Origin of the sequence: Ferruginibacter sp., from assembly GCF_031391665.1 — a bacterium.
Classification (GTDB): Bacteria; Bacteroidota; Bacteroidia; order Chitinophagales; family Chitinophagaceae; genus Ferruginibacter.
Genome location: NZ_JANMUN010000023.1, coordinates 57,672 through 100,341 on the forward strand (window position 1 = coordinate 57,672; position 42,670 = coordinate 100,341).

Genomic DNA, 42,670 nt, shown 5'->3' on the forward strand with positions numbered 1-42,670 from the left:
CAAAATATTTTCTGTATTTGTTGGGCCTTCTCCAGCCTGTGTAAATAAATTACCGTAATTGGAAAACAGTACATGCCCTTCGGCCATTACACTTGTTGCTGCCGCAACAGCAATGTTCAGGTGGCTTTGCCAATTAGCAACAGTGCCATGAAATTTTCCTCTTGTACCTTCATACAATCCAACCCTGGCCTTTAATGCCCATGCTGCACTTTTTGTTACTCTTCCAAATTGTGCCGCAGTTAATGCGGCTCTTGTGGGCAACCATAAAGCAGCAAAGTCAAGGTCATCGTAGATCTGCTGCACCACTTGCGCTCTTGGAGTACGGGCCATGGTTAATTCGGGAGAATTAACCAACAGCGTTTTTAATAATAAGGGTACATCACCATAAATTTTAAGCAGCTTAAAGTAAGAGTATGCTCTGAAGAATCTTGCTTCAGCAAAATACCGGTTTCTTACAACATCGCTAACCTTTGCATTTAAGCCTTTTTCTAAAATATTATTGGCAGTAAATATTTCGCTGTAACGATCGCTCCAATCTCCACTGGTATTAGGTGCCGATCTTGTGCCGGTACTTACCACATTGGGGGCTGTATTTACAGCATCTTCTGCCCTGTTATCAATCCAGTCGCCGGGTAATTGCTGGTAAAGACGGTTAGCCGCATTCATCAGGTCGGTTTCTGTATTCCAGAAATTAGGATCTGTAATTTCTGTTTCAGGTAAACGGTCAATTTTACAACCCGTTAGTAAAAGACCTCCGATAAATATATATATTGATAATTGTTTAAACTTTTTCATTTTTCAGAATTGATTAAAGTGAAATATTGATACCAAATGCAACACTGCGGTAGAAAGGATATGCAGTTGCACCTATATTATTACTAACCTCAGGGTCGAATACACTCAGTACTTTAGTGCTCTCCCAAAGATCCTGGCCAGAAACATAAACCTTTAACTCCCTGAAATATTTTTTATTCACAGGAATAGAATAACCGAGCTGGATATTCTTCAGGCGTATATAACTTCCGTTTTGTGTCCACCTGTCTGATGGTCTGTAATTATGTGCACTGGTTTGATACATCCTTGGAAAAAATGCATTAGGATTTTCAGGTGTCCAGCGATCCATGTGAATTGTCCATGGCATATCAGCTGTGCCCAGCATTGGAGAAAGTGTTTCCTCACTAATTAAGAAACTTCTTTTCAATGCACCCTGGAAAAATACTGAGAAATCAAAACCTTTCCACAATGCTCCAATGTTGAAACCGTAAGTGTAACGAGCGTTGGTTGTACCAAGATAAACCAGGTCACCGGGGTTATCAGGTGTACCGGCACCGGGATCAATTTTACCATCGCCATTCAGATCAAGGTATTTTACATCCCCGGCTTTGGGGTTGGCAAAAAATGGATAAGCCACTTTTGCTTTATAAGCAGTAGCTTCTGCATCGGTTTGAAAAAATCCATCTGTTTTATATCCCCACACACTATTCATTGCATACCCTTCCATCAATCCTACTACACCACCGGTACCAATAGAACGCCTTCTATCATAAGCCAGCAGTTTATTCTGATTGTCTGATATATTGAATCCAACATGATAATCCAGTTTACCCATCTTATCCTTCCATTTAAAATCCAATTCGGTACCCCAGCTTTTTAGTTTACCTAAATTGATAAACCCCGGTGTTACGCCAATGATATTGGGAAGGTTTGGCCTGGAGAGTAAATCTGTTGTGATCTTTTGATAATAATCGGCTGTAATATTAAGCCTGTTTCCAAGTACACCCAGGTCGATACCGATATTTGACTGACCTACTGTTTCCCAGGTAAGATCAGGCGAAGCCATGATAGACTGATAAATATATTGTGTACGTGAGCCGTTTAATACAAGATTATTGGTGCTGGTAAGGCCGCTTGCTAAAAGTGGCAGGTAATCATACAATCCCAATGCATCACTGTTACCCAATTTACCCCATGAACCTCTTACTTTTAAATTATCAATAAACCTGAAGTTATCCATAAATGGTTCTTCGCTTATCCTCCAGCCTGAAGAAAAAGAAGGAAACAGACGCCAGCGGTCTGTTGGTACCAGCCTCGAACTACCATCGTAGCGGTAAGATGCTTCTAATAAATACCTGCCTTTAAAATTATAATTAAAGCGTCCGAATGCCGATGCAATTGCCCAGGTTTGTACAAGATCCCTGCTTGTTTTTGTAAGCGGATCCGAAAAATTCAGGGTAAAGAAATCGTTATTGATCATGCTTTGACCAGTAGCAGCTACTTCATCTTTCCTGTATTCTTCATACGATCCACCTTGTAACATGGTGAACGAATGATTCTTTATTTTATAATTATAGGTAAGATAGCCCTGAAGATTATTCTGATAAGCTTTATTTTTTATCAGCGACATGGTATTGGGTGTATTAATGCTGAAACGAACAGTATTCACACTACGGCCATACCAGAAAAGTGTTCTGCTGTTGTTCTCCATATTGTAATTGTTCTGATTTCTCCAGCCAATTACATCCAGCGTAAGCCCTTTAATAACATTCTTTATCTGAAAATTAAGTTTGGTAGTAAAGGTTTCGTAGTCACGTGTTTCCATCCCGGCATTTTGTTCAATATCTACTGCGTTTACCTGCAGGTCGCCATTAAATTTTTGTCCGGTTACATCTTCTGCCGGTACATATAACGACTGGCGGGTGCGGCTGCGGTACAGTCTGTTGATGATCTGTTCGGTACCGTAAGAATTTTCCCGGGTAAATGAACCTATGTATCCTGTAGTAAATTTAAGGCTGATAAATTTATTCAACTCAGCATTTACATTAGCCTTGAAATTATACCTGGAATTATCATCCGGGCCATACCGTAATACACCATCTCTTTTATAATAACTACCGGAAATGAGATAGTTTAATTTTTGCTCGCCACCACTTATAGACAGAGAATGGTTTTGCTGGTGATTTATCTTATCCATCCCCTCTTTTAACCAGTTATTATTACCATAATATTCCCAACGGTCGGCCGTTGGATTTGGACGATAAGAAAAATTGGGATTTTTCAACCATTCGATCTGCTCAGCACTAAATTCCCGTGCACCAGTAGCATTAAAACGGGCCTCATCAATCAGTGTCTGTTCATCCCATGAATCAAGCCTTTCAGGTTGCCTGGCAGTAATATTTATTCCATAATAACTATTGATGCTAATTCTTGTTTTACCAGTTGAGCCCTCTTTGGTAGTAACCAATATAACACCGGCAGCCGCCCTTGCTCCATAGATGGCAGAGGCAGAAGCATCCTTCAATACAGATATGGATTCAACATCACTGGGATCAAGCAGGTTAATATCCTGTTCAATTCCATCAACAAGCACAAGGGCACTGGCATTGCTGGTAACGGTAGTACTAAATCCACGGATTCGTATACCATAGCCTTCTGCTCCCGGCTTTCCACTACCTCTTAGTACTGTAACGCCAGGTAAAACGCCCTGCAAAGCACCCGTTACATTTGGTACCGGACGATTTGTAAGCTCTTTTCCACTTACTTGTGCTACAGCACCGGTAAGATTTACTTTTCTTTGGGTACCATACCCCACCACTACTACTGCATCAATTGTTTGTGAAGTTGAAGTGAGCCAAATATTAATAACAGTGCCGGAACCAACTACTTCAGTCTTACTATTATATCCCGTAAAAGAAAAAGTAAGTACAGCACCTTGTTCGGCCATTATGGAATAATAGCCTTTATTGTTAGTGGTACCCCCGTTTTTAGAATTACTTACTATCACACTAACCCTTTCAAGTGGCTTGCCTGTTGAATCAGTTACAGTACCTTCTACTTTTTTTAATTGAGCAGACAGAAGTGAACTCGTGCATTGAAAAATAAGCAATAGAGAAAATGACAACAGCCATTTTCCGCAGTAAAATTTTCGGACATTAAAATTTGTTGAAACTCTCATACAGCATTTTTTAGCAGGTTAGAAATTTTTAATTTATTATTAGAACACAGTTTACGGGATGATGAGATCACAATCTCATATCATAAAAAAAATAAACTGGTTAAGGAGAAGCAGCAAACAGATCGTATTTAAAAACTGTTTTGCATAGCATGCAAACTTTAAAGCGGGGTATTAGTTTTTTGTTCATAATAGCAGCAAGTTTAAATTCGTTACACAAAATTGCGCCATTATTAAGGCTGTTTCCTAATAAAGAGCTACGCCAAAAACTCTACATAAAAAATTATAGTTATTGAATTTCAATCAGTTAAAATAAAATGAGCTTACGTCAGATTGATTTGAAAGGTACTTTGCAGTATTTAAAGATTGTTGCGTTACCTTATTTGGGTAAAGTATAAGGTTGTACTAATGTTATATATTGTATTGAGTACTTCAATTATAACAATGGCTTCATTACTTTATTACTGCTATTATTTAAACAGTGCAGTATTAATCTTAAAAGAATAACAGTATAAATGAGTAAGCAACTCATTGTGAAAGTGTAAAAAAACAGTATTTCACTACTTCAATTATACGCCAACACTACTACAATGCTGTAAAATTAACCACGCAGGCTAAACCTCTTTATGGCTTATTTAAAATTGTTCTAAATTGCTGTTTAATGTTTTTTGTAAGATTGCTGATATGAGAATTTTTCTTTCCATCTTATTCTTTTTACTTATCCATGTTGTTGGCTTTTCTCAAAACGCAATGGGAATACCCGACATTATTAATTATCCCAAACAGCTGTATAATGCTGGCACCCAAAGCTGGGATGTAAAGCAGGATAAAAATGGCATTCTGTATTTTGCCAATAATGATGGCCTGTTAACTTTTGATGGTTACTACTGGAAGACATTTAAAATGCCTACTAAAACAAGAATGCGCTGTGTGGAAATTGGAAAGGATAATAATATATACGTTGGTGCCCAGGATGATATTGGTTTTTTTGCACCAACCGAAAACGGTAAGCTGGTTTATCAGTCCTTAAAAAAATTATTGCCGGAAAGCGAACAATCGCTGAGTGAGATATGGGACGTAGTAAGTTATGGAGGTGATATTTTTTTTCGGTCGGATGTAAAAATACTCCAATACAGGAATAACAGTTTTATTATACACAAGCCATTATCGCAATGGCGCTTTTTAGGCGTGAGCAATAACCTGTTACTGGCACAAGACAGAAAGAATGGATTATTTGCTTTTAAAAATGGCAAATGGGAACCACTGATTGAAGCCGCTAAATTTCCGCCAGAGTTTTATGTAAGTGCATTCATCCCTATTGGAAAAGACAGCTCACTTATTATTACCGTAAAAAACGGTTTGTATATTCTTACTGGCAACAACCAGTTAAGTCAATTTTTATCAACCGATCTTTCTGCGATTACAGATAAGCTGGTATTTGGTGCCTGCATTATTGATAATGGCCGTATTGCAATTGCTACAAGATTAAACGGCTGCTTTATCATTGATAAAAAAGGAACGATCATTAATCATTTTTCAATAAGGGAAGGATTACAAAACAGTAATGTATATAATATTTTTGCCGACAGAAGCAATAACCTGTGGCTATGCCTGGATAATGGGATTGATTTTATTGCATACAATAGTGCCATTAAACATATTTATCCCGAAATACAAAATAATGGTTCGGGATATACCTCTATTATTTATAAAGATGCTTTATACCTGGGCAGCTCCAACGGGCTTTTTAAAAATCCATTACATAAAATCTCCGATCTTAGTTTTGAAAACAGTGCCTTTGAACCGGTATCCAATACCGGTGGCCAGGTGTGGAGCCTTACAGAATTGAATGGCCAATTATTAATGGGCCATCACGAAGGTGGTTTCTCCATAGAAAATAATACCGCAAAATTATTAAGCAACTGGACAGGCTTCTGGACATTCAAACCCATTTCCAACATCCCTCCCAGCCCAATTATTGTGGCAGGTAATTACAGGGGCATTAGTTTTTTTAAATACCAGGATAAAGTTTTAAAAAATATCGACTCTAACAGGTTGCTGGAATCCTCAAGATTTTTAGAAGTAGCTAATGATGATAAAACCGTTTGGGTGGGACATCCTTACAAGGGCTTGTATAAATTACAATGGAACAATAACAATGAAATAAAAATAAAACAATACACGCCCAATAATGCACCGCTCGGCATCAACCATAATTTTTTGTATAAGATCAGAAATAATATTATGCTCACCACCGAAAAAGGAGTTTATGAATACAATGCCAAAACAGATTCTTTTGAAGTGTCGAAATTTTTTAGTGGTATTTTAAAAAACATTCCCATCAGTTATTTAAAAGAAGCACCCGGTGGAAATATTTGGTTTGTAAGCCGTGCCAGTGTTGGCGTGATAGATATGTCGGCATCAACACCTAAAGTTTTTTTTATTCCGGAGCTATACAATCATTTGGTAAGTGGCTTTGAACACATTAACCCGATAGACACAAAAAATACAATTATTGGCGGAGAAAAAGGTTTTTACCATATTAATTTTGACAAATACAAAAGCAATGTAAACAAAACCATTGCAGTGCATATTTCCACCGTACTGGCTATTGGGAAACAGGACAGCTTGCTTTTTGGTGGTTATTTTGGCAACGTAAATAACATAAAACAGGAAGCATCCAAAATACCCGGCATCGCTTACAGCAGTAACTCTTTTCATTTTGAATATTCCTCTACATTATACGGGCAGCAGGCCAATATTGAGTTCAGCTATTTTTTAAAAGGCTTTGATCAAGAATGGTCGGACTGGTTAAAAAAAACAGAAAAAGATTATACCAACCTGCCTGCAGGCACTTACAGTTTTTTAATTAAATGCAGAAACGGAACGGCTAACGAATCTGCTGTAAGCACTTATACATTTCATGTGTTGCCGCCCTGGTATCAAGCCTGGTGGGCTTATGTTATTTATGTTTTGTTGTTTGCAGCCGGAGTGTATTTATGGTATAAGCAGCAGCAACGAAAATTTTTAGCGCAACAAAAAGAAAAACTAAAAATACAGCAACAAAAACACGTGGAAGAACAAAGAGACCTGCAATACCAGCACCAGCTTGAAATAGAACAGAATGAAAAAGAGATCATTAAATTAAAGAATGAAAACCTGCAAACACAAATAGAAAATAAAAATTCGGAACTGGCCACCAACGCCATGAGCCTGGTACAAAAAAGTGAACTGTTATCTAAGATAAAAGATGAACTTATTGTACTTAAAAATAATTCGGAGGCGGGTAAGGAATCAAAAGAATTTAAAAAAGTAATTTCCATTATTAACAAAGAACTGGAGATAAGTAACGACTGGGACCAGTTTGCAGTACATTTTGACGAAGTGCATACCAACTTTTTAACCACACTCAAAAAAAATTACCCTGCTCTCACATCTTCCGAATTAAAACTTTGTGCTTACCTGCGGCTTAATTTAACCAGTAAAGAAATTGCTCAACTCATGAATATTTCCATCCGTGGTGTAGAAACCAGCAGGTACAGAATTAGAAAAAAATTCGATTTGTCTGCCGAAAACACTTTGTTTGATCTGCTATTTTCGATAGGAAATAATCAGTAAATAATATCATTAGTATATGACTATTACAGAAAGGAAAAAGAAAAAAATACTACAAGCCATTATATTTTGTATCACTTTCTTTTACTGGATGCAGATTGTACATGCACAACAAAAAAAAGGCCCGGTTCCATTTAAAGTTATTGCATTTTACACAGCTCAAAACGACCAGGCGCATATTAGTTTTGTGCATGAAGCCAATAACTGGTTTCCTGCAATGGCAAAGCAATATCATTTCATTTATGACTCTACCTCCAATTGGAACAACCTTAACACTGCATTTCTTTCGCAATACCAGGTAGTTATTTTTTTAGATACCAGGCCGCAGGATTCCATACAAAGAATAGCTTTTGAAAAATACATGAAAGATGGTGGCGCATGGCTAGGATTTCATTTTTCGGCATTTGCATTAACGCCTTCTTCTTATCAGCAAAACTGGAACTGGTACCATAATGATTTTTTAGGCTCTGGAGAATATTCCAGCAATACCTGGCGGCCAACATCAGCAATTTTACGAGTGGAGGATAAAAAATTCCCTGCCACAAAATATCTGCCTGATACCTTTTCATCTGCACCTAACGAATGGTACAAATGGAAAAACGACCTGCGAAAAAATCCTGACATTAAAATATTGTTATCCATCGACACTTCCAGTTTTCCATTGGGTACCGGGCCAAAACCTTACGAAATTTGGCATAGCGGATATTACCCTGTTGTATGGACCAATAAAGATTACAAAATGCTTTATGTAAACATGGGACATAACGATATAGATTATGAACACCGCACCAATACCACATTATCTTTTACTTTTAGCAATACGCTTCAGAATAAATTAATTATTGATGGTTTATTATGGTTGGGAAGCAGAAACAAAAAAAGATAATTATTTTTCACCGAACGGCTTTGTTGGTTTTGCTGTTTGTGGTGTACAGTATCTATCTTATAATGAACACTAATGAAAATTAAAACAAAATTTAAGGTTGCTTTTAATAGTGATGCAGGTATAAAAAAACGGCATAATAAATTTGGTATTTCCCTGGGGAATTGACTTTTGACGGATTTGCAGTTCGAACTATTCGTATCAATGAATCTGTGCGGCTGATATATTGTATGAGCATAGGTTTTAGCGAAAATAAAAACAGGACAAACCAGAATAATTCCAATTTGTCCTGTCAAGTCGGGATGACAAGATTCGAACTTGCGACCCCACGCCCCCCAGACGTGTGCGCTACCGGGCTGCGCTACATCCCGAAACAGTAATGGTATTGCTGATTTTACCGGAGGGCAAAAGTAATTGAAAATTTCAACTTTAAAAAGTTCAACTTATCTTATCTTAGCGCAACTTTTTACTGCATGAAGGTTTTAATAAAGCAAGCTAAAATAATTTCTTCCTCCTCTCCTTTTAACGGGCAAACTAAAGATATTTTAATAACCAACGGTATAATTACTGCCATCGGCGATGCTATCAGCGAAAAAGCCGACCAGCAAATTGAACAGCCGGGTATATGCATTAGTATTGGATGGATGGATATTTTTTCCAACTTTGCCGACCCTGGTTTTGAATATAAAGAAACCTTAGAAACTGGTGCTAAAGCTGCGGCTGCAGGCGGTTTTACCGATGTGATGGTAATACCCAATACCAACCCGGTGGTGCACAGTAAATCGCAGGTGGAATATATTATTCAAAAATCAAAATCATTGGCTGTAAATATTCATCCGATTGGTGCAGTTACTAAAAATGCTGAGGGAAAAGATCTGGCTGAAATGTACGACATGCACCAATCCGGTGCTGCAGGATTTGGGGATGGCGTTAATTCAATACAATCTTCGGGCATAATGCTAAAAGCATTGCAATATGTAAAAAGTTTTGATGGTACGGTAATACAAATTCCGGATGATAAAAGTATTGGCACAAACGGATTGATGAATGAAGGAATAATTTCTACCCGTTTAGGTTTGCCGGGCAAACCAACTATTGCCGAAGAATTATTAGTGGCAAGAGATATTAAACTGGCAAGATATGCGGACAGTAAATTGCATTTTACCGGTGTATCTTCTGCAAAAAGTGTAGAGTATATTAAAAGAGCAAAAGATGGAGGGCTGCATGTTAGCTGCTCGGTAACGCCTTATCATTTATTTTTTACCGATACCGATATACAGCAATACGATACCAATTTAAAAGTTACTCCGCCATTAAGAACTGCAGCAGACAGGCAGGCTTTATTAAAGGCTGTTGCAGATGGAACGGTGGATTGCATAGCGTCGCATCATTTTCCGCAAAACTGGGATAGTAAAACTTGTGAGTTTGAATATGCTAAAGAAGGCATGATTGGATTAGAAAGTTTGTTTGGTGTGTTGGGGTCAATGGTGAATAGTGGATGGTCAATTGCTGCATTAGTTGAGATGCTGACTATCAATCCACGTAAAATATTTGGAATAGAAATACCTGAAATAAAAGAAGGCGCTGCTGCATGTCTTACAATATTTAATGCAGATGAAGAATATATTTTTGAGGAAAAGATGATAAAATCAAAATCGAAAAACACGCCTTTTATTGGCAAAAAATTAAAAGGAAAAGTAATTGGCATTATTAATAAAGGAAAAATTGAATTGAATTGAATATGAAAAATATTTCGGCAAGAAATAAGGGATTAATAACGGGTATTATAATGATCATTATTTCAGTGAGCATTTACCTGGCCAAGAAAAATTTTGAGAACAACTTACAATATATAACCTATGCCACTTATGTTGCCGGTATTTTATGGACTTTATTTTCGTTTAGAACCGCAACCGGTAATACCGCCACATTTAAACAATATTTTGCAGAAGGTTTTAAATGTTTTATTGTAATAGCGTTGCTCATGGTGGTGTTTACAGTAGTATTTCTTTTGCTTCATCCAGAATTAAAGGAACAGATGGTTACCCTGATGACGGAGGAACTAAAAAAACAAAAAGACATTACACCACTTGATATTGAAAATAAAATTGCGTTTGCAAAAAAAGCGTTTTTTCCAAGTTTAGTAATGGGAGCTGTATTTTCATACCTTGCAATTGGGGCCCTGGTAACTTTAATTGCTTCAGCTTTTATAACTTCACAAAAGAAAAGTTGATTTTTAAAAGATGATTTGCATTGAAGGCGTTGAATAAAGAACAGCAGTACAAGAGTGCGACGCCAATGAAGATGAGTTAAGAAATATTGCTGGGTTCAAAAAGAATTTTATAACATAATAAATGCCCTTTAGGGGATAGGGGATGGATTTATCAATTGTAATACCACTTTTTAACGAAGACGAATCTTTACCGGAGCTTTGTGCCTGGATTGAAAAAGTGATGCATGCCAATAATTACAGTTACGAAATTATTTTGGTTGATGATGGCAGCACGGATGAATCGTGGAATGTAGTGGAGCAACTCCGCAGCGTAAACGCAAATATAAAAGGGATAAAATTTCAGCGTAACTATGGAAAAAGTGCTGCACTTAACGAAGGCTTTAAAGCAGCGCAAGGCGATGTAATAATTACAATGGATGCCGATATGCAGGATAGCCCTGATGAAATTCCGGAGTTGCGTAAAATGATTATTGAAGATGGTTTTGATATTGTAAGCGGATGGAAGAAAAAACGTTACGATAATACGCTGACTAAAAATATTCCTTCAAAATTATTTAATGCAGCAGCAAGGCAAAGTTCGGGTATTAAATTACACGATTTTAATTGCGGATTAAAAGCTTATAAAAAGAAAGTGGTAAAAAGTATTGAAGTGTATGGCGAAATGCACCGTTATATTCCCGTACTGGCAAAATGGGCAGGCTTTAGAAAAATTGGAGAAAAAGTTGTAGAGCACCGTGCCAGAAAATATGGTGTAACCAAATTTGGATGGGAGCGTTTTGTAAATGGCTTTCTCGATTTATTTTCTATAACTTTTGTGGGCAAGTTTGGTAAAAGGCCCATGCATTTTTTTGGGCTGTGGGGCACCTTGGCATTCTTATTTGGCTTAACGGTTTTTGTTTACCTTACCATTTCAAAATTTTTTTTAGATAAAACCGGCATGACGCAAAGGCCGCTCTTTTTCTTTGCAATACTGGCTATGATCATTGGTGTACAATTATTTTTAGCAGGATTTATTGGTGAGCTCATCGCAAGAAACTCTTCTGAAAGAAACAGCTATTTAATTGAAGAAAAAGTTGGGTTATGAAGATCATCATTATTGGCCCGGCGCATCCGTTACGTGGCGGCGGTATGGCAACTTTTAATGAAAGGCTTGCCAGGCAGTTTATGCAGGAAGGACATGAATCTATCATTTATACTTTTTCTTTACAATATCCATCATTTATTTTCCCCGGCACATCGCAATACTCTACCGAACCTGCTCCAACCGATTTAAATATTAAAGTTTGCATTAACTCTGTCAATCCACTCAACTGGATTAAAGTGGGCAATCTAATTAAAAAAGAAAATGCCGATATCATTGTTGTACGATACTGGTTGCCTTTAATGGGACCATGCCTGGGAACAATTTTACGCATTGCCAAAAAAAATAACCACAGTAAAGTAATATGTATTGCAGATAATATTGCTCCGCACGAAAAACGTTTTGGAGATAAACCTTTTACCAAATACTTTGTAAAGCCTGTAGATGCTTTTATTACCATGAGCGAAAAGGTGATGGAGGATTTAAAAATATTTGATAATAAAAAACCTGCAGCATTAGTTACGCATCCATTGTATGATAATTTTGGTGAAAAAATATCTAAAGAAGAAGCAAGAAATAAATTAGGTATTGGCATGGATGAAAAGATAATGCTGTTCTTCGGCTTTATAAGAAAATATAAAGGGCTTGATATTTTATTGGATGCAATTAAAATATTGAAATCTTCGCACAACTCCCCTTTAGTGGATGGGGGCAAACTGTTAATTGCCGGTGAATTTTACGGCGACAGAAAACCCTACGATGACCAAATTGAAGCACTAGGCATTAAAGACAACCTGATTTTACACACGAGTTTTATTACCGACAGCGAAGTAAAATATTATTTATGTGCTGCCGATGTGGTGGTACAACCTTACCGCAATGCAACACAAAGCGGCGTTACTCCCCTCGCCTATCATTTTGAAATTCCTATGATCGTTACCAATGTTGGCGGCCTGCCTTCATTGGTACCCGATAATAAAGTGGGCTTAGTTGCCGAACCTAACGCAGCATCAATTGCAGAAAAAATAATTGAATATTTTAATAAAGGCGAAAATTATTTTTTGCCTCATCTTATTGAGGAAAAGAAAAAATTAAGCTGGACAAAATTAACAGGCACAATACTTGAGCTTGCTAAATTGTAAAGTAACTTACATAAAATAATTAGCCCGATGATATTCAGAAGCAAAGCTCCACTTCGTATTGGCCTGGCCGGTGGCGGTACCGATGTTAGCCCTTACAGCGATCTGTTTGGTGGCGCCATATTAAATGCCACCATATCATTATCGGCTTACGCAACAATAGAAATTTTAAAAGAAAATAAAATTATTTTACAGGCCATCGACCGCAACGAAGCACAAAGCCTCGACTTTGAAAAAGAATTGCAGCTTGATGGAAAATTAAATTTATTGAAAGGTGTTTATAACCGCATTCAAAAAGATTATGATTTACCAACAGGCGGTTTCAGGTTAACCACTTTTGTAGATGCGCCTGCTGGCTCGGGCCTTGGCACTTCATCAACTTTAGTGGTAGCCATATTAGGCGCTTTTAAAGAGATGCTTAAAATATTTTTAACCGAATACGAAACTGCACAATATGCTTATGCCATTGAAAGAGATGATCTGCAATTGGCAGGTGGCAAACAAGACCAGTATGCAGCAACATTTGGTGGCGTAAATTTTATGGAATTTTCTAAAGACGATAAAGTAATTGTAAATCCATTGCGTATTAAACCGCAGCATTTGCATGAGCTCGAAAATAATTTAGTGTTATACTATACCCAAACCACCAGAGACGGTGCCACCATTATTACAGAGCAGGTAAACAATGTAAATAAAAAAAATAAAAAAAGTATTGAAGCCATGCACCAGTTAAAAACGCAGGCCAATATGATGAAGGAGGCATTGCTGAAAGGTCGCCTGGATGAAATGGGAGAAATATTAGATTATGGTTTTAAACAAAAAACTTTAATGGCCAGTAACATCAGCAACGATGCGATGGAAACTATTTACGCCGCAGCAAAAAAAGCAGGTGCAACCGGCGGAAAAATAAGCGGTGCAGGCGGTGGCGGCTTCATGATTTTTTATTGCCCCGGCAACACCCGCCATAATGTTATTGAAGTATTAAAAACTTTTGGCGGCGAAGTAAAAAAATATTCTTTTGTTGATTATGGATTAACAACCTGGAGTGTGTAAGATTTTTTTGCAGGGAAACTATTATGGAGGAATTAAATACTCAATGATCAATATTTAATGTTCAAATTTCAATAAAATGCAGCAGCATTTAATTCATTACAATATCTCTAATGAAGCCAAAAGTTTTTATACTATGCATTTCCATTGAGTATTGATTATTGAGAGTTGATTATTGAATATTTTTTGTGCCAACTTTAGTAATTCTGCTCATCATCGTGGAGTTTATGCTGAGGAACGAAGCATCGCACTCTTTTACTACATACCTTTGCTGAACTTTACAGACCATTTACTAATCATTTTTTATAAAAAATATGACTGATAAAATAAAAAATATAATTGAAGCATCTATTAAAGTAAAACAGCAGCTTCTACTTAATGGTGAAATAATAAACACAGTAAACGATTGCGTTAATGTAATGGTTACGGCTTTTAAAAACGGTAACAAAGTATTGTTTTGCGGCAATGGTGGCAGCGCTTCCGATGCACAGCATTTAGCAGCCGAATTCAGCGGCAGGTTTTATAAAGACAGGGATGCATTACCGGCAGAAGCATTGCATTGTAATACCTCTTACCTAACAGCGGTGGCTAACGATTACAGTTACGATGTTATTTACAGCCGCCTGGTAAAAGGCATTGGCAACAAAGGCGATGTACTGGTTGGTCTCTCAACTTCTGGTAACAGCAAAAATATTGTTGCTGCATTTGAAACAGCAAAAGAAAAAGGTATAATCACAATTGGCTTCACCGGCGAGAGTGGTGGCGTGATGAAATCCATGTCAGATTATTTATTAAACGTGCCTTCCTTTGATACACCACGTATACAGGAAAGCCATATTTTGCTGGGTCACATTATTTGCGAAATGGTGGAAGAAAAATATTTTACCCCCTCCGCCCCCTAAAAGGGGAACTAACAAACACTCTGATGGTAACAGAAGCAATTATTTTAGCAGGCGGTTTGGGTACAAGGTTACAAAGCGTTGTTGCTGATGTACCCAAATGTATGGCGCCGGTAAATGGTATTCCCTTTATTAACTTTGTAATTTCTTATTTAAAAAAAGAAGGTGTAGAAAGATTCATTTTTTCACTGGGCTATAAAAGCGAAATTGTAATTGAATACATTAATAAAACTTTTACAAATATTGATGTTGAATATGTAGTAGAAGGTAAGCCATTGGGTACCGGTGGCGCTGTAAAACTGGCCTGCAGCAAAGTAAAAGGCACAGATGTACTCGTTGTAAATGGCGATACACTATTTACTATAAATATTAATGACTTTACGGGAGTACATAAAATGAAAGATGCAAACGTTACCATTGCATTAAAAGAAATGAAACATTTTAACCGCTATGGTGCAGTTGAAATAGATACCAACTTTACTTTACAGCAATTTAAAGAAAAACAATTTTGTGAAAAGGGTTTTATAAATGGAGGAATTTATGCTTTAAATGTAACTGCATTTTTAAGCGAAAATTTACCGGAAGTATTTTCTTTTGAAAACGATTTTTTAGAAAAGAATACCGGCCGCATAACTTTCTGCGGCCTGCCCTGCGACAATTATTTTATCGACATTGGAATACCTGAGGATTATAATAAGTTTATTGATGATTATAAATTAATACAATTTCATAAAAAAATTAAAGGATCCCCTGGCACAAACAATTTTATTGGCGAAGTATTTTTTGAAGGATTGTTTACACTGCTGGATTAAAATACAATTATCATTTATCCTTAATTCATTTTATAAAAATATACTTAGTGGCAATTAATTTAAACGAAATAGATAAAACCTGGACCTTATTTTTAGACCGTGATGGTGTTATCAACCACGAAAAATACCTCGACTACATACACACGTGGGATGAATTTAAATTTTACGATGGCGCTAAAGTAGCCATTCAAATCTTCACTCAAAAATTCAACAGGGTTATAATTGTTACTAATCAACGGGGTATTGGTAAAGGTGTAACCAAAATAGAAGATGTTGAAATTATCCATAAAAATATGATTGCTGATGTTGAAGCCGTGGGTGGTAAAATTGATGCAGTATATTTTTGTCCGGATTTGGAAAGCGATAACCGTAAGCCAAACCCCGGCATGGGCCTGCAGGCCGTAAAAGATTTTGCCGATATTGATTTAAGCAAAGCCATAATGGTGGGTAATACTTTAAGCGATATGCAGTTTGGCCGCAACCTGGATATTAAAACTGTTTTCCTTACAACCACAAGACCGAATGTGGATACCAGTGATGAACACATCGATGCTGTATATCCATCTTTAATTGCTTTTGCCTTAGATCTATAATTTTTTTCTGTGAAATCTGTCACATCGGTGGTAACCCTTCCTAAGTTTTAGTTAAAATTAATTTACATACAATAATTTTACACTTCAATTGTTAAATGATTAACTAATTTTACGCATGAAGCAACTGGTAACCTTACTGGCACTAATTACAATTTTTAATTTTTCGTTTGCACAGCAGCTTACAAAAGCTGATGCAAAAATTTTAAAGCAAAGAGAAGACTCCTTAAAAAAATATTCCGTTAAGTTAATACAGGGCATAAACGCTAAAGACCGTTTTGATGCCGACAGTATGTTTACCCGGGTTTTAGTAAGGGCATTAAAAATCCCCGGCTCCTTCTACTACCCTTTCGATTCGCTGGAAACCATTTCTAAATTATATGCGCCAGACAGTACGTTTAAAATATTCACCTGGCAAATGATGATCAACGATAATGTTATACGCCAGCATGGTGCTATACAAATGCGTACTTATGATGGTTCTTTAAAACTTTATCCCCTTATTGATAAAAGTGATGTCACCATAAATTTGGTGGATACTGTTGGCAATAACTTTGGCTGGATTGGTGCAGTGTATTATAATATCATTCAAAAGAAAAGTGCCAATCAAAATTATTATACACTTATAGGTTACGATGAAAATAATATCCGCAGCAACAAAAAAATAATTGAGGTCTTACATTTTAATAATGGCGGCCCAACGTTTGGCGGCCGTTATTTTAGTTTTGAAGAAGATTCTGTTTTTAAAACTTCCATTGGCCGTTACATAATGGAATATAAAAAAACTTACGGCCCTAAATTAAATTACGATGCAGAAATGGATATGATTGTGGTAGAGCATTTAGTTTCGGAAAGTAATGAGCCTAATAAAAAATGGACATTAGTGGGTGATGGCGATTACGAAGGCTTTAAATGGAAAAATGGTAAATGGATACATGTAGAAAAAATATTTAACCAGGTAACTCCACTGGGCCAGGCGCCTGTACCCACACCCATCCGTGACCCCAACGGAAATTTGGATGAAACCAAATTAAAAGATGCCGAAGGTGAAGAGGTAAAACCTGCGGAAGAAAAAATTAAACCAGCCCCAAAACCAAAAGCAGTTCCCAAAAAGAAAAAAGGAAAGGGATAAGCTTGCGCAGCTTTAAAATTCGCTTTTTTATTAAAATGTTTGGGCAAAGCTCAATAAAGGTATGCGGTACAAGTGAGTGACACAACGATGGTGAGCAGAAGTTCTAATGCCCGGCTCAAAAAAATATTCAATATTCAATGCTCAACAATCAATACTCAATGAAAATGCATAGGATTAAAACTTTCAGTCCCATAAATAAACGCAGTAACAAATTAAATGCGCTTGTATTTCATTGAAAATTGAACATTGAATATTGAGTGTTGAATATTTAACTTCTCCATAATCGGCTGGTCAAATTTATAAGCCTAATCATTCAGCTTCAGCACCGCCAAAAACGCTTCCTGCGGCACTTCCACATTACCGATCTGCTTCATTCTTTTTTTACCTTCTTTTTGTTTTTCTAACAGTTTGCGCTTACGGCTTATATCGCCACCATAACATTTTGCAGTTACATCTTTACGCATGGCGCTAATGTTTTCCCTTGCAACTACTTTGGCGCCAATGGCAGCCTGTATAGCAATTTGAAATTGCTGACGGGGTAATAACTCTTTCAATTTTTCGCAGAGCTTGCGGCCAAATTCGTGTGCCCGGCCACGGTGTATCAATGCACTTAAGGCATCTACTTTTTCGTTGTTCAGTAAAATATCCATCTTTACAATATCACTCGGCCTGTATTCTATGGGGTGATAATCGAAAGAAGCGTAGCCTCTTGTTATACTTTTTAGTTTATCGTAAAAATCAAAAACAATTTCGGTAAGTGGCATTTCAAAACTAAGCTCCACCCGTGATTGCGTTAAATAACTCTGGTGCGTTAATATGCCACGTTTGGTAATGCACAACGTCATAATGTTGCCAATGTATTCGGGCTTGGTAATTATTTGTGCTTTAATAAACGGCTCGTCAATATGATCGATACGTGTAGGGTCGGGCATTTCGGTAGGGTTATTAACCGTTATCACTTCGCCTTTATTGGTGGTAGCAATAAAACTTACGTTGGGTACAGTGGTAATTACAGTTTGGTTAAACTCCCTTTCCAAACGTTCCTGGATAATTTCCATGTGCAGCATGCCTAAAAATCCGCAGCGGAAACCAAAGCCTAATGCCTGCGAAGTTTCTAATTCAAAAGTTAAAGATGCATCGTTCAGTTGCAATTTATCCATGCAATCACGTAGCTCTTCAAAAGCATCCGTTTCTACTGGAAAAATTCCGGCAAAAACCATTGGCTTCACATCCTGAAAACCTTTTATAGATTCAGTAGCACCATTTACAGTGGTGGTAATAGTATCACCCACTTTTACTTCTTTAGCCACTTTTATACCTGTAATAATATAGCCAACATCTCCTGCTCTTACTTCGCTTTTTGGCTCCATGCCCAATTTTAAAATACCTACTTCATCGGCACCATATTCTAAACCGGTATTGCTAAATTTAATTTTATCGTTCTTCTTTAATGTGCCATTAAAAATTCTGTAGTAAACAATTATTCCTCTGAAAGAATTGTACACACTGTCGAAAATTAAGGCCTGCAGCGGTGCAGTAATATCGCCTTTGGGTGCAGGAATACGTTCAATAATAGCGGTTAAAATTTCTTCAATACCTATACCGCTTTTACCGCTGGCTAATAAAATTTCTTCGGGTTTGCATCCAATTAATTCAACAATCTGATCGGTAACTTCCGGTATCATCGCCCCGTCCATATCAATTTTATTGATCACGGGTATTATCTCTAAATTATTTTCAATTGCAAGGTACAAGTTGCTGATAGTCTGGGCCTGAATGCCCTGGCTGGCATCTACCAAAAGCAGTGCGCCTTCGCATGCGGCAAGGGCACGGCTTACTTCGTAACTAAAATCCACATGGCCCGGAGTATCAATTAAATTAAACACATACTCCACTCCCTTCCAGTTATAATTAATTTGAATGGCGTGGCTTTTAATAGTAATACCTTTTTCCCTTTCCAGGTCCATATCATCCAGCACCTGGGCCTGCATATCACGTTCGCCAATGGTGTGTGTAAATTCTAACAAACGGTCGGCAAGGGTACTTTTTCCGTGGTCAATATGGGCAATAATGCAAAAATTTCTGATGTTCTTCATGTATCTATAAGCTTTGAGCTGTTAGCGGCCAGCATATACCTCACCGCATTTTTTTAGGGGGCGAAGGTAGTTGATTTTGGTGGATTTTTTTGGGTTACGGGCATTAAGGCTTTGGTCATCATCGTTGTGTCACTCCCTTGTGCGGCATACCATTGGGGAACTTTAATTATGTTTTGTTGAAGAAAATACTTCAGTAAGAAAAATAAAAAAACTATAATTGAAAATTATCACCTGGAACTGCAATATGGCTTACAGAAAAAAAGCCGGTTTTATTTTAAAGCATCAGCCAGATATTTTGATTGTTCCGGAATGTGAGCATCCCGATAAATTAAAATTTAATAAAGATACCCCGGCTCCCAAAAGCATTTTATGGTACGGCACCAATCAAAACAAAGGCATTGGTATTTTCTCTTACAGTAATTATAAACTTAAATTATTAAAAGTTCATAACCCCGATATAAAATTTATTTTACCGGTAGCAGTAACAAACGGGGCATTTAGTTTTACGCTCTTTGCTATTTGGGCTTACAACCCTTTGGATAAAGATTATAATTACATAGGCCAGGTTTGGAAAGCCGTCAACCATTACCAACGTTTACTCAAATCAAAAAATGTAATTCTTGCAGGCGACTTTAACAGCAATGTTTTTTGGGATAAACTAAAACGTAAAACCAATCACTCCATGGTAGTAGAGCAATTATCGGCGTTGAATATTTTCAGCACTTATCATTCGCATCTTAATATTGCACAAGGCGCCGAAGCACACCCAACATTTTTTTTGTACCGGCATCTTAACAAACCATACCATCTTGATTATTGTTTTGCCTCCGCCAATCTTTTAAAAAAAATAGACGCTGTAGAAATTGGAACACATGAAGATTGGGCAAAACACAGTGACCATAGTCCGTTGATTGTGTCCTTTAAAGTTTAAGCTCAGGACGTCATCCTGCAGCCACAGCCGAGGCTCGTGTATTCACGAACCATCTTCGATTTTTATGAATTCACAATTTTTACCACTGTTGCTGAATTGCAAATGCGAAATTATTTGTAACAGAAAAATGGTTCGTTAAGACATGAACCCGGACAGAGGGAAATTTTCATTTGAGATGCTTCAAATCCTCCGCCATAAAATTGCAGCATTGCAAATCCACACATGCAGCAATAAAAAATTACCACTTTAGGGTATTTGAATTTATTTTTTGTTGTTGTACGTTTGATTGCTTCCCTTTATTTGAGCCATAAGATTTATTTTAAATCAACCGGTTATGGATCATCAATATTATAAAATTCTCATTTTTTCATTATGGATATTGCTGCCCATACTGCCTGCTTTTATTTTGTATAAAAATTTGCCCGGTAATTTAATTGCAGTAAGCGGCCCTTTTAAAGGTTTAAAAGTAGATATGGCCGGTGCTTTTGCAGGCTATTTCCTTTTATTTATTGGATGCTTTCTTTTAGTAAAACAAATGATTTTTGAAAAGCCCGACCGGTATGAAGTGTGGACTGTTAAAGCAATGGTGTACGATGAAAATGGGTTTCCTCTGAGTAAAAGAAAAAATAAACCCGATGTTTCTATAACGCCACCTGCAGATATTGATAACGGCATTTTTGAATTTCATATTCCGGTAGAAGTAAACAGCGAGTATTATAATTTTCCTTCCATAAGTTTTACGGCTTTCAGTTCAAGAGATGCTGCCGACCTCCGCACTTCTGATATTGATATTAAATACCTGCTTTCTCCAGATGTAAAAAAAGGGCAAAAGAACGGTTATTGGAATTACGATTATGCAGGAAAAATTTTAACGTACGATTCGGCAGTTAGACTTGTAAAAGTAATAGCACCCGATGAGGAAAACAGCAAAAATATTTTAGTAGTTGATTCATTTTCAACGCCAAATCAATGAATATGAAAAAGATTATTTTATCAATTGCAGTCTTATTCTTTTTTTTGGCAGCAGCAGCACAAAAAAGTGCAACCGGCATTATAAGGGGTAAATTGTATTACGATCTGGGGAGTAAAAAAAGTAAAACAGGCGCCGACCTTAGAATTTATCTTATACCAAAAACTGCCGCCAATACATCTGTGGTAAAAAATGCTAGTGCATATACTGCTTCATGCGATGAAAAGATGTTGTGCTCAGCTAAAAATTATAAGGTAACCATTTCTGATAAAGGAGGATATTATTATTTTACCAATGTAACACAGGGAATTTACCTGATAAAAATATGCACATATTATGGAGGTTATTATTCATTTACTATTAAAACAAATTTCAAGGGCACCATTAATTTGCCCGATTTTGAAGTTGACCCACCGGTAAGATAAAAGCGGGCAAAGTTTTACAACATCTCATTTTCAAGTAAATAAATTCCCCATTTGCAGTATTGCAAAACCGCCTTCAATTTATTAATATTACGGGATAATATTTTATATGCCGGGTAAACTGCTGCATACTTTTATTTTTTGTTTTACAATAACTGTAAACTATGCACAGGGAAAACTGCAAGTAAAAAACAACAGCAATGGCTTGCAGTATGGATTTTCGGTAAAGGCGCAACTTGAGGTTAGCACAGTAAAAAATACACAGGCACCACATGTAAGGCTGGCACTTGCCGGAGGTATTGGTTCATCATTTATTGATAATAATATTTACCCCACAATTAATGGAGAGCTGCAACTGTACAACAATGGTCTGGGCAGCAGTAAACCCGGCAAAATAAAACCAGGGCTAAAAGGTGTAAACTTAGATTTTGTTACCGCACTCACCCTTACTGCCGGCGTAAAAGATTTTTTGCAGCAAAACCGGTTGCATCTTTTTATAAACCGTAATGTACCGCTCTATTATTTTGCCGACTTTGGTTTGCCTGCATTAAAAAACCCTTTTGCCTATTCTTTTTCTATCGGTACTAATTTTATTTTTAATACCGATGGAGATAAAAAATTTCAGCGTACCGGTTTTGTAAATTTTCATTTTTCCCGTTTTCAAATTTCTTATTCAAATGATGGAGGGGTACCGTTCTCTAATATTTATCTCGGCGACAGAAGAGACAGGTATTACACCGGCAGTGTATTATTCAGTTATCATGGCAAACCTTATACCGCCGTTAATTTGGTAGAATTAAGTTATCATAAATTTACCGGCTACACACAAAACTCTTTTGAGGCCAGCAATCAGTTTGATTTTGCTTATGTAAATTATAAAAAAGAGGAGCAGCGTTTTTATAATAAAAGTATGTTCACACTAAATGTTGCCAACCCGGTAAAAGGGTATGGTGTAAATTATAAGCTGTACAACAAAACAAAATGGGATGTACAGCATTTAATACACTGGTCAATATTTAATTCGTACCATATTGTACCCTATAAAGAACATGGTGCTTTTAGCGGTACTTATTATCAATCGCAAACAATTATTGGTTTAAAATGAAAAAAATAATTGTCATATTATTTGCCTTACTGTTATTTTTTTCCTGTGCAAGAAAATACAGCATTACTTCTGTATTTCGCAAAGGTGTACCTGCGGATATGCAGCAATGGAAATTAGACAGCAGCTATCATTTGTACATAAGGGAAGTTTTTTTAGATACCACCAACCCCGGTGATAAATCGGTTAAAAATAATAATGAAATTTTTAGTACTTCAGATAAATTAATTGAAATAGAATATTTATTATTCTCACAACAAAGTGGCAGGGCAGTATATATTGCCACCATACCCGATAAATATTTGAGCTACTATGCAAAAAAAAGGAAATATCTGCCGAGGCAATATTTAAATGCTTACGATTTCAGCACTTTTCGCTTTGGAAAAAAAACAGGTAACGACAACGAAATTGTTTTTGCAAATACCAAACACAGTGATACCTGGAAATATACAATAGAAGACGATAGTGTTTTACACGTATATGAAGTGATAGAACGGATTAACGGCGATGCAAACGTATATTTAGTAGATGAAGCACTGAGCCGTAAAGCAAGTTTTATAAAATTAGTCAATTATAAAATTGCTTTTAGAAATATGGATAAGGAACGCAAACTTGAAAAGAAAAAACTGGGGAGAAAGCCCGATGAACGTTTTAGTAAAGACAGTATTATTTATTACCGAAATGATGGCGGTAAATACAGTATCTATTTCAGGTTTAATAAACGCCTGCCAAAAAAATATAAAGATTCCACCATTAGTTTTGGAAATAACCGAATGGTAAATGTCCCTTTTCAATAAGGTGAATGGAGAATTGTAAATGTTATCAATTCTAATTCCCATAACCAATATTTAAAACTTATCAGTAAAAATTGTTAAGTGAGTATTGTGTTTACAACATTGCATATTTCAGTTAATTCCTGAAGTTTAAACGCTTACAATTGATTAATTATCCTGCCGGATTATTGTTTTGAGTAAATTTTTCAACTACTGAATTGGTAACTGTCTCAATTCCAATTTTGGGCAACTGTTTCATGATGGATAATAAAAATTTTCTTGTTCAGGCATCCTAATTGTTTTGTTATACGTATATAGGTTTATTGCGGCTTTTTACCTACTTTTAAGAATACAAATTATTTATGTGCTGAATTTTAAAACCTTTTACAGTAAACTGTGGTATGGTTTTGCAAAGCAAATTTTCTTTGCCGGCATTTTAATATACTCCACTCTTTCTTCATTTGCACAAAGCTGTCCTTTTAACATAGATTTTGAAGCTGGTTCTTTTACCGGGTGGGTCTGTTACACCGGTGGTGTTGCAGCAGTTGGCGGCCAAAATGTAATTTCACTAAATCCTTCCGGAGCAATAAATGGAAGGCATACTATAATACCTTCTTTTCCCGGCGGGGGTGTAGACCCTTTTGGCGGGTTTCCTGTAAATTGCCCTAACGGTAGCGGCAACTCTATTCAATTAGGTAATACAAGCGGCGGTGCCGAGGCTGAAGGTATTTCTTATGAGTTTACCATTCCTGCAGGTGAAAATGAGTACAATTTAATATATCATTATGCGGTGGTTTTTCAGGATCCCAACCACCAGCAAAATGAGCAACCCAGGATGGAAATAGAAATTACTAACGTAACTGACAGCAAAGTAATTACCTGCTCTTCTTTTGCTTTTTTTCCCTTTGGAACACCTTTACCCGGGTTTCAATTATCAGATAATCCGGGAGGTAATACACCGGTGTATTATAAAAACTGGTCGGCAGTTTCTATTAATTTAGATGGTAATGCAGGCAAAACAATCCGCTTGTTTTTTAAAACCGCCGATTGCACTTTCCGCAGGCATTTTGGTTATGCTTATATTGATGTAAACTCCGAGTGCAGTGGCAGGTTTGAAGGCGCTTCTTTTTGTCCTGATGATTCATCAGTTAATGTAATTGCTCCTTATGGTTACCAAAGTTATACCTGGTACAACAGCAATTTTTCACAGGTATTGGGCAATCAACAATCACTTACATTTACACCACCTCCACCAACAAGCACAACCGTGGCAGTAGTATTGGTGCCTTATAACGGTTATGGCTGCCTTGATACATTATATACAGAAGTGATAGATAATTTAGTGGTAGTAGCCGATGCAGGCAGAGATACAGTTTCCTGTAACCATGCGCCTGTACAAATTGGGTCGCAGGCAAAATTAGGAGTACGTTATCAATGGTCACCAACGGCAGGTTTATCAAATCCCGATATCGCAAGCCCCATTGCTACACCCAATGTAACAACAAAATATGTTGTTACTGCAAGAAGCAATGGCGGTGGTTGTCTTAAAACAGATACGGTGCTTGTAAAAGCCGCATTGGTAAGTGACAAAATACAATTATTAGGCAAAGCAAATTATTGCATTGGCAGTGGCGATAGTGCGGTGCTGGTGGTATCGGTTGCGGATAGTGTGCAATGGTTTAGAAATAATAGTGCTATACCCGGTGCCCACGACACTGTTTACAGAGTTACACAAACGGGTTCTTATTATGCTGTTTTATTTGGTGGCTTTGGCTGCTCTTTAAAAACGGTTGCACAGCAAATAACTATTACATCGGTACCTGTTTCATCATTTGCAGTTAATAAACCCAACCAGTGCCTTTTTGGTAACCAGTTTGTTTTTGCAAATAGCAGCACCAACGCAGTGGGTGCAATGGAGTACAGATGGATATTTGGTGATGGTGCAGAAGCCACCACAAGAGATATTACGTACACTTATAAAAAAGCTGGTGTATTTACTGTAAAATTAATTGTAAGCAGCAATACCATTTGTGCCGACAGTACAATGTTTACTGTTAGTGTTTATCAAAATGCAGTTGCCGCATTTAGTGCCGAACCAACCTGTATAAACCTGCCTGCTAAAATTACCAATACCACATTTGATACATTGGGTTCTCCCATAACTTATTTATGGACTTTTAGTAACGGCCAAACCTCATCACTGCGTAACCCGCCGCCACAGGTTTATACATCCGCCGGAAATTATAATGTTAATTTATCCGTTAGTACTGTACAATGCCCATCGCCTGTACACAACACCAAACATGTTTTGGTTATTGAAAAGCCAAGGCCAGGTATTACTTATCCTTTAGATTATGCAGTAATTAATTTACCACTCGATTTACATGCCCGGCAAATTGGCGAAACTGTTTTATGGAGCCCTGCCATTAATTTAGATAATGCCACAAGTTTTAACCCTGTATTTAAAGGCAATACAGAACAAATGTATGCCATTGATATTACTACCAAAAGTGGTTGTGTTACTACCGACAGCCAGATGGTTAAATTAGTTAAGAGCATTGAAGTGTATGTGCCCAACGCTTTTTCGCCTAACGGCGATGGAAAAAATGATGTGCTGCGGCCGGTAATGTTCGGTATAAAACAAATGCGATACTTTAGAATTTTCAACCGCTGGGGGCAAATGTTTTATCAAACACAAACCACTAAAGAGGGCTGGGATGGCACTTTTAAAAATGCCAAGCAGGAAATGCAAACAATTGTATGGATGTTTGAAGGTGTTGGCGTTGATGGAAAAATTTATAACAAGAAGGGAACTAGTGTGCTGCTGCGGTAATTTATCCTTTTTAGTTATCATTATTAATTTACCACTAATCTTTATTATTTACTGCTGATATTTTTTTATACGTACAAATGCATATTTGTGTTTATTATTGAGGTGTAAATGGTAAACCATATGCTGTCTGCTTTTAACTCTCAAAAATTTCGCTTCTGGTCTTTTATATCAATGGCGTTATTGGTTTATGTGCATGGCTATAATTTAAACCAGGGTTACCTGCAACCATGGACGATGCCCGGCGAACGCTTAACCTTCACCAGCTTTACAGAGTATTTTTTATCAAACGGAATTTTTCGTTTCCGCATTCCCATGCTGTTTATTATTTCGGGGTATTTATTTGCCACGGGTGATGATAAACCATACAAGCAAAGAGCGGGCAAAAGGGTAAAAACATTATTGTACCCTTATTTAATATGGAGTGCTGTTGGTTTACTGCTAACGTATGTACTGGAATTTTTTCCGTACAGCCGTAATGTAGTAGCCGCAACACACATGATGCAGATTGACGACACCAGGTTGTTATTGCACCAGTATTATTGGTACGAGGTAATTGCACGGTGGATATTTTTTCCTGCAAGCTACCAGCTTTGGTTTATAAGAGTTTTGTTGATCTATAATTTAATGTATCCATTGTTGCGTTGGTGTGTTACACATCTGTTATTTAAAAAGATTTTCTTTTCTGCTGCAATTTTATTTTGGCTTGCCACCGGTGGATTAATTTTAATTGAAGGCGAAGGCTTATTGTTTTTTTCTTTGGGCATCTGGATGCAGAAAACAAATTTTAATATTGATGAACCGGGCAAATGGGTACAACCAAAATACTGCATGATTGTTTTTATTGGCTTATCTGCAATAAAAACTTTACTGGCTTTTACTGCAAATTTTAATGGCATAGAAATAGTGTTGCTTATAATGCACAAGCTGGTAGTGCTAAGCGGATTAATTTTTGCCTGGTACGGTTGTAATAGCTTAGTAAGCTATTGCATGAGTAAAAAATGGTTTGTATGGCTTTGTGCTTTTTCGTTTATGATTTATGTGTTGCATGCACCATTGGTTGTATATGCCACCAAAGCAATTTTTTTACAAATAGATAATTGGTATGCTTACCGGTTGCTTACTTATGTAGTGTTACCTTTTTGCCTTATTGTACTTGCTGTAGTTTTGGGAGCGCTTCTTAGAAAATTTTTGCCAAAGGTTTATAGCTTTATAACGGGAGGAAGAGGGTTGTAAGATTTTGATTTTCTTAAAACTACTTTACTAATTTTCTTTCGGTATTAAAAGCCTGAAAGGCTGATATTAATATAGCACACAAATAAATAAGTCTAGCTAAACCCCGAAGGGGTGACATAAGTGCAAAAAATTTTTAAGCAACTTCATAAAAGCTCAATAGAGGTATGCCGCACAAGTGAGGGACACAACGATGTTGACCAAAGAACAAAATGCTGGTAACAAAAAAAATCAAATTGTTAGCGAAGCAACATTTTCCTGTTTGCTCCTACCCTTCACTTCTTCAAAACGAGTATCATAATCGTTACGGATGGTGCCCATCCATCTGTCCCACCAAAGAAAATATAACCCGTAGTTGCCTTTAAAATACTGGTGGTGCTGGTTGTGGTTTACTGATGTGTTTATCCATTTGCCCACCACACTTTTACTAAAGCCTTTGGGGTACAGTTCGTAACCGAGGTGGCCGTAAACGTTATACACGATCATAAAGAAAAAGAAAATGAAAGTATGGGTGAGGTGCAATGGCAAAGTAAAAACAAACACTATTAAAATACCGGCTTCTACCACGGCTTCGAAAGGATGAAAGGCATACGCAGCCCATGGTGTGGGATTGGTGCTTTTGTGATGCACCAAATGTAAATACTTAAATAATTTAGGGTGATGCATGAGGCGGTGTGTCCAGTAAAAATAAGCGTCGTGCATTATGGCCATAACAGGGAAAGCGGCGATGTACCAGACCCATCCGTAAGTATTTATATCGCTGTAACGAAAAGTGTGTTTAGCCACGGGCTCGTAAAAATTGGTAACATAACCAATAAATGCAAAAATTAAAATAGTGATGATGGAGTACCCAATTTCCCTTGCATAATCTTTTGTTTGGGGAAAAGAAGGTTGTATTTTTTTAAACCGCCATTTATTTTTAAAGATGAAATAAAATAGTATTGTTGCAAACAGTGCCAGTAAAAAATACCGGATGCCAATGGCTTTGATGATCTTGAAATAAATGTCCCAGTTCATGAGGATAAAGTTACAGTATTTTCACTGGGTGACTCACCCTTTTTGGGTGACTCACCCAGTGAAAATTTTACTTTTTTAACCGTTGGTAAAATTCCACTCCAATTTCGCCAGCGGTTTCACTTATAGTTTGTTTAAACTCATCTATACCCGTCATTTCAATAGCAATATCAAAACTTTTTCCTCTTATAGAACCATAAGTAGATGCCACAACATTTTCGGTTATTTTATTGGCACTGCCCATTGTAAAAGTGCCGTAGCCCATACCGGTGTGTATTTTATTGACAGAATCTTTATATGTATGCCCAAAAATAAAATGGCCGCCATAATAGGTTTTATACTGTATTGTGTTATTTGTTATTGTATCTTTTCCTTTAATAGTATAAACTTTGGTTGCCTTCCATGCACCATCCAAAGCTGTTGCAGTTGTTGTACCTGCAGTTTCATATTCTTCGGTGAGTTTTATTTTTGTGTTATTACTTGTTGTCATTTCAGGTATTATTTGTTTATAGCCTTTATCAGTCTTTTCAATCATCAAAGTAAAACTACCGGGGTTGTCGCTGGCTGATGTATCTGATGCATTGTAAATAACGTTTTCTTTTATCATACCCGAATCGGAACTGTAAGTGCCAATACCAAAACCGGATACCGAATCGTCAGGGTTTACATTGGCATACATCATGTAATCGGGTGTGTAAATTTTTAATTGTTTAAGGTTAGCATAAACGGTATCTTTTTTACCATCGTTTACCGTTTGCGAAAGCATGGTATACACTCCTGTCATACTCATGGCTTCTTTTTTTTCTGTAGTGGCGGAATTGTTGCAGCTGATAATAACTGCAAGCAATGCTATTGCAAAAATTGATTTCATTTGTTGATTGGTTTAAGGTTTAATAAATATTTAGTATAACACAGGCGGGGTTAAAAACTGTTTTCAGAATTGGTGCTGATTAATATTCCTGTATATGCAGAGTGCAAGCTAAAACCTAAGGTATATAAAATAAATAAGCAATTCTCATTTATTTTATATTTCTGTATAATATACTGAGTGACTTTTATGAAAGGAGAAAACGATAAAAAGTTATAATTATAGAGAAATATGCAACCAGGTATTTTTTCGTCATTACAGGCAGTGAGTACTGCATTATAAATTAATTACAATAAGGGTATCGTTAGACTGTACATTTATTTCTTTAACAGTGGTGCCGCTGCTATGTTCTATCTGCAATACATACCTGCCGGGTATTACAATGCCCGACACAAAAAATTCTCCCTGCCCGTTAGATACAGAGGCCATATCATTAAATTCGTGGCTGCCTTCTTTAATCATTACTGCAGCATCGGCAACCGGCATACCCTGTTTATTTTTTAAAATACCTTTTACTGAGCCCGTAGTTTGCATCTTACTTTTTTTATTAGTCTGAAAAAATACAATAATAAAAATTGCTGAAATTAAGGAGAGTAAAATTAGTGCCGGTAATTTTACTCTCCCCGATTTGGTTGCTACAAGCCCTGATTTTTCCATAACTGAATATTATTAAATACAGGTGTCACAATCCGAGTAGCAGAATTACCGGAAAGGTGCCCGTTAGTATGTATGCCTACACAAGTGCGTACATCCCCCACTTTTACCCAAACGGGTGCACCGCTTTGCCCGCCCATGGTATCAATATCATACCTAATTACCCTGCTGCTTACCGATTTTGGTTTAAGTGCCATAAACCATTGCTGATCGCCATTTCTAAAAGTACGTTTATCGCCGGGATAGCCGGAAAGATTAAGTACAGAAGACATTAAATAAGCATCAGTTTTTACACCAAAACCAAAATAGCCTGTTCTGTCGCCGGGGCGGTAACTGGCTGGCAAAATAATTGCGCCATAATCAAAATCACGATTTTTACTGGTAGTCCACCCTGTTACACTTCTTAAATTAGCACTAACACCGGAGCCAAAAGGTTTAGTGGCATCATTTAAGCCGGGTATTACTTCAATACTTTTTGCCCAGCCTCCATGATCATGCATAAAAACACAATGCCCTGCAGTAATTACAGTACGTGGTGCTACCAGCCATCCGGTACCAATCCACTGCGAATTATCTTTAGCTGTAATTCTTAATGAGCAAATGGCACGCCATGGATAAACAGTGGTGTTAAAAATTCTCACCCTGTTGTCTGCACCAATAATTACTTCTTTTGCCTCTGTTTGCATTTTAGTAATCAACTCGGGGTAGCTGGCATAAAAAGCATCCATTAAATCAGTTTCTGCACCGGGCATATCAAAACCTGTTTCTTCAAAACTGGTTTCGTTTTCTGCAGATTCTGTTTCTAATTTACTGAACACTTCTTTGTCTCCTTCGCCAGGCCTTAGGATGCTTACACCTTCTACATCTTCCACCTCCGTTTCGGAAAGTTCAGGATAGGCTGACGTTTCCTTCATAAAATTTTGAGCAAAAGAAGGATTGGTTTGTCCGTAAGATGGATTTTCAGTTAACGTTTCAACATGGGAATGCCCATTGCCGTTTCTTTCAGAAATGCTTTTTGATTTCATAAAATAAAATTTAATGATAAAAAAATTGTTACAAACGAATGCTTGTAGTACTGAAACGGCAACAAAAAATAGTGTGCACCGGCCAAAAGATTGCCTGCACAAAAGTTAGATTTTACTTTGGAGTTTTATTACAAATTGTTTGCTGGTATAAATTCTTACTATAGCAATTAACCATGGTTAAAACCCGGTGCAATTTAATTAACTGCAATAAAAATAAAAGTGAGGTGTTTAAAAATAATGCAGCTAATAATGGCATTTACATCCCTGCTGTTAAACTGTTTCAGTTATTTGTGGAGGAAAACTGAATTATCATAATGCTATAATCTTTGTACTTTTTGAAACCATCTATTACAACAATCACTTAAGTTAAAAGTAAAATATAAAATATACAAATGCAAGTTTATTTGCAAATATTTTTTCGCACATTTTTTGCATCGCAAAATTTTCAGTTTTTCTGTCAAGAAAAAATAGAGTAATAATCAATGTATAAATTTATCAAGTTTTTCTGCAGCCTTATCTAAATGCCTGTTTATTAATAGCAAACATAAAAAAGCCCTTGACAAAAAAATAAATTAGCTGTACCTTTAGTTTGTTGTTATCTACCTCAAAAAAAATTGTTGTATGGGTTTGATGCATCAAATGAACAACTGGAGCAGCAGGCACCATCCTAAATGGCTGGTGGTTTTAAGAGTGGTGCTGGGCTTATGCCTTTTTATAAAAGGCATTGGGTTTATACAAAATAATGTTTTGCTTTCGGGTTTTATTGCACAAACTTCTTTTATCCAAAATGCTTCGTGGTTAAATTCTTTTATTCCCTAGTTGCATTTGCTTGGTGGCAGCATGATTTTGGCGGGGCTTTTTACACGTTTCTGGTCTCTGGTACAAATACCCATTCTTACCGGGGCTGTATTTTTTATTAATGCTAAAAAAGGATTTTTTGCAGGAGAATCTGATCTGCTATTTTCAATTATTATTTTAATACTGCTCATCTTCTTTTTTATAGAAGGCGGCGGCCCAATATCACTGGATAATTATTTCCGTAATTCTTCAACCAGTAAATAACCGGTGCAATTAATTTATGCTTTCACTTTTTTGGGTTTTATCAATTTAAAATAAGTTACTACAAAGCGGTCACCAACTATTTTTCCCTGCACTTCTGCTTTACCTACTGCATTACAAAATCCTTCCTTTGCATGTGCATCGCCATGATCATCTATTTTTGTACCATCTACAAAATAAGATTTGCCATTTATACGTACGGCCAAATCGCAGCTTTTGCCGGGCAATCCTAATTTACATTCGCCACAGGCTACATCTACTATTTGTATTTTTTTAGCAGGGTCCGGCACTGAAGTGCTGTCAGATTTACTTTGACTAAAAGCTACAAACATTGTAAAACTAAAAATCATGGAAAGGAATAAAGATTTCATAAAATGATTTTGTGTTTTGAGATTTAAAATTTCTGAAAATTAAAAATTCTTTAAAATACGTGTAAATAATTTTTCAGGTTAAAGATAACAACAATTCCAAAACTGTTTTGTGCTGTAAAAAATTAAGCCGTAGCTTTTTTAAAGGCATCCACTACAAAACCAACATCACGGTAAAGTAATGTTTCATTTACAGTAAGCATTACTTTATTATTACTGTCGGGCAGTGGCATTCGTATATTAAATGAATTTCGTAAAGTTGTTTGCATTTTTTTACCATCAATTTCTTTTGCCAGTTGCAGCTGATAAATATTGGTACCGGCATCCAATGCAGTAATTGTAATACCCGGTAATTTATTTATGGCAGTAAATAATTCTGCACTTTTCTTAACCGCATTTTGCAATCTTGTTTCCAAACCATTAAGCCTGTGCAAAGCCATTGCAGCATTGGTCCAGTTGCCATACATGCTGCCACCATGTATTTTTATAAGGTGCGGCATTTTATCAATTACTTTTTTATCGCCGCAAAGTATTGCACCGGCTGCAGCTCCAAGGTATTTGTACAGCGAAATATAAATGGTGTCAAAATAACCGGCATATTCTTTTACACTTACGCCAGACCATGCAGCAGCCATAAATATTCTTGCACCATCCAGGTGCAGTTTAATATTAACCGAACGGCAGTAGTCACTTATTTTTTTTATTTCCTCAATGGGTATCATTCTTCCATCGGTACGCCGCACCGGATTTTCAATACTAACGGCACCAATACCCGATTTAAATACTTCCTGTTCGCCAAGCGATTCAACAGCCTGTTGCAATGCAGCAGCAGTAAAACAAGTTTCGTTTTTTGCCAATGGCATTAATCTTTTTTGAAAAACTGACTGTGCCGCATCTGCCTCATCCCTGTAAACATGGCTGGTATCTTGTACAAACACTTTTGTATTTTCTCCACTCAGCACTGCAATTGCCAACTGGTTCGCCATAGTTCCGCTGGGCATAAATACCGCTTTCTCTTTTCCTGTTATTGCTTCCATTTGCTTTTCTAAAGTTGCCACTGCCCCACCATCGCCGTAGCGGTCTTTTTCAATAATTGACTTTGCATTTATTTGCTGCAGCATATCAACGTAAGCAGCAGGTTCGTACATTTCGCCATCACCAAAAAATTTTATTATTGGCTCATTGTCAGCAAATGACTTAATATTTGTGCTGGCAAATAAGTTTTGTGCCGGCAAAACAGCAGGCAGAATAGAAAGACCGGATAATTTTAAAAATGATCTCCTGTTAGAAAAAGGCATCTTGAAATGTTTAATAAACTAAAAAAAGAGAGCTGCACCTGCAGAATAATTCCAGTTATATTTTTAAAAAAATGCTTCAATAAAAATCTTTTGTTAAAGAGAAAATAATTTAAGCAACAGTTTTTTATTTTACATACTTCTTTAAAAAGTCCATACTTCTTTGCCAGGCTAATTTTGCTGCAGCTTCGTTATACCTTGTTGGTGCCGTATCATTATGAAAAGCATGGTTAACGCCTTCGTAAGTGTACAACTCGTAAGTGATATTATTTTTCTTCAAGGCTTCTTCGTATGCCGGAATGCCTGAATTAACTCTTTCATCTAATCCACCATAATGTAATTGCACAGCGGCTTTAATATTTTTCACCTCTTCGGCAGCAGGCTGGCGACCATAAAAAGCAACAGCAGCTTTTAATGCAGGTAATTTTACTGCTAAACTGTTTGCCATGGCGCCACCCCAGCAAAAACCTACGCAACCGGCGTTACCATTATAATCTTTACGGGTGGCTAAATAATCAAAAGCATTTATAAAATTTTGTAAATTATTCTCTGCTTTTAATTCCTGAAATTTTTGGCGGGCTTCATCTTCATTTGCAGCTACTGTACCAATGGCGGATAAAGCATTGGGAGCTATTGCCAAAAAACCAGCCGCCGCTGCACGGCGTGCCACATCTTCTATATGTGCATTCAATCCACGGTTTTCGTGAATAACAATTACTGCCGGATATTTTTTATCTTCTTTGGGCCTTGCTACATAGGCTTCCATATTGCCAGGCACACCTGGGTAACTTATTTTTTCGGTAAACAAATCTTCATCACCTGTAATTTTCATGTTGGCTGCATTTACTTCAATTAAAGGAAGTACCGACATCGCAGCAGTAACACTCCCGGTTATTAAAACTAGGCGGCGTATAAATTCGCTCCTGGTTAATGGCAGGTGTGTGTAATCGTCGTAAAGATTTATAATTTTTTGATCCATAGTAATTTTTTTCTTGAAATTAAAACAATTAATTTATAAGATAAACTGCTTTTTTCAACAGTTAAAACAATAACAGGCAAAATAAATTGAGTATCATTTGGGGAAATATGACAAAAGTGAGTAAGATTTTCCTCAACCGGCCTGCAATTCTGCTTAAATAAAAATTGGATTGATATTTGAAAAATACTTTCATTATTAATCTAAATTAAATAAGATGAAAAAAATACTTGCCCTGCTTATTGTTGCATTGAGTTTTGCCTTTACGGCTAATGCACAGGAAAAAGAAAAGGTGGAGGTTAAAAAAACAACTACAGTAGCTCAAAAAGTAAAAAATCCCTTTACTAAAAATAAGAAGTATAAAGGATATAAAGTAAAACATAAACATCCTTATGGCCGTAAGCATGTGAAAAAAGTAAATACACAAACCGGCGAAGTAAAAGTAAAAACTGACAATTAAACGAGCTGTATTTTATTACTTTCTTAATAATAATTATAGCTCAACAGTAGCTGTTATTATTTTAAAAGAGAAGTTTTTCTTACACATCAATCTATAAATACGGTAAACTTTGCTGTAATGATAAAGCCCTAAGCTTTTTTGTAATAGCAAAGTTTTTTATTTTAAAAAAATATTAAATGATTCCTAAAACCAGTCCTATTAAAAAAGAAGAAGAAGTGCAGCAAAACCCCGATCCGCATATTGACCAGGATTTTCCCGGCTTTCCTCACCATCCTTCCAGCAAAAAAAGCATTACACCAAAAACAGTTACAGAGAAAAAAGCTGCAAACGCCGGCAATAAAAAAAACTCAAAAAAAACTTATGGGAGTTAATTTTTTTTGAGCTGATTGTTATACTATAAATTGGGTAAATTTCTTTTGCTGCAAAAAATTATTTTTTACCAGTGGCAGCCCAAAAATTTCCTGCATACAAATGATCTAAAAATGCATCGTTGCTGTACACCGCAGGTAAATGACCAAGTGCTGTATAAAAAGAACGACCGCCATCAAAATTATGGTACCAGGCAATGGGATGTAATTTCCCCATACCTGCGCCTTTCTTTTCGCCCCATTGTACTTTTGGCTCGTAAGAATTTTCATCTACAGCAAGTATGTAATTAAGACCGGTAATTTTTTCAGGACCAAATTCATACCATTCATCTGTCCATAATTTATCATTGGCAAACCCCTGCATGCCAGGAAATTTATCATCAACAATATTTAAGGTTGCTGTTTGAATTACAGGATGAATTTTAAACATTCTGCCCACCAGTTTATTATACCACTCCCAATCGTACTCTGTATCCGATGCGCTGTGGATACCCACAAAGCCTTTGCCTGATTGTATAAAACGTTCCATCACTTTTTGTTGAGCACTGTCAAAAACATCACCAGTGGTATTTAAAAATATTACTACCTGAAATTGTTCCAGGTATTTATCAGTAATTCCGTTGGGATTTTCCAGCAATACCACATCAAAATAATTTTTTACACCTAATTGCTGAATTGCTAAAACGCCATAATGCAATGATTCGTGGTGCCAGCCTTTGGTAGTGGTTACCAGTAAGGCTTTAAATTGTTTTTGCTGTGCGCTTACGGTATTGCAAAAGCTGGATAATACTAATAAAAAAATAACAATCGTTTTTATTGCTTTCATAAAAATATTTTTTGTTGTTTTAAGGCAATGAAGATAATTGAATATTTATTACACAGCTTTTTTAAAGGAATACAATTTTGAGATTACTAACTGTAAGGTCGTATTTATGCCGAAGATAAAGCATGATTTTTGTTGGGTGACTCAACCCCAAAGGGTGAGTCACCCAACAAAAATTACAACAAATGATGTGTACCTTTACATCATAAAAGGAAAACTAATACCAATGGAATTTATAGATTATTATAAGATATTAGGAATTGATAAAAATGCTTCAGCAGAAGATATAAAAAAGGCTTACCGAAAGTTAGCCCGTAAAATGCATCCTGACCTCAATCCTACTGATAAAGAGGCCCATCAAAAATTTCAACAGATTAATGAAGCCAATGAAGTGCTGAGCGATGAAGCCAAAAGAAAAAAATATGATCAGTATGGAAAAGACTGGCAGCATGCGGATCAGTTTGAACAGCAACGGCAGCAGCAAAGCAGGTCACGATACAGTGGCGCACAATTTGAAGGTGATGATGACAGCGATTTTTCCAGTTTTTTCGAATCGATGTTTGGCAGTTCGGAACGCCGTAATAAAACAAAATTCAGGGGGCAGGATTATAATGCAGAATTAAAATTGAATTTGACTGACGCACTTACAACACACCAGCAAACACTTACTGTTAACGGAAAAAACATAAGGATAACCATACCTGCAGGAATAGAAAACGGTCAGATAATAAAATTAAAAGGTTATGGTGCTCCGGGTGTAAATGGAGGGCCGGCCGGAGATTTATTTATCACATTTGTACTTGCACCGCACCCACGTTTTAAAAGATTAGGCAACGATTTATACACCACTGCCACCATAGATTTATTCACTGCTTTGCTTGGTGGAGAAAATACTATTGACACACTTGATGGAAAAGTAAAACTGAAAGTAAACCCCGAAACGCAAAGCGGTACCAAAATAAGATTAAAAGGAAAAGGTTTTCCGGTATATAAAAAAGAAGGTGAAAATGGCGACCTGTATGTTACCTACGAAGTTAAACTGCCTGTCAGCCTTACAGCGGAGCAAAAAGATTTGTTCATTCAATTAAGTAAACTTAAATAAAAACTTTTGTATGCAAACAGAAGATATGATAGCAACTGATGAATTTTGTATCAACCACAACATAGAAATTGATTTTATAAATTCATTAAACAACAGCGGCCTTATTGAAATGACTGTTGTGGAAGAAAAAAGCTTTGTACCGGCAAGCCAGTTACATCATTTAGAAAAGATGGTACGGTTATATTACGAAATGGATATTAATGTAGAAGGCATTGAAACTATTACCTATTTATTACAACGAATGAATACGATGCAGCAACAAATTGTACAACTCAGCAACAGGCTGGCTTTACATGAGGATGAATAAAAATAATTTTCTTAATCAACATAAAAAAATATTATGGAACATAAAAAACACCTTGAAGATTTAAATGCTGCCACACTGGCCAAACTGGAAGAATACATGAAAACAAAAGCTGAAACCGGTGCTGAACATCATGAAAAAATAAGTACTGCCAAAGAAAAATGGCAGGCAGCCTGGAATGAATTTTTAGAAACTTTACTGGTACTGGAAAAGCTGGAAATCTAAGGAATACTGTTATTGCTTAAAGTATTTTCTCTTATTAAAATACTTCACCAACTCAATAATTAAAACGCACACTATTGTTATTGCAATAACTGCAGCCATTGCATTAAATGTTAAGGCAGCAGTTTTAAAAATAGTTTGTAAAAAGGGTATATAAATTATTAACAACTGCAGTATTACCGTTAATAGTATTGCTCCCCAAATGTTTTTATTGGCAAATATGCCTGATGAAAAAATGCTGTGGTAAACGGATCGTACAGAAAGTGCATTACCCAACTGCACAAAACACAAGGTTGTAAAAACCATTGTTTGCTGCGTCTTTACATCATACCCCAGCAGCACTGCCCACCATTGTATTGCTATAGAAGCAATGGCCAATATTGTTCCGGTAATTAAAATTCTTGTAATTAATCCGCCAGCAAATAAATTTTCTTTTGGCGGCCGTGGCGGCACCTGCATTATATTTTTTTCGGCGGGCTCTGCTACAAGTGCCAGGCCGGGCAAACCATCTGTTACTAAATTTATCCAGAGAATATGTATGGGTAATAGAGGTATGGCAAAGCCGAGTAATGGTGCAAAGAAAATAGTTAATATTTCGCCGAGGTTGCAGGAAAGTACATACAAAATAAATTTCCGGATGTTCTCATAAATTCTTCTGCCTTCCCTGATGGCTTTTACGATGGTGGCAAAATTATCATCAAGCAAAATCATGTCGGCTGCTTCTTTTGAAACATCCGTACCTGTTATGCCCATGGCAATACCAATGTCAGATTGTTTTAATGATGGCGCATCATTTACTCCATCACCCGTCATCGCCACAAATTCTCCATTTAGTTGTAAGGCTTTTACAATATTTAATTTTTGCTCCGGCGAAACTCTTGCATAAATTGTGGTAGTGGCAACAGTATTTTTAAATTCTTCTGCTGCCATTTTTTCAAGATCGGCACCAGTCTTTACACCTTCGTGCCCTTTTTCTATCATACCCAGCCGCTCGGCAATGGCAGTAGCTGTCAGCGGTTGATCGCCTGTTATCATCACCGATTTTATGCCTGCGGTTTTACATTGTTTAATAGCTTCAATCACTTCTTCTCTTGGAGGATCTATCATTGCCGTCATACCTAAAAAATCAAGATCATTTTCTTCATCCGTTTTTATAGTGCCGGGATTTTGATCAAAAATTTTATACCCAAAAAACAACACCCTTAAACCTTCCGCAGCCCATTCCCTGTTTTTATCTAACCAGCCCGAAATTTGATCTGTGTATTTTTTATCAAATACTTCCGTCATTTTTTTGGGAGCACCTTTTACAAATAAAATCCATTTATCTCCATGCTGGTGTAAAGTACTCATACGCATTCTTTCAGAATCGAAAGGCAATTTTTCCAAAAGCGGAAAAGCACTATCCGATCCTTCTTTTGTATGCCCCTTCTCTATAGCATGATCTACCAATGCAGTTTCGGTAGAATCACCGAGCAAACCTTCATCAGAAAATTTTACTTCATTATTCAGTATCATCGCATGCTTCAATAAATCTTCTTTATCCGGGGCCGCCTGCATTTTTTCTACCGTCATTATATTTTGGGTAAGCGTACCGGTTTTGTCGCTGCATATATATGTAACAGAACCCAACGTTTCTACAGCAGGCAACTTTCTCATCAATGCATTTTGTTTTACCATGCGCTTTGCGCCTGATGCCAGTGCAATGGTTATTACTGCAGGTAATGCTTCGGGCAGTGCGGCAACAGCCAGGGATAATGCAGTAAGAAACATTGCAAATACAGGTTGCCCCTGTAATAATCCGATACCAAATACAACTGCACAAATAACCAATACAATTACAGAAAGTTGTTTACTAAAAACAGCCAGCCTTTTTTGCAAAGGTGTTTTTTGTGCAGCCACTTCCATCAACCCTGCAATTTTTCCTATCTCGGTTTTCATGCCTGTAGCCGTTACTACAGCTTTTGCAGACCCGTTGCTTACAATAGTTCCTTTAAAAATCATATTAAGCTGATCGCCGGGTACAAGATTTTCTTCATTGATGATTGCTGTTTTCTTTTCAATTGTATGGCTTTCTCCTGTAAGCGATGCTTCATCAGTTTTAAAGGAATGTACTTCAGCTAATCTTGCGTCGGCAGGAACAATATCACCGGCATCCAGTAAAATAATATCACCGGGGACTAATTCCTTTGCTTCTATTTTTAAAGGTTTATTATTACGCAATACCAGTGCAAATTGTGCCGACATTTTTTGCAGCATCCTTACCGATTGCTCGGCCTTGTATTCCTGCGAAAAACCCATCCAGGCATTGCCAATAATGATGGCCAAAATTACATAGGCATCTGTATGTTCTCCCACCACAAATGAAATAACAGCAGCAATAATTAAAATAATAATCATTACATCGGTAAACTGCGAAAGAAGGATTTGAAATTTACTTTTTTGTTTGGCTTCCTGCAATGAATTGGTGCCAAATTGTTGTTGCAATGCAGCAATTGCATCGCTGTTTAAACCATTGGCAGAAGTGTTGAGCTGTTTAAAAATCTCCTCAAAGCTATTTTTATAAAATGACTGCATGGTTAAAATTGTATAACGAAGTTAAATTTAATAAAATTTAAACAAGACAAAAATAAAAACTGCATCAACACAAAGCATGTATTGATGCAGCAATATTTTAAACAAACTCATTTAATAAGGTGCAACTATCTTTAACAGTGTACGTTACCCAGCAAAAAATAAACTATAACAAATACAGCAATTGTTCCAAGGCATCCACCTCCCCATTTCCATCCTGCATATCCGGCAATTAAAGTTTTAAAAAAATTATTCATGTTTGACTTTTTAAAGTTGTATGTAAAATAATAGAAACCAATTTTAAAGTAATTTAGGGTATCCGTAGTCTGTAAATTTAAAATATTAATTCACAAAATATCTATTTTAAAAAATTATAACTCCGGTGTGCAGCCGTTGGAAATATTTGATGTATTGCACTCTTCACTTTTTCAGTAAAAGTAACATTTGGAAAAACTTTATTTTCATAATACTCGGCCTGCATAATTTTCATTTTCACCAGCACCATTCTTGTTGCGGTATCAATTGAAATTAAGCCATCATCTTCATTTTCAACAATGGTTGCAACACCGCTTAACTGCAAACGGCAGCCGCTTCCTTTTTTATAATAATTAAGATAAGCATAAAAATTACGGTCAATGTTATCTGCATAGTTCCCATTACAGGATGTAAAAAACCAAACAGTACCATCGTTATCAACTCTAAAAGTCTGAATGATATTGTTAGGTAATTTCAGTTCAGCATCTATTTCAGTTCTGAACATGGCCATCTTAATTTCTTTAATTTTTTTCTTTAAAAATTGAAAATTTGTGTTGTGGTTAATGTGCTGCATGATTAAGATTTTTAGTAGTTTATACTATTGAAATTTCAAAAGTTGTACCAATTGATGCAGATACGGCAAACATGTGGCAGCTGGATTTTGTGAGGAACAAATTCCACATATTGAGAAGAAACAAGGTAGAATTTGCAGTAATTAAATCAAACCTGCATACTTTGGTAACGGCACAATAATTTCATTATACTGGAAGCCGGGAAAAAATAAATTAGCCAAAAGCTTAAATGACCGCTTAACCAAGTAAATAATTTTCAAGACAGCATCAATAAATGCCTTATAAAAAAACAATAAAAAAAGCGGGCAAAATAGTATTGTACACACTTGCAGGGGTGATTGTTTTGTTGTGTCTTTTTTTTCTGTTCATCAATTTACCGATTGGCAAAAAGCTGGTAAAAAACCGGGTGCAAACTTACCTTACCGATAAATTAAAAACTAAAGTAGTAATTGGCTCCATCGATTACAGGTTACCGCAATGGATTGAAATTAATAATGTTTATATCGAAGATCAAAAAAAAGATACCTTAATTTTTGGAGAACAAATTTCTGCCGACATCAATATGTTTAAACTGATGAGAGGCAATACCGATATTCAAAAATTATTATTCAAAAATATTTTTTTAAATGTAATCCGGCCCGAAAACGATACGCTGTTTAATTATGAATTTTTATTAAACGCTTTCTCCGGCAACAAACCTGTTGGCCAGGTTGATACCGATACAGCAGAATTAAAATTAACCTTAGACCGTTTGATTTTTACTAACGTAGTGTTACAGTTTAAAGACAAGCACGATGGGTCGGATTTTAATGCCAGCATTAAAGATCTTGATGCCACTTTAAATAAATTTCAACCCGACAGAACACACTTTGCAATTAATAATTTTACAGCATCGGGCATCAATTTCTTTATGAACACTTATAAAGAAAAAATAAAAGACAGCAGCTTTGCTTTGCCATCTGCTGATACCATTAAAAAATCCGGCTATCAATTT

The 42,670-nt window shown here is 36.5% G+C and carries 40 protein-coding genes and 1 tRNA gene (1 of these 41 running past the window's edge); 26 read left to right on the forward strand and 15 right to left on the reverse strand.

Going from position 1 to position 42,670, the window contains the following annotated elements:
• Window positions 1-795: the 5' portion of a RagB/SusD family nutrient uptake outer membrane protein gene (locus ACY651_RS02065; protein WP_462249212.1), read on the reverse strand. It extends 861 nt beyond the left edge of the window; the window shows 795 of its 1,656 coding nt (coding positions 1-795); the start codon lies at window positions 793-795; the stop codon falls past the left edge of the window.
• A 13-nt stretch (window positions 796-808) separates the two neighbouring features.
• Window positions 809-3,952 carry a SusC/RagA family TonB-linked outer membrane protein gene (locus ACY651_RS02070; protein ID WP_462249214.1) on the reverse strand — a complete coding sequence of 1,048 codons (3,144 nt, stop codon included), beginning with the start codon at window positions 3,950-3,952 and terminating at the stop codon, window positions 809-811.
• Between the two features lie 681 nt (window positions 3,953-4,633).
• Here ACY651_RS02070 and ACY651_RS02075 point away from each other — a divergent pair.
• The gene (locus tag ACY651_RS02075) at window positions 4,634-7,567 is read left to right on the forward strand and encodes a ligand-binding sensor domain-containing protein (protein WP_462249216.1); all 2,934 of its coding nucleotides are present in this window, start codon (window positions 4,634-4,636) and stop codon (window positions 7,565-7,567) included.
• A gap of 16 nt (window positions 7,568-7,583) precedes the next feature.
• Entirely contained in the window at window positions 7,584-8,450 is an 867-nt protein-coding gene (locus tag ACY651_RS02080; RefSeq protein WP_462249218.1) for a ThuA domain-containing protein, read from the forward strand.
• Window positions 8,451-8,744: 294 nt separating this feature from the next.
• On the opposite strand, the gene ACY651_RS02085 is transcribed toward ACY651_RS02080, so the two are convergent.
• Window positions 8,745-8,818, reverse strand: a tRNA-Pro gene (locus ACY651_RS02085).
• A 102-nt stretch (window positions 8,819-8,920) separates the two neighbouring features.
• Between ACY651_RS02085 and ACY651_RS02090 the strand changes: the two genes are divergently transcribed.
• From ACY651_RS02090 to ACY651_RS02130, 9 genes are all read left to right on the forward strand, one after another.
• A complete protein-coding gene (locus tag ACY651_RS02090) occupies window positions 8,921-10,186 on the forward strand; it encodes a dihydroorotase (RefSeq protein ID WP_462249220.1) in 1,266 nt (421 codons plus the stop codon).
• 2 nt (window positions 10,187-10,188) lie between these two features.
• The gene (locus tag ACY651_RS02095) at window positions 10,189-10,680 is read left to right on the forward strand and encodes a DUF4199 domain-containing protein (RefSeq protein WP_462249222.1); all 492 of its coding nucleotides are present in this window, start codon (window positions 10,189-10,191) and stop codon (window positions 10,678-10,680) included.
• 142 nt (window positions 10,681-10,822) lie between these two features.
• The gene (locus ACY651_RS02100) at window positions 10,823-11,764 is read left to right on the forward strand and encodes a glycosyltransferase family 2 protein (RefSeq protein WP_462249224.1); all 942 of its coding nucleotides are present in this window, start codon (window positions 10,823-10,825) and stop codon (window positions 11,762-11,764) included.
• On the forward strand, window positions 11,761-12,903 hold the full coding sequence (locus ACY651_RS02105; RefSeq protein ID WP_462249226.1) for a glycosyltransferase: 1,143 nt from the start codon (window positions 11,761-11,763) through the stop codon (window positions 12,901-12,903). Before ACY651_RS02100 ends, ACY651_RS02105 begins: the two co-directional genes overlap by 4 nt.
• 27 nt (window positions 12,904-12,930) lie before the next feature.
• Window positions 12,931-13,953, forward strand: coding sequence for a GHMP family kinase ATP-binding protein (locus ACY651_RS02110; RefSeq protein WP_462249228.1), 1,023 nt, complete (start codon window positions 12,931-12,933; stop codon window positions 13,951-13,953).
• A 311-nt stretch (window positions 13,954-14,264) separates the two neighbouring features.
• A complete protein-coding gene (gene gmhA / locus ACY651_RS02115; protein WP_462249230.1) occupies window positions 14,265-14,852 on the forward strand; it encodes a D-sedoheptulose 7-phosphate isomerase in 588 nt (195 codons plus the stop codon).
• A gap of 23 nt (window positions 14,853-14,875) precedes the next feature.
• Window positions 14,876-15,661 carry a nucleotidyltransferase family protein gene (locus ACY651_RS02120; RefSeq protein ID WP_462249232.1) on the forward strand — a complete coding sequence of 262 codons (786 nt, stop codon included), beginning with the start codon at window positions 14,876-14,878 and terminating at the stop codon, window positions 15,659-15,661.
• A 47-nt stretch (window positions 15,662-15,708) separates the two neighbouring features.
• Entirely contained in the window at window positions 15,709-16,254 is a 546-nt protein-coding gene (locus ACY651_RS02125) for a D-glycero-alpha-D-manno-heptose-1,7-bisphosphate 7-phosphatase (protein ID WP_462249234.1), read from the forward strand.
• Window positions 16,255-16,369: 115 nt separating this feature from the next.
• A complete protein-coding gene (locus ACY651_RS02130) occupies window positions 16,370-17,383 on the forward strand; it encodes a hypothetical protein (protein ID WP_462249236.1) in 1,014 nt (337 codons plus the stop codon).
• 305 nt (window positions 17,384-17,688) lie between these two features.
• Here the strand turns inward: ACY651_RS02130 and lepA are convergent, their stop codons facing one another.
• Complete coding sequence (lepA, locus tag ACY651_RS02135; RefSeq protein ID WP_462249238.1) at window positions 17,689-19,479, reverse strand: translation elongation factor 4; 1,791 nt, start codon at window positions 19,477-19,479, stop codon at window positions 17,689-17,691.
• A 217-nt stretch (window positions 19,480-19,696) separates the two neighbouring features.
• On the opposite strand from lepA, the gene ACY651_RS02140 reads away from it, so the two are divergent.
• The 7 genes from ACY651_RS02140 (at window position 19,697) to ACY651_RS02170 (ending at window position 27,743) form a co-directional block, all read left to right on the forward strand.
• Window positions 19,697-20,410, forward strand: coding sequence for an endonuclease/exonuclease/phosphatase family protein (locus ACY651_RS02140; protein WP_462249240.1), 714 nt, complete (start codon window positions 19,697-19,699; stop codon window positions 20,408-20,410).
• 334 nt (window positions 20,411-20,744) lie between these two features.
• Entirely contained in the window at window positions 20,745-21,383 is a 639-nt protein-coding gene (locus ACY651_RS02145; protein WP_462249242.1) for a hypothetical protein, read from the forward strand.
• A 2-nt stretch (window positions 21,384-21,385) separates the two neighbouring features.
• On the forward strand, window positions 21,386-21,805 hold the full coding sequence (locus tag ACY651_RS02150; protein WP_462249244.1) for a hypothetical protein: 420 nt from the start codon (window positions 21,386-21,388) through the stop codon (window positions 21,803-21,805).
• A gap of 106 nt (window positions 21,806-21,911) precedes the next feature.
• Window positions 21,912-22,907: a polymorphic toxin type 23 domain-containing protein gene (locus ACY651_RS02155; protein ID WP_462249246.1), complete on the forward strand. Its 996-nt coding sequence runs from the start codon at window positions 21,912-21,914 to the stop codon at window positions 22,905-22,907.
• Window positions 22,904-23,701, forward strand: a complete 798-nt coding sequence (locus tag ACY651_RS02160; protein WP_462249248.1) for a hypothetical protein — start codon at window positions 22,904-22,906, stop codon at window positions 23,699-23,701. Before ACY651_RS02155 ends, ACY651_RS02160 begins: the two co-directional genes overlap by 4 nt.
• Window positions 23,702-24,041: 340 nt before the next feature.
• Complete coding sequence (locus ACY651_RS02165; protein WP_462249250.1) at window positions 24,042-26,510, forward strand: PKD domain-containing protein; 2,469 nt, start codon at window positions 24,042-24,044, stop codon at window positions 26,508-26,510.
• 120 nt (window positions 26,511-26,630) lie between these two features.
• Window positions 26,631-27,743, forward strand: a complete 1,113-nt coding sequence (locus ACY651_RS02170; protein ID WP_462249252.1) for an acyltransferase family protein — start codon at window positions 26,631-26,633, stop codon at window positions 27,741-27,743.
• 228 nt (window positions 27,744-27,971) lie between these two features.
• Here ACY651_RS02170 and ACY651_RS02175 read toward each other — a convergent pair whose 3' ends face one another.
• From ACY651_RS02175 to ACY651_RS02190, 4 genes are all read right to left on the reverse strand, one after another.
• The gene (locus ACY651_RS02175; RefSeq protein ID WP_462249254.1) at window positions 27,972-28,757 is read right to left on the reverse strand and encodes a sterol desaturase family protein; all 786 of its coding nucleotides are present in this window, start codon (window positions 28,755-28,757) and stop codon (window positions 27,972-27,974) included.
• A gap of 67 nt (window positions 28,758-28,824) precedes the next feature.
• The gene (locus tag ACY651_RS02180; RefSeq protein WP_462249256.1) at window positions 28,825-29,625 is read right to left on the reverse strand and encodes a hypothetical protein; all 801 of its coding nucleotides are present in this window, start codon (window positions 29,623-29,625) and stop codon (window positions 28,825-28,827) included.
• A gap of 273 nt (window positions 29,626-29,898) precedes the next feature.
• The gene (locus ACY651_RS02185; RefSeq protein WP_462249258.1) at window positions 29,899-30,156 is read right to left on the reverse strand and encodes a carboxypeptidase-like regulatory domain-containing protein; all 258 of its coding nucleotides are present in this window, start codon (window positions 30,154-30,156) and stop codon (window positions 29,899-29,901) included.
• A gap of 101 nt (window positions 30,157-30,257) precedes the next feature.
• Window positions 30,258-31,301, reverse strand: coding sequence for a trypsin-like serine peptidase (locus tag ACY651_RS02190; RefSeq protein WP_462249260.1), 1,044 nt, complete (start codon window positions 31,299-31,301; stop codon window positions 30,258-30,260).
• Window positions 31,302-31,922: 621 nt separating this feature from the next.
• On the opposite strand from ACY651_RS02190, the gene ACY651_RS02195 reads away from it, so the two are divergent.
• Both ACY651_RS02195 and ACY651_RS02200 read left to right on the forward strand, forming a co-directional pair.
• Complete coding sequence (locus ACY651_RS02195; protein ID WP_462249262.1) at window positions 31,923-32,120, forward strand: hypothetical protein; 198 nt, start codon at window positions 31,923-31,925, stop codon at window positions 32,118-32,120.
• Window positions 32,121-32,363, forward strand: coding sequence for a hypothetical protein (locus ACY651_RS02200; RefSeq protein WP_462249264.1), 243 nt, complete (start codon window positions 32,121-32,123; stop codon window positions 32,361-32,363).
• A 14-nt stretch (window positions 32,364-32,377) separates the two neighbouring features.
• On the opposite strand, the gene ACY651_RS02205 is transcribed toward ACY651_RS02200, so the two are convergent.
• From ACY651_RS02205 to ACY651_RS02215, 3 genes are all read right to left on the reverse strand, one after another.
• The gene (locus ACY651_RS02205; protein WP_462249266.1) at window positions 32,378-32,731 is read right to left on the reverse strand and encodes a DUF6370 family protein; all 354 of its coding nucleotides are present in this window, start codon (window positions 32,729-32,731) and stop codon (window positions 32,378-32,380) included.
• Between the two features lie 122 nt (window positions 32,732-32,853).
• Complete coding sequence (locus ACY651_RS02210; protein ID WP_462249268.1) at window positions 32,854-34,026, reverse strand: threonine aldolase family protein; 1,173 nt, start codon at window positions 34,024-34,026, stop codon at window positions 32,854-32,856.
• A gap of 124 nt (window positions 34,027-34,150) precedes the next feature.
• Window positions 34,151-35,002: a dienelactone hydrolase family protein gene (locus tag ACY651_RS02215; protein WP_462249270.1), complete on the reverse strand. Its 852-nt coding sequence runs from the start codon at window positions 35,000-35,002 to the stop codon at window positions 34,151-34,153.
• A 214-nt stretch (window positions 35,003-35,216) separates the two neighbouring features.
• Here ACY651_RS02215 and ACY651_RS02220 point away from each other — a divergent pair, with 214 nt between their 5' ends.
• Together ACY651_RS02220 and ACY651_RS02225 are read left to right on the forward strand one after the other, a co-directional pair.
• Window positions 35,217-35,459, forward strand: coding sequence for a hypothetical protein (locus tag ACY651_RS02220; RefSeq protein WP_462249272.1), 243 nt, complete (start codon window positions 35,217-35,219; stop codon window positions 35,457-35,459).
• A gap of 176 nt (window positions 35,460-35,635) precedes the next feature.
• A complete protein-coding gene (locus ACY651_RS02225; protein WP_462249274.1) occupies window positions 35,636-35,830 on the forward strand; it encodes a hypothetical protein in 195 nt (64 codons plus the stop codon).
• 58 nt (window positions 35,831-35,888) lie between these two features.
• On the opposite strand, the gene ACY651_RS02230 is transcribed toward ACY651_RS02225, so the two are convergent.
• Window positions 35,889-36,653, reverse strand: coding sequence for a ThuA domain-containing protein (locus ACY651_RS02230; RefSeq protein WP_462249276.1), 765 nt, complete (start codon window positions 36,651-36,653; stop codon window positions 35,889-35,891).
• Between the two features lie 223 nt (window positions 36,654-36,876).
• Here ACY651_RS02230 and ACY651_RS02235 point away from each other — a divergent pair, with 223 nt between their 5' ends.
• The 3 genes from ACY651_RS02235 to ACY651_RS02245 are packed head-to-tail and all read left to right on the forward strand — an operon-like array spanning window position 36,877 to window position 38,281.
• A complete protein-coding gene (locus ACY651_RS02235; RefSeq protein ID WP_462249278.1) occupies window positions 36,877-37,752 on the forward strand; it encodes a DnaJ C-terminal domain-containing protein in 876 nt (291 codons plus the stop codon).
• A 10-nt stretch (window positions 37,753-37,762) separates the two neighbouring features.
• Window positions 37,763-38,059, forward strand: a complete 297-nt coding sequence (locus ACY651_RS02240) for a chaperone modulator CbpM (protein ID WP_462249280.1) — start codon at window positions 37,763-37,765, stop codon at window positions 38,057-38,059.
• Window positions 38,060-38,092: 33 nt separating this feature from the next.
• Entirely contained in the window at window positions 38,093-38,281 is a 189-nt protein-coding gene (locus ACY651_RS02245; protein ID WP_462249282.1) for a hypothetical protein, read from the forward strand.
• A gap of 9 nt (window positions 38,282-38,290) precedes the next feature.
• Here the strand turns inward: ACY651_RS02245 and ACY651_RS02250 are convergent, their stop codons facing one another.
• The 3 genes from ACY651_RS02250 to ACY651_RS02260 form a co-directional block, all read right to left on the reverse strand.
• Window positions 38,291-40,852 (reverse strand): cation-translocating P-type ATPase, encoded by a 2,562-nt coding sequence (locus tag ACY651_RS02250; RefSeq protein WP_462249284.1) that lies wholly within the window; start codon window positions 40,850-40,852, stop codon window positions 38,291-38,293.
• 131 nt (window positions 40,853-40,983) lie between these two features.
• On the reverse strand, window positions 40,984-41,106 hold the full coding sequence (locus ACY651_RS02255; protein ID WP_462249286.1) for a hypothetical protein: 123 nt from the start codon (window positions 41,104-41,106) through the stop codon (window positions 40,984-40,986).
• 101 nt (window positions 41,107-41,207) lie between these two features.
• Window positions 41,208-41,678, reverse strand: coding sequence for a pyridoxamine 5'-phosphate oxidase family protein (locus ACY651_RS02260; RefSeq protein WP_462249288.1), 471 nt, complete (start codon window positions 41,676-41,678; stop codon window positions 41,208-41,210).
• Window positions 41,679-41,950: 272 nt separating this feature from the next.
• Here ACY651_RS02260 and ACY651_RS02265 point away from each other — a divergent pair.
• Window positions 41,951-42,670: DUF748 domain-containing protein (locus ACY651_RS02265; protein WP_462249290.1), on the forward strand; the 720-nt coding region annotated here is incomplete at its 3' end.

Coding starts and splice junctions, on each gene's coding strand:
- ACY651_RS02255 (WP_462249286.1), bottom strand. CDS start 41,106: ATGAATAATTTTTTTAAAACTTTAATTGCCGGATATGCAGGATGGAAA.
- ACY651_RS02220 (WP_462249272.1), top strand. CDS start 35,217: ATGAAAAAAATACTTGCCCTGCTTATTGTTGCATTGAGTTTTGCCTTT.
- ACY651_RS02195 (WP_462249262.1), top strand. CDS start 31,923: ATGGGTTTGATGCATCAAATGAACAACTGGAGCAGCAGGCACCATCCT.
- ACY651_RS02150 (WP_462249244.1), top strand. CDS start 21,386: ATGAAAAAGATTATTTTATCAATTGCAGTCTTATTCTTTTTTTTGGCA.
- lepA (WP_462249238.1), bottom strand. CDS start 19,479: ATGAAGAACATCAGAAATTTTTGCATTATTGCCCATATTGACCACGGA.
- ACY651_RS02190 (WP_462249260.1), bottom strand. CDS start 31,301: ATGAAATCAAAAAGCATTTCTGAAAGAAACGGCAATGGGCATTCCCAT.
- ACY651_RS02070 (WP_462249214.1), bottom strand. CDS start 3,952: ATGAGAGTTTCAACAAATTTTAATGTCCGAAAATTTTACTGCGGAAAA.
- ACY651_RS02210 (WP_462249268.1), bottom strand. CDS start 34,026: ATGCCTTTTTCTAACAGGAGATCATTTTTAAAATTATCCGGTCTTTCT.
- ACY651_RS02215 (WP_462249270.1), bottom strand. CDS start 35,002: ATGGATCAAAAAATTATAAATCTTTACGACGATTACACACACCTGCCA.
- ACY651_RS02130 (WP_462249236.1), top strand. CDS start 16,370: ATGAAGCAACTGGTAACCTTACTGGCACTAATTACAATTTTTAATTTT.
- ACY651_RS02075 (WP_462249216.1), top strand. CDS start 4,634: ATGAGAATTTTTCTTTCCATCTTATTCTTTTTACTTATCCATGTTGTT.
- ACY651_RS02155 (WP_462249246.1), top strand. CDS start 21,912: ATGCCGGGTAAACTGCTGCATACTTTTATTTTTTGTTTTACAATAACT.
- ACY651_RS02225 (WP_462249274.1), top strand. CDS start 35,636: ATGATTCCTAAAACCAGTCCTATTAAAAAAGAAGAAGAAGTGCAGCAA.
- ACY651_RS02145 (WP_462249242.1), top strand. CDS start 20,745: ATGGATCATCAATATTATAAAATTCTCATTTTTTCATTATGGATATTG.
- ACY651_RS02240 (WP_462249280.1), top strand. CDS start 37,763: ATGCAAACAGAAGATATGATAGCAACTGATGAATTTTGTATCAACCAC.
- ACY651_RS02110 (WP_462249228.1), top strand. CDS start 12,931: ATGATATTCAGAAGCAAAGCTCCACTTCGTATTGGCCTGGCCGGTGGC.
- ACY651_RS02095 (WP_462249222.1), top strand. CDS start 10,189: ATGAAAAATATTTCGGCAAGAAATAAGGGATTAATAACGGGTATTATA.
- ACY651_RS02205 (WP_462249266.1), bottom strand. CDS start 32,731: ATGAAATCTTTATTCCTTTCCATGATTTTTAGTTTTACAATGTTTGTA.
- ACY651_RS02180 (WP_462249256.1), bottom strand. CDS start 29,625: ATGAAATCAATTTTTGCAATAGCATTGCTTGCAGTTATTATCAGCTGC.
- ACY651_RS02245 (WP_462249282.1), top strand. CDS start 38,093: ATGGAACATAAAAAACACCTTGAAGATTTAAATGCTGCCACACTGGCC.
- ACY651_RS02175 (WP_462249254.1), bottom strand. CDS start 28,757: ATGAACTGGGACATTTATTTCAAGATCATCAAAGCCATTGGCATCCGG.
- ACY651_RS02105 (WP_462249226.1), top strand. CDS start 11,761: ATGAAGATCATCATTATTGGCCCGGCGCATCCGTTACGTGGCGGCGGT.
- gmhA (WP_462249230.1), top strand. CDS start 14,265: ATGACTGATAAAATAAAAAATATAATTGAAGCATCTATTAAAGTAAAA.
- ACY651_RS02230 (WP_462249276.1), bottom strand. CDS start 36,653: ATGAAAGCAATAAAAACGATTGTTATTTTTTTATTAGTATTATCCAGC.
- ACY651_RS02160 (WP_462249248.1), top strand. CDS start 22,904: ATGAAAAAAATAATTGTCATATTATTTGCCTTACTGTTATTTTTTTCC.
- ACY651_RS02250 (WP_462249284.1), bottom strand. CDS start 40,852: ATGCAGTCATTTTATAAAAATAGCTTTGAGGAGATTTTTAAACAGCTC.
- ACY651_RS02170 (WP_462249252.1), top strand. CDS start 26,631: ATGCTGTCTGCTTTTAACTCTCAAAAATTTCGCTTCTGGTCTTTTATA.
- ACY651_RS02100 (WP_462249224.1), top strand. CDS start 10,823: ATGGATTTATCAATTGTAATACCACTTTTTAACGAAGACGAATCTTTA.
- ACY651_RS02080 (WP_462249218.1), top strand. CDS start 7,584: ATGACTATTACAGAAAGGAAAAAGAAAAAAATACTACAAGCCATTATA.
- ACY651_RS02185 (WP_462249258.1), bottom strand. CDS start 30,156: ATGCAAACTACGGGCTCAGTAAAAGGTATTTTAAAAAATAAACAGGGT.
- ACY651_RS02235 (WP_462249278.1), top strand. CDS start 36,877: ATGGAATTTATAGATTATTATAAGATATTAGGAATTGATAAAAATGCT.
- ACY651_RS02090 (WP_462249220.1), top strand. CDS start 8,921: ATGAAGGTTTTAATAAAGCAAGCTAAAATAATTTCTTCCTCCTCTCCT.
- ACY651_RS02260 (WP_462249288.1), bottom strand. CDS start 41,678: ATGCAGCACATTAACCACAACACAAATTTTCAATTTTTAAAGAAAAAA.
- ACY651_RS02120 (WP_462249232.1), top strand. CDS start 14,876: ATGGTAACAGAAGCAATTATTTTAGCAGGCGGTTTGGGTACAAGGTTA.